We start from the raw sequence: 57671 nt of genomic DNA on the forward strand, positions 1-57671 counted from the left end.
GTAACCTATTATATATTAACCGGTTAATCAATGAAATAAATGCAATAATAGTCAATAACGCAAATAACCTAATTATTGTCATTATCTGTAATGATAGGCCGTAGATTTGACGTACTAACTGCTCTACTATTATGACGTTAACCATTAAGAATGAACAAAACTGCTCGCTTTCATTAGGCGATCAAAGCATTTGCATAAAAGACATCCTTCGGCTAGAGGGTGAAGGTAATTATTCCAAATTTCATTTGAATGACGGCAGCAAAATTATTTCTTGTAGAACCCTGAAATACTTCGAATCCTTCCTTATAGAAAGAGGGTTTATTCGTCCTTCCAAGTCTTCCATAATCAATATGAATGCCATTCTGGCCATTGATTTTAATATTCACAAAATTATCAAATTAGTTAACGATCACCAAGTGACTATCTCGCGTAGGCAGATCAAACCGTTGAAGGAGTTGTTTAGAGCCGCGGAGCGGCAGGTCGTCACTTCGTGACTTAGTCATCGCTTCGCGATTTAGTCGTCCTTCGGACTTAGTCGATGCTTTGCATCTTAGTCGCGACTTCGTCGCTTAGTCAAAATGTCGCCCTCGGCGAATCGTATAGTGGGATTTAAGTATTGTGCCTCTCAGGGCTTCACGCCCAATAATGTGTGAGATAAAGTCTAAAAGTATAAATGGCTTTTTCAGGAATTGACAGATTGTGTCAAAATTCAAAGATCAAAGACCAAAGCAAAAAGCCATCAACCTCCGGACTCATTCCCTCCGGACTATCGACTAGAGACTGCCCACCCTCCGGACTCATTCCCTCCGGACTAGTGACTAGCGACTGCTGCGCAGCAGCTATACCGCGACATGCACTAACTTCTTTGTTGCAAAGAACTCGTCCTTAAAATTTTTGGAAAGATGAAACACCTTATGCTTTCGCTCCAGTTCTTGTAATTCCTCCTTTAAGTCCCCGCCTTTCAAAAACAAAAGACCGTTCTGCAGGTCGTGGTAACTATTCGGGCTGATCTTCTTTTTCACCCAGCCGTAGAAAGGCAACAGACGGGTAACGGCGCGAGAAACGATGAATTCGAATTCGCCATCGATGTCTTCGGCGCGGCCATGCGTGGCTTGCACATTCTGCAAACCAAGGGCTTCAGCAACGCCTTGAACGACTTTGATCTTCTTCCCGATGCTATCCACTAGGTGAAAATTCACTTCGGGGAATAGGATCGCCAAGGGAATGCCTGGAAATCCGCCGCCGGTTCCCACATCTAAAATCTCGGTGCCTGGTTTGAAATCGATGAATTTAGCGATGGACAAAGAGTGTAATACGTGGTGCAACATCAAATTATCAATATCCTTGCGAGATATGACATTAATTTTCTCATTCCACTCCGCATATAAAGGAAACAATTGCTCGAATTGGGCTAATTGCTGATCCGTGATGGAAGGGAAATGTTTTTTGATGATGTCTGCTTTCATGTTATCGTTTTTTGCGTCTGGCTTTCTTGGATTCTGAAAGCAATTTTTTGGCCTCTGTATATTGTGCTGACTTCTTTTCTGCGTTTTCTAATACTTCCTTGCAGAAGTCTACGGCCTCGTCATACTGTTGTTGTTGGAAGGAGATGCGTGCTAATCCTAGGACAGATGCCCAGTAATAGCCGGAATCGGTGGCATCGGTTTCTTTAGAGAAGGCCATGCACTGTTTGAAATAGGCCATGGCTTCGGCCTGGTTTCGGTAGACATATAGGGCGTAATAGCCTAAAATATAGCTGGCATAGCGGCCTGAGGTTGCTTCGTAACCTACTTGGTGCTGTTCGATGCGGCGCAGAATTTCTTTAGAAAGGGACGATGCTTCATTAATATTTCCATTCATGTAGGCTGAACGTGCAAAGGCTCGATGGAAATAGGGGTTGTCTGGGAATGTTTCGTAGGTGTATTTCGCCATTCCGTAGGCCTTTTCGTTCATGTTTTCCATGCCGTAAATCTGCAGAAGGAAATAACGAGCTTCGGTTCGAGTGTAGAAGGCTTGGTAGGAAACCTTTTCTAATTGGGCGATTCCCTGGGTTTTGTTGGCCTTAGGGAATAGCCATAAGACGGGTCTTAAAAGGGGGAAATTCTGCTTAATGAAGAAGTAATAATAATTATAAAGTCCGTCGCCGAACATGAGTTCGGGGCTGAAATCGGCGAAATTGCGGGAGTATTCGAGGTATTTAAGGGCGTTTTTGGCGGCCAAAGTGGCGCGCGTCCAGTGCTTGCGTTCTGCATGAAGACGTCCTTTAAAGGCGTAGGCGGCAGCCATGAAAAAGGCTGCTTCGGGGTTTTCGGTTTCGTCGTAGATTTTTTCGGCCTTGGAGATACTTTGGTCCATATATTCAATCAAACGATTGTCATAAACCTCGCTCCTCGTATTAGGCACAATTTTCCACCATTGCATCAGGCCTAACAAGAAATCAGGCAGCGGGTGCTGTGGGTACTTAATCTTTAAATAATTGAATTCGCGTTCAGCTTCCGGAAAGTGGAAGTTATACATCTGGTTGATGGCCAAAGTAGCCTCCGTCTGAACTTCGGTAGTGAGTAAAAGCATCCCTTTAGATCGCTCCTTCTCCGCCTCATCCGCCTTCTTCCACCATTGCGCATTCGAATCGAATGAAGGTAGAAGAAGGCCGAAAATACAGGCTAAAAATCTAAGATGATATCTCAATTTGATCTCCATTTTGGTTTAAGAATTTAAATTCTGTTATGCCAAATGAGGAATCTTCCATAATCGTAATCCAGGTCTTGTATTGCAAGAACCAGTTCATGCGAATGGAAGGGAAGCCTTTGGTGAAATACGCACTCAAGAAAGGATGCACTAAAAGTGTCAATTTCTTCTCGTTTTGCTTCGTCAACAAATGTTCCAAATGCTGTTCAACAATGTCTGAAACCGCTATACTCGCCGTAATGCTACCCGTTCCGCCGCAGCTAGGACAGGTTTCATGCGTGGCTACGTTCATCTCTGGACGCACACGCTGACGCGTAATCTGCATCAAGCCAAACTTCGTCAAAGGTAAAATGGTGTACTTCGAACGATCTCCACGCATTTCATCGCGCATGATGTCCTGAATTAACTTACGGTTCTCCGCTCGCTTCATATCAATGAAGTCGATCACAATAATACCGCCCATATCACGAAGACGTAATTGGCGAGCTACTTCTTTCGCAGCTTCCCGGTTCACACTTAAGGCCGTCGCTTCTTGATCATCCTCTGAATTCGATTTATTTCCCGAATTCACGTCGATCACGTGCAATGCTTCCGTGTGTTCCACGATTAAATATCCACCACCAGGCAAAGATACCGAACGGCCAAAAAGCATTTTCAATTGCTTTTCAATGCCTAATTGCTCGAATAACTTGGTTTTGCTTTGGTGTAGCTTAACAATCTTCTCCTTTTCAGGAGCGACATTGTGTACATAGCCTTTTGCCTCATTATACAATTCAGGTGTATCAACGATGACATTATCAAAATCATTGTTCAAGAGGTCGCGCAACATCGAAGTTGCACGGCTCATTTCACCGATAATTCTGTCTCCAGCTTTCGCATCGACTAATTTCACAAGACCTTCCTCCCACTTAGCGATCGAATCCTTCAGGTCGCGCTCCATTTCTTCCACCGCTTTACCTTCAGCCACGGTACGCACGATTACACCGTAATTTTTCGGCTTAATCGAGGTCATTAGCTTTTGAAGGCGATTGCGTTCCGCTTTCGAGGTGATCTTTTTCGAGATATTCACACCGTTTGCAAAAGGAACTAAAACAAGGAAACGACCTGCGATGGAAATATCGCAAGATAAACGAGGGCCTTTAGTTGAAATAGGTTCCTTAACGACTTGAACTAAAGCCAAATGTCCTTTTTGAACCGCTTTCTCGATCTTCCCTAATTTATCAATTTCGGGCTCAAGCTTGAAGTTCTCTAAACGAATGACTTTACTTTTCTTCGTCATTACCTCCCGCGTAAACTTCTGCAGGGTAGGCAAATTAGGTCCTAGGTCATGGTAATGCAAGAATGCATCCTTTTCATAACCAATGTCAATAAAAGCGGCGTTCAGTCCTGAAACCAATTTTTTAACCGTTCCGAGGTAAATATCCCCTACGGAAAACTGTGGTTCAGACTGTTCAATATGGTACTCTACTATCCTTTTGTCATGCAAAAGGGCTATTCGATCCCCCTTGGGAGTCGAATTAATGATTAATTCATTGCTCACAATTTATGTCGAGAAGAATGGTACAGGGCCATTGGCCCATATAGTCTAAAGATAATTAAAATAAACGCCAAAAACAGGCCATTTCGAAAAATGCCTGTTCCTGCGTTACCTAAATACATTTCCCATCTGGAAAGTGGATTTACGAAGACTATTTCTTCTTATGACGATTCTTACGAAGACGTTTCTTTCTTTTGTGAGTGGAAATCTTGTGACGTTTTCTTTTTTTACCGCAAGGCATAATGTTAAGAATTAATGTGTTAAATACTATACGAAGTTGATTTTCAACCTCTAATGCTCCTGCATTTCTGCAAGCAACTCTTTAGCGGCCTTCTGCTCCTCTGCATCCTTAGATTGCTCTAAAACACGCTTCAGGACTTTCTCAGCCTCTTCTTTTTTATCTAACTGGGCTAAACAAAAACCGAGATTTAACGCGGCTTTATGGTTATTAGGCTCCAGCTTCAATATCTGGGTGAATCGTTCTTGGCCTTTGCCAAACTGATTCGATTTAATCGATAATATCCCTAAATTAAACAAGGCTGGCACAAACGTGGGCTCTTGTTCAATCACTTCGCGAAGTAGCGTAATGCCCTTCATCGGAGTGGGTGTATCTACGTACGTCATCGCCATGTTCGATTTTACCAGCAGATTACTTGGATCGATGGCCAAAGCCTTCGTGAAGTACAATCTTGCTTTCTCGCCCATTTTACCACCTTTCTGTCCATTCAAAGCATACGTTTGTGCTTCGAAGTAGAGCTGACCGGCACGTAGAACGTTCGTCAAACTGGGATGCTGATCCGCATAATTCGCTGCAAAAACCGCAGCAGAATCATAGTGACTCGCATTCATAAAAGCCCGCATCAGATTTTCCAAGGCTTTCACCTGAGAAGCATCTGTCTTAGCAGCAGCAAAAGCGGATTTCAACGTAGAAATCTCTTTTAACTGAGCTGAAGATAGGGGAGCAGCATGCTCTTCCTTTTCTGCGACTTTTTCCGTCTTTTCGCTACCCGCGTCTCGGTTAGCGCCCCCCGCAGGAGTATTTTGTGTCTTACCCGCCACATTACCTTTCGGCAATGAAAACAATAGGGTGCTTATCCCTAGTCCTACCAGAAGAATGATCAAAAGGTTTTTTTTCATTTTTCTAGACCCTTTCTAAGCCCTAAAGCTTATTTAGTGGGGTCAGTACTAGTTTTTACTTGCTCCACGAATACTTTAGCTGGTTTAAAGCTAGGCACATAGTGCGCTTCGATCGTGATCGCTGTATTTTTAGAAATATTACGAGCAATCTTCTGTGCTCTCTTTTTGTTAATGAAGCTACCAAAACCGCGAACATAAATGTTCTCCTGATTCGCTAAATTATTTTTTACTACTTCGAAAAAAGATTCTAACGTTTCCGATACATCTTTCTTATCAATTCCTGTTTTGCTGGTAATCTCAGCAATTACATCTGCCTTTGTCACGTTTCTTCAATTTATTAAATGATGATTCTTAGGTAATTACAATTCCCCCTCTTTAAAAGGGACACAAAAGTAACGTTTTTCTCTCAATTCTCTAAAAATTCTTTCAAATTCAGGGTGATTTTTTTCGTAAATTTGATTTTACCCATGCAGAAAAGCTCCATTCACCCCTTTGCGTCTACCATTATTACTTGGTATGCTGAACATCAGCGAGAGTTGCCTTGGCGTAAAACGAGGGATCCGTATGCGATTTGGCTTTCCGAAATCATCTTACAGCAGACGCGTGTAGCTCAGGGTTTACCTTATTATCAGCGATTGCTGGCTGAATTCCCTACTGTTCGGGATTTAGCTGAAGCACCGGAGGCGTCTTTGCTGCGGCTTTGGCAAGGTTTAGGCTATTATTCTCGTGCGCGAAATTTGCAGAAGGCCGCCCAGCTGATCATGCGGGATTTTGCGGGGACTTTCCCACCAACTTACGAGGAGATCATTTTGCTTCCGGGTGTAGGTCCCTATACGGCGGCGGCGATTGCGTCTTTTGCTTTTGATGAGGCCAAAGCCGTAGTGGATGGAAATGTCTTCCGAGTTTTGTCGCGCGTGTTCGCAGTGGAAACGGATATTGCGTCTTCGGCCGCCCGGGGTGTTTTTACTTCCCTCGCTCAATCTTTAATCCCTGCTCAGGATCCCGCTGGATTTAATCAGGCGATTATGGAATTTGGTGCCTTGCAATGTACGCCTGCGCCGGATTGTTCGGTCTGTCCTTTGGCTGTTTTTTGTCAGTCAAATAAGGAGCATCGGGTCACTGATTTCCCGGTGAAATCGAAGAAAACGAAGGTCAAAGAGATACAGATGGACTATTTAATCATCGAACAAAATGGGCAGCTTTTAGTACGTGAACGGGCTGAAAATAGTATTTGGAAGGGTTTGTGGGAGTTCTATTTAATCGAAGATCCGGCAGAGTGGCTGCCTTTTTCGCGCAAGGCCTTGAAGTCCCCGCCGGTGCATCTTTTAAGTCACCGAAAAATTCATTGCCATGCTTGGCATGTTCAAGTTCCTGATAATTTTGCGTTGGAAATTCCAACCGGATACGGATGGATGAGCCCCTCAGACTTCGAGAGCAAAGGAAAATCAGTTTTGCTTTTGAACCTAATAACTGATAATTTAGATTGTCCTATTTTACAAGACATTTCGCCCATGTACCTTTAGGCAATGCAAGGAGCCTTGCTGAGCTAACCATTTAAAAAACAAATCATTATGGCTGGAGTAAACAAAGTTATTTTACTAGGAAATTTAGGTGCTGACCCAGAAGTTCGCGCACTACCTAGCGGCGTGAAAGTGGCGAATATTAACATCGCTACCTCTGAATCCTATACGGGGAAGGATGGACAACGAGTAGATCAAACGGAATGGCATCGCGTGGAGCTTTGGGATAACCTAGCGAACATCGCGGAACAATATTTACGAAAAGGAAACCAAGTCTACATCGAAGGAAAAATTCGTTCTGAAGAGTGGCAAGATAAGAATGGCGCGACCGTACGTGGTTATAAAGTACGTGCGACCTCTATTAATTTAATCGGTGGCCGTAATGAAGGTGCGCCAGCAGCTGGGGCAGCCGAAAGACCTAAGCCTGAAGCTGTTTTAGCTGGGGAGACGAAAAGCGATCCATTCCCGCCCATGATGGAAGAAGGAGACGATCTTCCATTTTAAATTTTTGATACAAAAAAGGGGATATCGCTTTTCGTATTCCCTTTTTTGTAAATTTGCATTGATAAGTTCACCCCCTTTATGGACCCAGACCCCTTACCCAATCTATTATTACTCGCTTTGGAGCCTTCCATTAGCCTGAGTTCTATTGGGTTTATTTCCTTCATTTTAGTAGCTCTATTGTTTCTGTCGGCTGTTTTAGCTGGTTCAGAGGTAGCCTTCTTTTCCTTAAATGCAGACCAGCGCATTAGCCTACGCGAGAGTGAATTAAGTAGTGAGAAAAAGGTCAGCCAATTACTGGATAAACCACAACAATTACTGGCTACTCTGTTGATTTCCATCAACTTTGTCAATATTATTTTCATTACGCTGGCTAATTATTTAACCTCTATGATTCTGGGACAACAGTCCATGGAGACTTTAGTGGTGACTTTGTTTTTGTTGTTTGGGGTGACGTTTATCATTACGTTTTTTGGTGAATTAATTCCCAAAGTATGGGCCCAGCAAAATAATGTCAATTTTGCGCGCTATTCTGCCCCATTAATTAGCTTCCTGAGTTTTGTGTTTTCGCCTCTATCGAAAGCATTGCTAGGTATTTCGGGTTTGATCGAGAAACGGGTGAAGAAGAAATCCTATACCTTAACGTCTGAAGAATTACACCAAGCTCTAGAGATTACGACGGATGAGACGACGACGGATCAGGAAAAAGATATTTTACGGGGGATTCTGAATTTTGGGAATATTTCCGTTAAATCGGTGATGCAGGCAAGACGAGAGATCGTGGCTATCGATACGAGCATGAATTTTCACGAATTAATGGACCTCATTAATAAGAATGGCTATTCTCGTGTGCCTGTTTACAAGGAGACGATCGATAAAATCGAGGGAATTCTTTATATTAAAGACTTGTTGAAACACATCGATCAAGATGAGAATTTCGATTGGATACCCCTTTTGCACAGCCCTTTCTTTGTTCCAGAAAACAAGAAAATCGATGATTTACTCTATGATTTCCAAGAGAAAAGGGTGCACATGGCCATCATTGTGAATGAATACGGAGAAACCGAGGGACTTGTGACGATGGAGGATATCATCGAAGAGATCGTGGGAGAGATTAATGATGAGTTCGATGAGGTCGAGGCGGATTACAAGAAAATTTCAGAAAATGTGTATCTCTTTGAGGCGAAGACTTCCTTGAACGATTTCTGCCGCGTATTTGAGGTGGAAGCGGCTTATTTCGAGAAGGCCAAAGGTGAAAGTGAATCGCTGGCAGGTTTGATTATCGAACTTTTTGGTCGAATTCCGAGTGCTGGGGAAGATCTTAATTTCGAAGACTTCAACTTCAAGGTGCAATCTGTGGATACGCGCCGCATCAAGAAAGTACGCGTGACGCATAGGCCAGCGGCTGATCAAGACGATTCACAAAACTAAGCCGAATTAGGTAACGATCATTAGTTTCGCGAAGCTCAACAAGAGCGTTTTTTCGCCCACACCCTTTTCAAAATCAATTACCGCTTTGCGCTCGGCGCCATTCACATCAATGCGTTTGATGAGGCCAAAACCGAATTTAGCGTGCTCGACTTTTTGGCCGGCAGCTAGAGCTAAGGCATCAGTCGCCTGGAAATTCGTAGAAACTACGTGCTGGTAATTCGTGTTCGTCGTTGGTTTTTGAATCAATTGTGCCGCGGATGGAGCTGGCTTTGCGCTGAACCCAGTTTTTTGGACGGGGCGGAAGCTGGAAACTTCCTTTCGCGCGCCGGCCGGCTTCGCCATCTTCACAAAATTAGGATCTAATTCATTCAAGAAACGACTCGGTTCACATGCCTTCAAACGGCCAAACTGGTAACGTGATTCCGCATAAGAAATCATCAATTTCTTCTCTGCCCGAGTGACCGCCACATAAAACAAGCGGCGCTCTTCTTCGAGGTCCTGCTGGGATTGCAACATCATTTGGGACGGAAATAAATCCTCCTCTAACCCGACTAAAAAGACCCGATTGAATTCCAACCCCTTCGCCGAGTGAATCGTCATCAAAGTCACCTTATCGCGATCCGCTGGATCTTCATCCGCATCGGCATTTGTCAATAATGAAACGGATTGCAAAAAAGTCGAAAGGGATTTGTCCTCGTTCTCCGGATTGTCCACGAAGGATTTAATGGCATTGAGTAATTCTTGTAAGTTTTGGTAACGTGCTAAGCCCTCCACCGTCTTGTCTTCGTACAACTCCCGCATCAAACCAGATGCCTTCGCCACGTGATTCGCTACTTCGTAAGCATCTTTCTGCTCTACTTCCACCATCAACTTAAAGGACTTAATCAAATCCGCAAAAGCATCAATTCCCGCGCTTCCGCGAGCCGCATTAAATTGCCCGATATTAGAAACGATATCCCAAACCGGTACCTTATTCTCCGCCGCGGTTACGACGATTTTAGCGATGGTCGTATCACCAATTCCCCGCTTAGGCAAGTTGATAATGCGCTTGAAGGCCTCCTCATCGTTTTGATTGACTGTAAAACGTAAATAACCGAGTACGTCCTTGATCTCCTTGCGTTGGTAGAAAGAAACGCCTCCAATGATGCGGTATTTGATATTTAAGCGGCGCAAGGCCTCTTCAAAAGAACGTGATTGGGCGTTTGTACGGTATAAAATGGCGAAGTCCGTCCACTTTAAATTCTCTTTTTGAGCTGCCTCAAAAATCGTCGAAGCGATCATGCGGCCTTCTTCGTTATCACTCGATGCACGAATGATTTCGATATCATCTCCATCCTCGTTCGAGGTGAAGACGTCCTTCTTTAATTGATTTTTATTGCGGGAAATGATCGAATTCGCCACGGCGACAATCGCCTTCGTGGAACGGTAATTCTCCTCTAATTTAATGGTCATTAAATCCGAGTAATCGCGCTCGAAGTTGAGGATATTTTGGATATCCGCACCGCGGAAAGCATAAATAGACTGCGCGTCATCGCCCACCACACAGATGTTGCGATTTACCGCGGATAATTTCTTCGTGATTAAATATTGGGAGACATTGGTGTCTTGAAACTCATCGACCATCACGTGCTTGAACTTGTGTTGGTATTTATTCAATACGTCCAAATGATCTCGGAAGAGGATGTTTGTTTGGAACAATAAATCATCAAAATCCATCGCATTCGCTGCAAAACAACGGGCACAATATAACTGATATAATTCCCCCAGCGCCGGAATGCGAGCCAGGCGATCTTCCTCTGATAAAATCGACGATCCGGTGTATTGCGCCGGGCCGATCAAACGGTTCTTCGCATTCGAGATACGGTTCAAGACTAAATTAACTTTGTAGATTTTATCGTCTAAATTCTTCTCCTTAATGAGGGCGCGAATTAATGACTTCGAATCATCCGTATCGTAAATAGAAAAGTTCGAGGTGTAGCCGAGGCGGGTGCCTTCGAAACGAAGAATTTTGGCAAAAATCGAGTGAAAAGTACCCATCCAAATGTTCTTCGCCGCAGACCCGATCACCGTTTCAATCCGATGACGCATCTCGCCCGCCGCTTTATTCGTAAAGGTCAAAAGTAGGATGGAAAATGGATCCACACCGGTCTCAATCAAATGAGCCGTGCGATACGTCAGCACGCGGGTCTTTCCAGAACCGGCGCCGGCGATAATCATCAAAGGACCATCAATATATTCGACCGCTTTTCGTTGAGGCTCGTTCAGGCCAGCTAGGTAATCCATGTGTTTTGGGGTAATCAATAAAGGGTTCAAAAATACAAAATTACCACCGGATTTTAGTGTAGGCCTGCATTTTAGTTGTGCCCCGCATTTTTCTCGCCAGCAGGAATGGCTAAAGTCAATTTATTTTCCTTCGTAGGCAAGGGACAAGTCGCGAAAGGAGTGAAGGCGCAGGGCGGATTATAGGCCTTATTGAAATCTAGCGTAACTGTTCCGTCCGGATTGAATCCTTTTGTGTCCATAAAACGGCCGGCGCCATAGGTTGATTTTTTATTTGTAGCATCGCCAAAAACGATAAAGAAACCCTCCTTCGTCTCCCCCGGACCCGCCTCTAAGCGATAGGTCTTCCCATCGATTGTAAATTCCAATAATCCGGGTGAATCTTCCTGGTAAGAACGCCCCGTAATGTCAATGATGGTCACCTTTTTGCCTGCGGTGGGGATGAATTTGGCGTTTATTTTCCATTTCGGATCTGCCGGAAAATATTCAATCCCATTAAAGGCTTTTAGGTATTCTCCCTCTAAATCCCGCAAGCGAATCGCGTAATTCTCCCCCCGTTGAATGATAAACCAGCGAAGCGATTGATGCGAAATAAGTGTAGGCTTTGCATCCGAGTAGGGAAAGATCACCTGATTATTATAAGTTACTTGATTATTTTTTAAAAGAACCTTCCCTAAGGAGGCCTCCGCGTGAGGAAAGACAAAGTCGTTTGATTCCGCCCCACCGATGGTGTTTTCTCCTTCTTTCAGCCAAAACAAACCCGCTAAATTCAACCAGCCAGTTTCGGACTTGAGATAAGCTTCTCTTTTGGCATAAAAATCAGCATAATCCTCCTGAGAACGCGCCGTGAACGCTAAGAGAGTGAGGAGCAAAAATAGGGTGTTCTTCATAGGGGGATATTTGCCTAAAAATACTAAATTACCTCGGAAATTTACCCCATGAACCCTCAAATCTACGAACTAGGCGATACTGCGATCACGATCGAATTCGGGAACGAAATCAGCATGGAATTCCATGAAGAGGTGATTCGGCGATTTTACCAATTCCAATCGAATCCCTTGCCTGGAACTTTGGACCTCATCCCCGCTTATACGAGCCTGACTATCGTCTTTGATTTAGGCTATGTGGCAAGTCGTTTTCAAGGTTTAGCTGGGATGAAAACGCTGATAGAAGAAAAATTAGCTGAACCATTTTCAGCGTCGACCCCAGAAGGTCGTCTACATAAAATTCCTTGTTGGTATGAAGGGCCCGATTTAGCTTTTGTGGCCACCTGCTGCGGACTGAGCGAAGCGGAAATCATCCACATTCACAGTGAAAAAGAATACCAGGTTTATTTTTTGGGCTTCTTACCAGGCTTTGCCTACATGGGTACCACCGATGAGCGCATCACCGTGGCGCGCAAAGAAACCCCAGTGAATATCTCGCCGGGGGACATTGGTCTTGCGGGGAATCAAACGGGCATTTACCCCCTTGCCTCGCCAGGGGGTTGGCAAATTATAGGCCGAACGAAACTGATTCCTACCTTTAGAGCAGGTGATCGTGTACGTTTTATCCCGCAGCGCTCATGAAAAATGTGAAAAAAGGCTTATTTGATTCGCTGCAGAGTCTTCCCAGCTTTGGCCTGCAACATCAGGGAATTCCACCTGGGGGTGCCATGGACACATTTTCGTTGCAATTAGCCAATGCCCTAGTAGGCAATGATTTATATGACAAGGTGCTGGAGATGCACTTCCCGGCAGGTGTGTATGAATTCGAGACGAGCACTTTGCTCGCTATTTGTGGAGCGAATTTTAGCACCTGTTTAGATGACGTCCCCGTCCCAATGAATCAGCCGATTAAAGTGCCGAAGGGTACGGTTTTGACTTGTAAAAAGCCGGTATCAGGCATGCGCGTCTACGTTGCCTCCCGAGAACTAAAGGACGAACAAGTGTCGCGCACTAAAATCATGCCCTGGTCGATGGGGCCTGAAAATGAACCGGATAAAGAACCCATTCGGATTCTGTGCGGACGGGAATGGGACCACATCAAAGCCTGTTCGCAACAGACTTTATTAAGTAAGGATTTTGCCATTTCGGCGACCTCGAATCGAATGGGATATCAGCTCGTTCAAGCTCCTTTAAAAATGGTTTCCACGGGCGCGATGTTATCTTCTGCGGTCACTGCAGGAACCATTCAATTACTTCCGTCCGGTCAACTCGTGGTATTAATGGCGGCGCATCAAACAACCGGTGGCTATCCCCGCGTCGCGCATGTGATATCTGCCGATCTTCCTCGCTTAGCCCAAATGGGGCCTGGCGAAAGCCTCCGCTTCACCTTAACTGATCCGATGACAGCGGAATATGAGTGGATATTTCAACAAAATTATTTGCAACAAGTGCGGAATGTGTGTGCTTTGAAATTAAGCCAGCATCGATTCGATCACCACTAATTCGTCGCGCAGTCTCGCCGCTAATGGGAAATCGAGATCCCGTGCCGCTTTCTCCATCTCTTTTCGAATGGTTTCGGATTGCTTTTTCAGCTCTGCTGGTTTCATATAAGCCAACAGCGGATCGGCCGCAATTGGAGCTTGATCCGGATGAATCGTGTAGTTTTTCGTAGGTTTGGCCAAGCGATCAGCGATGGAGGTTTGCTCCATGATTTCGTCGTGTGAACGCCAAATAGTTTTAGGCGTAATTCCGTGCTTCTCGTTATAGGCCATTTGTATGGCGCGGCGGCGATTCGTTTCGGAGATCGCGAGTTCCATCGAACCCGTAATCTTGTCCCCGTACATTAATACTTTACCATTTTCGTTACGGGCGGCACGACCGATGGTCTGAATCAAGGAACGAATGTCGCGTAGGAATCCTTCTTTATCTGCATCCATAATAGCTACCAAGGAAACTTCCGGTAAGTCCAAACCTTCCCTTAGCAAGTTCACCCCCACTAAGACGTCGATGACGCCTAAGCGCAAATTGCGTAGAATTTCGACACGTTCTAGGGTTTTCACTTCGGAGTGAATGTACTGGCATTTTACGCCTACGCGGTCGAGGTATTTCGAGAGTTCTTCCGCCATCCGTTTCGTCAACGTGGTGATTAAGACGCGCTCGTTTTTCTTGATGCGATCGTAGACCTCCTCGAGTAAATTATCGATTTGGTTTTTCGTGGGGCGCACTTCGATTAAAGGATCCAAAAGTCCGGTCGGGCGAATAATCTGTTCGACCACGACTCCTTCTGATCGGCGTAATTCGTAGTCGGAGGGGGTGGCGGAGACGAAAATGGTTTGGCCGATGACGTCTTCGAATTCTTCAAATTTAAGGGGTCGGTTATCCATCGCCGATGGCAAGCGGAAACCATATTCCACTAAGGATTCTTTGCGGGAGCGGTCGCCGCCGTACATGGCCCGGATTTGGGGCATGGAGGCGTGGCTTTCGTCTACTACCATTAAGAAGTCGTCAGGGAAGAAGTCCAAAAGACAGAAGGGGCGCTGACCGGATTTTCTTTGGTCAAAATAACGGGAATAATTCTCGATACCCGAGCAATAACCGAGTTCGCGCATCATTTCTAAGTCAAACTCCGTCCGTTGCTTAATACGTTCAGCCTCCGTCAGGCGTCCTTCGCGACCGAAATACGCGATCTGATTCACTAAATCCTCCTGAATGTGGGAGATGGCATTGTTCAAGGTGTCGCGGCCCGTGACGAATAAATTCGCCGGGAAAACGGCCACCATAGTCTCCGAAGAGATCTTCTTGCCCGTCCACGGATCGATGCGATGAATTTCCTCGATCTCATCGCCAAAAAATACAAAGCGATAACCGAAGTCCGCATACGCTAAAAAGATGTCTACCGTGTCGCCCTTCACGCGGAAGGTTCCGCGCAAGAATTCACCTTCGGTCCGAGCATATAAAATCTCTACTAGTCGGAACAAAAACTGGTTGCGTGAAATCGTATCGCCTACCGCCACCCGCATAATGGAGTTTCGGTATTCCTCCGGATTTCCCATACCATAAATGCAGGAAACCGAGGCGATCACAATGATGTCGCGGCGGCCAGACATCAAGGATGAGGTCGTCGCCAAACGCAATTTTTCAATCTCCTGGTTAATCGAGAGATCTTTTTCTATGTAGGTTCCCGTGGAAGCGATGAAGGCCTCGGGCTGGTAATAATCGTAATAAGAGATGAAATATTCGACCGCGTTTTCAGGGAAGAAATGCTTGAACTCCCCGTATAATTGGGCGGCAAGGGTCTTATTATGGCTCAAAATCAGCGTAGGCCGATTCGTCTGCTGGATCACATTCGCAATCGTAAACGTCTTTCCGGAACCGGTCACTCCTAACAGGGTTTGGGCGGGTTCCTGCTTCTTAATTCCCTCCACTAATTGCCGAATCGCTTCGGGTTGATCACCGGTAGGCTGGTAAGAAGAGGTCAGTTTGAAATCCATCTCGAAATATACGAATAATGGAGAGGAAAATTCGGAGGGAAATACTATTTTTGGGAAAAATCAAACCTCCTTATGTTACGACTAGCACTCATCATCTTCAGCCTAAGCACCCTCTCTTGTAAAACGGACGAGCCCGCTGCTCCTAAAATTAATGTCATTGATTTACCCATCGTTCCCCCTAAGGAATATACGTTTGCGACGACGCCTTTTTGGGCAGACGAATTCGAAAAAGATGGATTACCTGATGCCTCGAAATGGGGTTATGACGTAGGAAATAGTGGATGGGGAAATAATGAACTGCAGAACTATACGAATGCAAATATCAAAAATGCGCACATCGAGAACGGCATTTTAACTATTGAAGCGATCAAAGAAACGGCTGGTTCAAGTGCCTATACATCTGCTCGTATCGTTACAAAAGGCAAAAATGACTTCTTATATGGTCGCATTGAGGCCAAAGCAAAAATCCCTGCCGGCCGTGGAAACTGGCCAGCGATCTGGATGCTCGCTAGTCAAACCGATTATGGAACACAATTCTGGCCAGATAATGGCGAGATCGATATCTTAGAACACGTGGGTTACAATCCAGGCGTGATACATGCAAGTGTGCACACGAAGGCATTCAATCACGGAATTAATACACAAAAGACGGCAACGACTACCTTAGACAAATGGGATTCGGAATTTCACCTGTTCCGTGTGGATTGGACGCCAGATTACATTCGTGCTTTCATTGACGATAAGCAATATTTCGAATTTAAAAACCCGAAAGGCGGCTGGGAACAATGGCCTTTTGACAAGAAACAACATATCTTAATGAACCTAGCGATCGGTGGAAACTGGGGCGGACAAAAAGGTGTGGATGACACGATTTTCCCTAATAAATTCCAAATCGACTACATTCGCGTATACGCTCTGAACCCGTAAGAATGAAATACCCGAAGGCCGCGGAGGCATTTGACCGATTACTAGTGATGATGGATGACCTGCGGGAGAAATGCCCTTGGGACAAGAAGCAGACACTGGAGTCTTTGCGCCATTTAACCATCGAGGAAACTTACGAGCTTTCGGATGCGATCATGGAAAATGATCTGACCGAGATTCGCAAAGAAATAGGGGACCTTTTCCTTCATTTAGTATTTTACAGCAAAATAGGCTCAGAAAAAGGGGCTTTCGATGTGACCGACGTTTTGAACGGGTTATGCGAAAAACTCATCGGCCGCCATCCGCATATTTATGGGGATGTTATAGCCGAAACGGAGGAACAGGTAAAGCAGAATTGGGAAGCATTAAAACTGAAAGAAGGAAACAAATCCGTTTTAGGCGGAGTTCCAGGTTCATTGCCAGCTTTAGTGAAGGCGATGCGTATACAGGAAAAGGCACGCGGTGCAGGTTTTGACTGGGAGGAGAAAGAGCAGGTTTGGGAGAAAGTGGAGGAGGAGCTGGGCGAATTCAAAGAGACTTTTGTGGGCAAAGAATTAGACGAGGCCGCGAAGGCGGAGGCAGAAGGCGAGCTAGGGGATTTGATCTTTAGCTTAGTGAACTTTGCTCGATTCATCGATATTAATCCGGAGACGGCGGTCGAGCGGACGAATAAGAAATTCATCAAACGCTTCCAGCACCTCGAAAAGCGCGCGGCGGAGAATGGCCAGGCGCTTTCCGATATGACTTTGGCAGAAATGGATATCTACTGGAACGAGGCGAAAACGCTTTAGTTCACACTAAATTGATAGGCAGTCTTCGTTTTATAAGTCTCTCCTGTACGTAAAACCGTACTAGGAAAAGCTGGCTGATTAGGCGAATCCGGGAAATGTTCCGTCTCTAAACATAGGCCGTGGCGCTTCGTAATCTGCACCCCGTATTTCCCAGTCAAATGTCCATCTAGGAAATTCCCCGTATAAAACTGAACTCCGGGCTGATCCGTAGAAACCACCATCTTTCTTCCCGAAATAGGCTCCACGACGGTCGCGATTTTTGCATAAGTTCCCAAAGGCTTATCCAAAGCCCAGCAATGGTCATAGCCTCCGCCTAAGGCAATCTGCTCTGAGGAGGTATCGTTAATGCGATCCCCCACCACGTGAGGTTTCGTGAAATCAAAAGGCGTTCCAGCTACTGGGGTCAGTACGCCCGTCGGAATCAACACCTTATTCACAGCAACTAAACGAGACGCATCGATCTGCATTTCTTGATTCAAAATATCGCGTTTCGCATTTCCGCTCAAATTAAAATAGGAGTGATTGCTCAGGTTCAATACCGTCGCTTTATCCGTGGTCGCCTCGTAGGCGATGCTGATTTCATTATCCTCCGATAAGGTGTAGGTCATTTTTACGCTCAGATTTCCGGGGAATCCTTCTTCCATGTCTTTAGAAACATAAGATAAGGTTAAGCTTTGCGCGGAGGCAGCTTCCACTTTCCATACCTTCTTATCGAAGCCGATCAATCCACCGTGCAGGTGTTGGCCGTTGTTTTGGGCTGCGAGCGTGTACTCTTTGCCATCTAGTGTGAATTTCCCGTTTGCGATGCGGTTTCCAAACCTGCCCACGATCGCTCCGAAATAGGGAGTGTCTTTAATGTATTCTGCCAAAGTTTCAAACCCCAGCACCACGTCTTCGATTTTTCCACTGCGATCCGGTGTTAAGATTTTTTGGATAATGCCCCCGTAATTCATGATCCGAACTTCCATTCCATGGGAGTTTTTCAAAGTATATAAGGTAACAGACTCGCCCGCAGGCGTTTGGCCGAATGGTGTTCCGGGATTAGGCATAGCAAATAGGTTTTGGGACAAGAAAAAAAGGGCTAAAAAGCAATATTTCATAGGTTAAGCAGGTTTGTGTGTTCAATTTACCACAAAAGATGGAAAATAAAATTATTCTTCGTAGCTTTGCACCCCAAATTAAAAATTGTTTCAAACTAAAATTCAACAGGTTAGCCCAGCTTGTTGATGTAGGCGAAAGCCAAAAGGGCACTCATTTATGTCAAAAGTAAAAAAAGATTTCGACTGGGATTTAGTTGAAGGAAAAGGTTTCGGCGGTAATTATACAGCGGATCAAAAAGAAAAAATGGAGGCTGCTATCGAAGCAACCTTGAACTCGGTCACAGAGAAGGAAGTAGTGAAAGGTATTGTGGTAAGCAAGACTGACCGGGAAGTAATCATTAACATTGGATTCAAATCTGATGGTTTAGTATCTGCTTCAGAATTCCGCGATATGCCGGATTTGAAAGCTGGTGACGAGGTTGAAGTATACATCGAGAACCAAGAAGACGCAAACGGACAATTAACGTTGTCACGTAAGTTAGCTAAGGTGATGGGTGCATGGACGAACATCGAGAAAGCATTAGAAGAAGATACGATCATCAATGGTTTCGTTAAGCGCCGTACAAAAGGTGGTTTAATCGTAGACATCTTTGGAATCGAGGCATTCTTACCTGGTTCTCAAATTGATGTGAAGCCTATCCGTGACTTCGATATTTTCGTAGGCAAAAACATGGAGGTTAAGGTGGTTAAAATCAACCACACAAATGACAACGTAGTTGTATCTCACAAAGTATTAATCGAGAAAGATCTAGAGGCGCAACGTCAAACGATCTTAACGAACTTAGATAAAGGTCAAGTACTAGAAGGTGTGATCAAAAACATGACTAATTTCGGTGTGTTCATCGATTTAGGTGGTGTAGATGGTTTACTTCACATCACAGATATCTCATGGGGTCGTATCAACCACCCACAAGAGGTATTGAAATTGGATCAAAAAATCCAAGTGGTGGTATTAGACTTCGACGAAAACAAAAAACGTATCTCTTTAGGTATGAAGCAATTACAAGCGCACCCTTGGGAGGCTTTAGCTGTTACAACGGAAGTAGGTACGAAAGTAAAAGGTAAAATCGTTAACGTAGCTGATTACGGTGCTTTCTTAGAAGTATTGCCAGGCGTTGAAGGTTTAATCCACGTGTCTGAGATGTCATGGTCTCAACACTTACGTAACCCACAAGATTTCTTGAAGGTAGGCGATGAAATGGAAGCAGTAGTGTTAACATTAGATCGTTCTGAGCGCAAGATGTCATTAGGTATCAAGCAATTAACAGAAGATCCTTGGACTAAGACTGATTTATTAGCGAAATACGCGATCGGTACGAAGCACAAGGGAACTGTTCGTAACTTAACTAACTTCGGTTTATTCCTTGAGTTAGAAGAAGGAATCGACGGTTTAGTTCACGTTTCTGATTTGTCTTGGACTAAGAAAATCAAACACCCATCTGAATTCGTTAAAGTAGGTGATTCTTTAGATGTGATTGTTATCGAATTAGACGCGGATAACCGTCGTTTAGCTTTAGGTCACAAGCAATTAGAGGAAAACCCTTGGGATACATTTGAAAGTGTGTTCACTTTAGGTTCTACACAAAAAGCTACCATCATTTCTAAGAACGACAAGTTCGGTGTATTAGAATTGCCATACGGTATCGAAGGACTTGCGCCTTTGAAGCAGTTAACTAAGGCAGATGAGTCAGTGGCTGAGGTAGGTGAGGCGTTAGACTTCGTGGTAACAGAATTCCACAAGGAAGAGCGTAAGATCATCTTATCTCACACACGTACCTTCACTGCAGCTACGGCTGAAGAAGTAGCGGCTGATGCTGCTGCGGCGAAACCAGAGAAGAAAAAAGCAACGAAGTCAGCTGAAAACAAGCCAGCGACTGCAACAGCTGAGAAATCGACTATGGGCGATATCGGTGCATTATCTGCTTTAAAAGAGCAAATGGAAGGCGCTGAGAGAGAACAAGCGATTAAAAAATTGGAGAAAAAATCCAAAAAGGCTGAATAATAACATTCACCTGTTCTATACGGAAAGGGGTTAGCGAAAGCTGACCCCTTTTTTTGTTTTCTAAATTTTTTTTCCAAACTTACATCCAATCATTAAATCCTATCTAACATGAGTAATAATTCAAGACGGAACTTCCTGCAAAAAGCGGGTTTAGCCGCAGCCAGCTTCTACATTGTACCTCGCCATGTTTTGGGCAAAGGCTACACTGCTCCTTCAGACAAATTAAATATCATGGGTATCGGTGGTGGCGGAAAAGGCTACAGTGATATCATGAACTCGTACAACAAAGGAGCTGAAAATATTGTCGCTATCGTCGATGTTGATGATCGCCAAATCGTTCGTATCAAGAACGATCTTCCTAAAGCAAATATTTACCGCGATTTCCGTGCTGCCCTAGATAAAGAGGGTAGCAACGTGGACGCAGTTATCGTGTCTACACCGGATCACACCCACGCAACGATTGCGATGGAGGCGATGCGTCGTAAGAAACACGTATATGTTCAAAAACCCTTAACGCATGATATCTACGAGGCTCGTATCCTAGGAGAGAAAGCGCGCGAGATGCAAGTAGTCACTCAAATGGGTAACCAAGGTTCATCCGGCGACGGCGTTCGTAAGATGATGGAATGGTTCGATGGCGGTGCGATCGGAAAAGTAAAAGAAGTATATGTTTGGACAAATCGTCCCGTATGGCCACAAGGAATCGCTTATCCTGCCGCTGGATCTCCAGCGCCGGCAGAGTTAGATTGGGATCTTTGGTTGGGACCTGCGAAATATAGAGAGTATAACCCGGCTTTACTTCCATTCAAATGGAGAGGTTGGTGGGATTATGGTACAGGTGCCTTAGGCGATATGGGATGTCACTTATTAGACCCTCCTTTCAAAGTTTTAGGTATCCGTGACGCGATCGACGTAGAATGTTCAGTGGGTTCTGTCTTCTTGCAAGATTGGACGCCGGAATACATTCCACAGGGATGTCCTCCTAGCTCGATGGTGACTTTACACTATGGTCCTTCGAAGAAGAATAATTCACCGGTGAAATTAACGTGGTTTGATGGAGGCCTTCGGGCACCACATCCAGATGGAATTCCGGCGACAGAAATGATCGGGGATGCAGATGGCTCTAATGGAGTAATCTTAATCGGATCTAAAGGAATCATGACTTGTGGTACCTATGGTTTAAATCCAAAAGTTTACAAAAACGGAGCTCGCGTAGACGAATCTGAACTTCCTAAAGCAAGCTTAGCGCGTGTGAAAGGGGCAGACAACGGTCACAATACGCAGTGGGTAGAGGCTTGTAAGGCTGGTTTTGGCAAGATGGAAGTAAGTTCTCCATTCGATTATGCTGCGCCATTTACGGAATCTGTTTTAATGGGTAACATCGCCATTCGTACGTACATGTTACGCGAAGGCGAAGGTCGCAATGCGAAGTATGTGGGTCGCCAAAAACTGGAGTGGGATGCAGCTAACATGCGCATCACGAACTTCGATGCGGCAAACCAATTCGTTAGACGCGAATACCGCAACGGCTGGACCTTATAATAAGTTTTAACTGGTTTTATTTGAAAAGACGGGACGCTCTCCCGTCTTTTTTTTATTTTTGTGCTATGAATTTAACCGCAACCACACCTGCATCAGAAGTCTTCGCGCAAGTCGAGGCGTATATCATCTCTCGAGGCTATACGATTATTGACAAAGATCACAACCGCCCTTGGGGAGGTTTCTTCGTATTAGACGAAAGTCAGGCCGCGAAGTTTGCCGCCCAATTCTTTCCACAGCTTTCGATGGATGCCATTCAGATTACCCAAAAGCTGAGCCCTAAGTTCTTAGTCGTGGCCCCTTCCATGCGTTTGTCTTGGCAATACCATTTCCGCAGAGCGGAAGTGTGGACCGTGAATTCTGGTCCGGTAGGTGTTGTCATCTCCGAAACGGATGAGCAATCTGCTCCAGGCGTTTATCAAGAGGGTGAATTAATCACGTTGCCTACCGGCATGCGTCACCGTTTAGTCGGTTTAGACAACTGGGGTGTAGTGACGGAGATTTGGCAGCATACGGATGTGGAGAACCCATCGGATGAGTCGGATATCGTCCGCTTGCAGGATGATTTTGGCCGTTAAACCAATTTAATCATCCGGTAATCTAAAAATAATACAAGAAAACTTTGTAGTCTCTGAAAGTTTCCATAGTTTTGCTTCCCAATAAATCAAGGGGATTAGCAAATGAAATCGCGTATTCTAGAAAAAGGAACTGAATTATTTTTTCGCTACGGTGTCAAGATCGTAACGATGGATTCCATTGCGAGCGATTTAGGCATTTCTAAAAAAACAATATATCAACATTTCCCGGATAAAGATTCCATGGTTTTTGAAGTCGTAAAAACCTTTATTGAACAGGATGATATTAAATGGGAGGAGCTAGATAGGCTGTATCCAAACGTGATCGAAAAGATTTTTAAGTCATTCGAGATGACGAAGGATTTATTCACCCAAATGAATCCCCGCCTTTTATACGAGATTCAAAAGTACTTCCCGAACGCTTATCAACTATTTAAAGAGCATGGAGAAAAATGCATTCACAAAAACCTAATCGCGGACTTTAAAAAAGGAGCGCAATTCGGGTATTTCAGAAATGATATTGATTTCGAATTATTAGCCCGCTTGCGTATGGCCGAAGTTGATTTGGCATTTAATCCAGACTTTTATCCTAACAATAAATTATCCTTGTATGATACTCAACTAACATTGATGGATATTTTCATGCGCGGAATTTTGACCGAAAAAGGTTTAACACTTTATACTTCTTACCAAAACAATTTAATTTTATGATCCGCCTAAGAAACATTTATGCCGGTCTATTTTTACTGACTTCCCTAGCCGCTAATGCGCAGACCTTCAGCCTAAAACAGGCCGTGGACTATGCCATCACGCATCAGGTACAGGTAAAAAATAGCCAAATCGACTTGCAGAATGCAAGTGCAAAGATCAACGAGATCAAAGCAATAGGCTTACCACAAGTCAATGGTTCTCTTGCTCTAACAAACAACCTGATCTTGCAACGTGTATTCATCCCAGCAAGAATTTTTAATCCTGCTGCGGCGGAGGGAGAATTGATTGCAGCGAAATTTGGGGTAGATAATTCTGGATTTGCGAACGTGGGTTTGAGCCAATTAGTATTTGATGGCTCCTATTTATTAGGCTTGAAGGCTTCTTCCGTATACAAGGATTTAGCCGTGAAGTCAGTGACGCAGTCGAAACAACAGGTAGCGGAGAATGTAACGAAGGCTTATTTTGGGATTTTGGTAAATGAAAAGCGCATCGGTTTGTTGCGCTTGAATGTGGCCCGCCTAGATACGCTTTTAAAAGAGACGCGCGCTTTAAATCAACAAGGTTTTGTGGAAAAAATCGATGTGCAACGTTTAGATGTACAAGCGAACAATTTACGTACAGAAGTGGAGAACGTGAATCGCCTGCAAGAATTGAGCTATTCCCTATTGAAATTCCAAATGGGCTATCCAATGGAAGAACCTATCGTAATAACTGAGAGCTTAGAGAAAATTGAATTAGCGACATTTAACACGAACGCGGCGGGCGAGTTTAGCTATGCGAATCGCATCGAATATTCCATCTTGCAAACACAGGAAAACCTAGCGGAATTAGATCTAAAGAGCATCAAAGCTGGGTACATGCCCCGCTTACTATTGAATGCAAACTACGGTTATAACGCAGGAGCAAATGCATTCAGCGATTTGGTTAATAAACCATGGTTCGACAATGCGGCCATTACGATGTCTTTGCAGATCCCTATTTTCGACGGATTCTCTAAGAAATACAAGGCGGTTCAATCTGCTAACAACTTACAAAAGGTGCGCCAGTCGTATGGTTTGCTTAAGTCGTCTATCGACTTGCAACGCACACAGGCGAGCATTACCATGAAGAACGCTTTGGAATCCATGAAAGAGCAAAAAGCGAACCTAGATTTAGCTAACGAAATCTCGCGTGTGACACGTGTGAAATACCAACAAGGCGTAGGATCAAACCTAGAGGTATTGAATGCGGAATCATCGATTAAAGAATCTCAAGCAAATTATTTTACGGCATTATATAATGCGTTGATTGCCAAAGTAGAAGTAGAAAAAGCAAACGGTACACTATACATAGACTAACAGAAACATGAAAAAAATAGCCCTCCTCCTAAGTGGAATCATTTTATTCGCGGCATGCGGATCGAAAGATAAAAAACAAGAATTAGCTGACTTAAAGAGTCAGGAAAAAGAAATTCAGGCAAAAATTGCGACTCTTGAAAAAGAGGTTGGCAAGCCTGAGGATAAAGCTGCTGCGAAAGTGATCACGGTGAGCGTGAGTCCTTTAGTCGCTCAAAACTTCCAGCACTTCGTAGAGGCGCAAGGAAATGTCATAGCGGAAAACACGGTTTTAGTAAGCCCACAAACGGGTGGTGTGATTATCAGCTTGCCCGTAGTGGTGGGTCAATCCGTTTCAAAGGGACAGTTGATCGCGACTTTGGACAATAACATCTTAAAAGAGTCATTAGAAGAGGTTCGCCAACAATTATCTTTAGCGAAGACCATCTTCACGAAGCAGAAAGCGCTTTGGGATCAACAGATCGGTACGGAAATTCAGTTTTTGAGCGCGAAGTCGAACATGGAGTCTTTAGAGAAAAGAATCATCACGCTAAAAGCACAATTAGCCTTATCTCGCGTAACGGCTCCTATCTCGGGAACGATCGAATTAGTTCGCCAAAAAGCGGGTGAAATGGGTGCTCCCGGTGTACCTATCGTTCAAATCGTGAACTTAGGTAACTTGAAAATCTCCGCTAAAATCGCTGACTCCTATGTAGGAACCGTGAAGCAAGGCGACGAGATCAGCATCAAATTCCCTGATTTAGACAAGGAATTAAAGGCCCGCATCTCTATGGTTTCTAAAATCGTCAATCCATTAACACGTACATTCGACATCGAAGCACGCATCCCGAACGCAGGTGGCGATTTAAAGCCAAACTTGCTAGCGGTGATTAACATCAACGATACCTCGAAGAAGAACGCGATTGTGATCAGCGAAAATATCATCCAAAAGACCGAAAAAGGAGATTTAGTGTACGTGGCTGTGGAAGAGAACGGCAAGAAAGTAGCTCGTGCGCGTCAAGTGACTATCGGTTTAACTTATAACGGTCAAGCCGAGATCACTAGCGGTCTGAAAGCAGGCGAAGCCATCATTGTTCAAGGATTTCAAGATTTAGTGGATGGTACAGCCATCTCCTTCTAAGTAGAAAATGGAAAAAAATATCAAAAATGAGCAATTGCCAGAAGGCAAAGGCTTGATCTATAACATGGTGGGCTGGTTAGCCCAAAACCGTACGACGGTTTACATCTTTACCTTCATCATTTTTGTGGCGGGGATGGGAATCTATTCGAATCTTCCTAAGGAGCAATTTCCGGACATCGTGGTGCCACAAATGGTTATCCAAACGGTCTACGCTGGAACTACTCCCTCTGATATCGAGAACACGATCAATAAGCCGATCGAGAAGCAAATCAAATCCATCACAGGTGTAAAGCGTGTGAAATCGAATGCCTTGCAGGATATTTCCGTAATCATCGTCGAATTTAATACCGATGTCACCGTGCCCGTCGCTAAGCAGCGGACGCAAGATGCGGTGGATAAAGCGATTGCTGATTTGCCCAAAGATTTAACCCGCGAGCCTTCCGTGGCTGAGGTCAACTTCTCCGAATTCCCTATCATGAACATCAACATCGCCGGCGATTATCCGCTGGATAAGTTGAAGAAATATGCGGAGGATTTACAAGATGAGATCGAGGGAATGCCGGAAATTAACCGCGTGGACATCATCGGAGCTTTGAAGAGAGAGATCCAAATCAACCTGGATTTGTATAAAATGAAAAGCTATGGTTTGACATTCTATGACATTCAATCAGCTGTACAAGGCGAAAACGTGAACATCTCCGGTGGAGATTTAGCGGTGGATGGTGTACGTCGTTCGTTACGTGTCACAGGAGAATTTAAGTCGATAGATCAATTAGCTAACTTAATGGTCGGTTCTTCTACTGGTGCACGCGTTCGATTAAAAGACGTGGCTGAAGTAAAAGACAGCTACGAAGAGAAGCAAGATTTTGCGCGTTTGAACAATAAGTCGGTGATTACTTTAAATGTGATCAAACGTAGCGGGGCGAACTTGATTATGGCGGCAGATCGCATTGAAAAGACAATCGATGAGTTCAAAGAAACGCGCTTCCCAGCGGGATTAACCGTAACTACCACAGCCGATCAATCGGAGCGTACGCGAGGTGAATTAGCTGATTTAATTAATACGGTAGTCCTAGGTTTCCTCTTTGTGGTGATCGTATTAATGTTCTTTATGGGCGTTAGAGATGCCGTGTTTGTGGGCCTTTCCGTGCCATTATCGGCCTTGTTGACCTTCTTGTTCATGCCTTCGCTGGACTTCAGCTTAAATACTATCGTTCTTTTCGGTTTCCTTTTAGGCTTAGGTATTGTGGTGGATGATGCGATTGTGGTCATCGAGAACGCGCACCGTTTGTTCAATAATTTCAAAAAATTAACGATTACGGAGTCGGTGAAATTAGCCGCTTCGGAGGTATTTGTTCCCGTATTGTCCGGAACATTAACGACGATTTCGCCTTTCTTGCCTTTATTATTCTGGCCAGGAATCGTAGGGGAATTTATGAAATACTTGCCTATCACGTTGATCATTACGCTTTTTGCGTCACTTTTTGTGGCGTATGTGATGAACCCGGTATTCGCAATTACATTCATGAAGCGTCATGATGAAGAGGCGAATGATGTGAAGAATCCGACGTTCTCGGACATCCGTCGCACCGTTTTCATCTTGTTGAGTTTAGCCGTTTTCGGTTATGTGATGGGCTTCGGCTTGGGTCACTTTGGCTTTGGAAACTTCCTGGTTTTATGTCTACTCTTGTATGTGTTGAATCACTTTGTGATCACTCCGAAGTTAATCGTGCCATTCCAAGAGACTACCTTACCTAACTTTAAGACGAATTACCGTAAGTTAATTTCGTGGGTTTTAACAGGCATGCGTCCCATTTATGCGACTATTGCGGCCTTCTTCTTGTTGGTCTTTACGATCGCATTGATGGGTGTGGTGAAGCCTAAGGTGGTTTTCTTTCCTTTTGGTGATCCGGATTATATTTATATTTATGCCAAAAACCCGATCGGTACAGATGCGGTCGTGACCGATTCCGTGACGAAAGTGATAGAGAAGCGGGTTTCTACCTTTATTCAAAAACAAGGTTATGGCAAAATTGTGAATTCGATCATTTCGAACGTAGGAAAAAACGCCGGAGATCCGATGCAACCGGACCGTGGCGCCACTCCGCATAAGAGTAAGGTGACGATCGCGTTTGAGAAATTACAATTACGAGATGGCATTAAAACCGGTGATGTTTTAACGGAGATTCAGGCAGATTTTGCCAAAAGTCCACTTCCAGGTGTCGAGCTTGCTATCGAACGCGAGCGCAACGGACCACCTACTGGTAAGCCTATTTCAATTGAAATCGCGGGGGATGAATTCGCTGTTTTGCAAGATTTAGAGAAAAAGGTACGAGCTTCGATCACGAAAGCAGGTATCCAAGGTATTCAAGAATTGAAATCTGACCTGGTAACAAACAAGCCCGAAATCATCATCGACGTGAACCGCGAAAAAGCGTCCCGCGAGGGCATCTCTTCCGCACAGGTAGCGATGGCGGTACGTACCGGTTTATTCGGATCAGAAATCTCTAAATTCCGCGATGTAAAAGATGAATATCCAATTCAGTTGCGTTTAAAAGGAGATTCTCGTAACCAAACAGAGAAGCTTTTGCAAATGAATATCACCTTCCGCGACATGAATATGGGTGGTGCCTTGCGCCAAGTTCCTTTGAATTCGATCGCAGATATTCATTATGCCACTTCCTTCAGCCAAATCAACCGTAAAGACCAAGAGCGTATTATTACCCTGGGTTCTGATGTGATTCAAGGCTATAATGCGAATGAAATCGTGGGAGAATTAACCACGCTTTTCGAAGAGATCGACATTCCTCAGGGATACAAAATTCGCATGGGCGGTGAGCAAGAGGACCAAAAAGAATCCGGCGCCTTCTTAGCCGTGGCTTTCTTAGCGGCTTTGGTTTTAATCTACTTAATTCTAGCAACGCAGTTTAACTCTGCGGTGAAACCTTTAATCATCTTCGCAACGATCTTGTTATCGTTAATCGGGGTCTTATTAGGCTTCATGGCATTCGGGATGACTTTCTCCGTGATTATGTCCGGCGTAGGTATCATCGCACTGGCAGGTATCGTAGTGAAAAATGGTATTCTTTTGATCGAATTCATTGAGGAACTTCGCTTCAAGCGCGGTTATGACTTGAAGGAGGCGATCATCGAAGGTGGTGGAATTCGTTTAACTCCGGTATTGTTGACGGCTTCGGCGGCGGTATTGGGATTGATTCCTTTAGCCTTAGGCTTAAGTATCGACTTCGTTACCCTATTCACCGAATTAGATCCGCATATTTTCATCGGTTCTGATTCCGCGGCATTCTGGGGAATTTTAGCCTGGACGATCATCTTCGGATTAACGTTCTCTACCGTTTTAACCCTTGTAATCGTTCCCTGTATGTATTACATCTCGGAGCGCATCAAGCAAAAATGGTTTACTAAGACTGTGTAATTTATATTGGGTTCAAGGTTGCAAAAACCCCTGGGCGTAGGTCTAGGGGTTTTTTGATTTAGCTAAATGTGTTGCACCCTCCGGACTCCCTCCCTCCGGACTCTCTCCCTCCGGACTTCGGACTTCCCTACCCCCACAGCCCATTTGCTTTTAAGCCCATCTTCCACTAATTTACCCTTTCAAAATCAACACTATGAAAAAATTATTCCTTCTACTCATTCTTCCGTTGCTAACGAATGCGCAGGATCGTCCCTATGGTAAAGTTTGGGCGACTCGCTCACAAGCCATTGCCCAAAACGGGATGGCAGCTACGTCCCATCCATTGTCTACTCAGGCTGCACTTGATGTGTTAAAAGCCGGTGGAAATGCGATCGATGCGGCCATTGCAGCGAATGCCATGGAAGGTGTGGTGGAGCCACATGTGAACGGAATTGGAGGGGATTTGTTTGCGATTGTTTGGGATGCGAAAACGAAGAAATTATATGGTATAAATGGATCGGGGAGGTCGCCAAAATCTTTGACTTTGGCCGAATTCAAAAAACGGGGTCTGACACACATTCCGTCGCTGGGTCCTTTGCCTATTAGCGTGCCTGGTTGCGTGGATGCCTGGTTCGAGTTGCATAAGAAATTCGGTTCGATGCCGATGGATAAGGTATTAGAAAAAGCCGTTTCGTATGCGCGCAATGGATTTCCGGTGCACGGTGAATTAGCGTCAGCAATGGCTCGTGTGCCAGCGGCTTATGGTAAGTTTCCGAATGTCGCGAATCACTATTATCCGAATGGAAAACCGCCGGTAGAGGGGGATATTTTCAAGAATCCGAACCTAGCGAATACCTTGGAAAAAATTGGAAAAGAGGGGCGCGATGCGTTTTATAAAGGGGATTTGGCGCGGACGATGGACGCGTTTATGAAGAAGAATGGCGGGTTTTTGAGCTATGACGATTTAGCGACGCACACCTCGACGTGGGTGGAGCCGGTTTCGGTGAATTACCGCGGATATGATGTGTGGGAATTGCCGCCGAATAGCCAGGGGATCGCGGCTTTGCAGATGTTGACGATTTTAGAGGGTTATGATTTCTCTAAAATTAAATTAGGTTCAGCGGAGCATGTGCACTTGTTTACAGAGGCCAAAAAACTCGCTTTCGAAGATCGCGCGAAATATTATGCGGATCCTGAGTTTGCCAAAATTCCAGTAGCGGAATTAATTTCGGAAGGGTACGGCGCGAAGCGCCGGGCGTTGATTAATCCGAACCGCGCGGGTCGCCATTACGAGGCGGGGAATCCGGCTTTGAAAGAGGGCGACACGATCTACCTAACGGTGGCGGATAAGGATGGCAATATGGTTTCGTTGATTCAGAGTAATTATAGAGGTTTTGGTTCAGGCATGATGCCGGATGGTTTAGGTTTTATGTTTCAAGACCGCGGGGAATTATACAATTTAAAAGAGGGCGAAAACAATACGTATGCGCCAGGAAAAAGACCTTTCCAAACGATCATTCCGGCGTTTATGACGAAGGATGGTCAGCCGGTAATGAGCTTTGGCGTAATGGGTGGCGCGTACCAACCGATGGGACATGTGCAGATTGTGATGAATGTGGTGGATTTTGGTATGAATGTACAAGAAGCAGGAGATTACCCACGGATGAATCACGAAGGATCTTCAGAACCTACGGGCGAAACAATGGAAACCACCGGTGGTACGATTACCTTAGAACACGGTTATCCGTATGAGGTCATTCGCGAATTATTGCAAAAAGGGCATCAGGTAGGCTACATGAATGGTATTTATGGTGGCTACCAATGCATTATGTACGACCCAGTTCGGAAGGTGTATTTCGGCGCAACCGAATCTAGAAAAGACGGACAAGCAACGGGATATTAAGATGTTTGCAAGCCGCATTTTCACGGGCCACGAATGGCTAGAAAACAAAGAAATTTCCCTAGAAAATGGTCGCATTTCGGCCATTTCGGAAGGCCAAGGTGCGGCGTCTGAAAACTTCCTCGTTCCAGGTTTCATCGACTTGCAAATTTACGGCGGCGGCGGAATTCTATTCTCAAATAACCAAACGACGGAGTCCATTCAAGCGACTTTCAACGAGCATCACAAAACGGGAACGGTCGCCTTACAAATCACCCTAAACTGCTCACCAGCTGCCTCCATGTGGAAAGCAATCGAAGCCTATAAAAACTATTCAGGTCCTGGACTGGTGGGTTTACACCTGGAAGGGCCCTTTTTCAACCCCATAAAAAAAGGAGCTCATAACGAGGCATTTGTCCAAAAACCTAGTCTTGCCTTTCTCGAAGAACTAATTGCACGCACCCAAGGTATTCCTACCTATCTGACGATCGCACCGGAAATGTTCAGCGCTGAGGAACTTTCTTTATTAATGCGCAGTCACATCATGTGCTCCCTAGGGCACAGCGACGCCACCTATAAACAAGCGATGGATGCCATTAATCAAGGCGTTAGCCGGATCACGCATCTATTCAACGCGATGTCACAATGGACATCACGAGCGCTGGGATTAGTGGGTGCGAGCTTCGATTCCGATGCTTGGACGAGCATCATTGCGGATGGATTGCACTGCGATTTTAAATCGCTGCAGCTGGCTTATCGACTGAAAAAGGGGCGTTTATTTTTAATCACCGATGCGGTGACGAATGATGTTTCTGGCCCCTATTCTTTTCAGGCCAAAGAAGGTCGCTTCACTAACCAGGCTGGGATACTTTCAGGCTCCTCTTTAACGATGATCGAGGCCATTCAAAACTGTGTTCAGCAAGCCGGGATTCCTTTAGAAGAGGCCTTACGAATGGCGACCGTTTATCCAGCAGAGGTAGCGAATTTAAACGAATTAGGCAGTATTGAGGTGGGGAAGAGGGCTTGCTTTGTCGAGTTGAATTCGGCGCTGAACGTACAGCAGGTTTGGTACGATGGAAAAGCCTTGTTAAATTAGGCTATGATTTCATTTCCTTCTAAGCAGCCACAGGTTCAGACGACGATTTTTACCAAAATGTCAGCCATGGCACTCGAGCACGGTGCCTTAAATCTTTCCCAAGGTTTTCCGGGTTTCGATTGTGCGCCTGCTTTGCAAGAACTTCTTCAACACTATTCTAAAGGCTTTAACCAATATGCCCCTATGGCCGGCGTTCCTGCTTTGCGTCAGTCTCTCGCGGAAAAAACGTCGTCTTTTTATGCTATTCCGGTGGATACGGAATCTGAAGTTACCATCGTTTCTGGGGCCACAGAGGCTATTTTTGCGGCCATTCATTGCTGTGTTTCGCCTGGAGATGAGGTCATCATGTTCGACCCTAGCTACGACGCCTACGATCCGATTGTTCGTTTAGCTGGCGGAATTCCCATTCATATTCCTTTGAAGGCATCGCAAAATTTTGCCATCGATTGGGACGAATTAGCTTCGAAAATTACATCTCGAACGCGCGCGATTATGGTGAATAGTCCGCATAATCCGACGGGGGCAGTTTGGTCGACGGAGGATCTGGATGCCTTTGCAGAAATCGTCAAAGGAACCAATATCTTAATCGTGTCTGATGAGGTTTACGAGCATATTGTGTTTGATGGTGCACAGCATGCAAGCGTATTATTGCATCCGGAGTTACGAAAGCGCAGTTTTGTGTGTGGGTCTTTTGGCAAAACGTATCATATCACCGGCTGGAAAATAGGTTATTGCCTTGCTCCGGCTTTCCTAACTTCAGAATTCCGTAAACTACACCAGTGGGTCACCTTTTCGAGTGCGACGCCTTTGCAATATGCCTTAGCGGATTACCTAAAAGAGCCCGCTCATTACCTCGGTTTGTCTGATTTTTACCAAAAAAAGCGCGACTTATTCGCCTCCCAATTCAGCGGAACTAAGTGGAAAGTCCTTCCAAGTGCGGGAAGTTTCTTCCAATGCCTCGAATATTCGGCCATTTCAACCGAAAAAGATGTGGATTTAGCCGATCGACTAACGCGCGAAATCAAAGTGGCATCCATCCCCGTCTCGGTCTTCTACGCAACCGATCCAGGCGATAAAATCCTGCGTTTCTGCTTCGCAAAAGAAGATGATATGCTGGTGGAAGCGGCGAAGCGATTAGTTCAAATACTTTAACGCAATTTCCTCCCCCAACTGCTCTAAAATCTCAGCGGCGCGCGCGATGGAGTCATCAGCATCTTTAGCGCGGGAAGAGATGGTGAAGACTTCGTTTTCGTCTAAGAAAATGGGAAAGTTCGCGGAGCTTTCGAAAGCTCCAGAGACCAAAATAGTTTGTTTGAATACTTTGTCGCAGCGTTTAATCACTTCAGAAACAACTTTGCCGCCCCAGGTGGAAGCATCAATCTTGCCTTCACCAGTGATAATAAAATCTGCCTTTAATAGGGCGCGGTTAAAGTGAACTTTGTCCATCACCCAGCTAGAACCCGAGACAAGCTGTGCATTTAAGAAGTAGCGAGCGCCAGCTCCTAGTCCGCCAGCGGCGCCGGCGCCTTCTTCAGATGCAATAGATCCGAAGAAGGATGCTATATTATTTAGACCTTTATCTAATTGTTTAATTACTGCCGCGCTAGCACCTTTTTGAGCGGCGAAAACGTGGGCTGCACCAGCAGGTCCAGCGAGTGGGTTCGTCACGTCGGTGACTACAGTGAAGGTGCAGGTTTCCGCGAGCGAAAGTGCTGAAATAGACGAGATGTGAATCAAATTCTCCCCTATTGCATCCAATGGAGCACCTGTTGCGTCTAAAAATTTCCAACCTAGTGCTGCGGCCATCCCGATACCGGCATCATTCGTAGCAGAGCCTCCGATGGTGAGAATGATTTGGGTGGCGCCGCGAGCGAGAGCATCCGCAATAAATACGCCTGTTCCGAAAGTGCTCATTTTTAAAGGCTTACGTTCTTTTACCGCTAAAAGGGCAAGGCCGGAGGCACGAGCCATTTCGATGTAAGCGGTTTTTTGGTCGGCTAAATACAAATAATCGGCCTTTATGGGTCGCAGTAAAGGATCGAAAGTGTCTACTGAAATCCAGGCGCCGCCGTGTAATTGTTGAATGACTTCGAGGGTTCCTTCGCCGCCGTCGGCTAGGGGCATTTTAGTGAAAATGGTCTTAGGACGACGTTTTTTTATGCCCTTTTCTAAGGCTTCACAGACTTGTGAGGCGGATAGAGATCCTTTGAATTTATCAGGCGATATTAATACGTGCACGGCGATGGTTTTATGTCGCAATTTACCGACAATTCCTTAAATTTAAACCATGAGAATATTGACAACATTTGGCCTAGCCCTTTTATTATTCACAGCCTGTACGAAACAGCCCGAATTAACGGGTTTAGATCTGGAGGCATTTAAGCAGGATCGAGGAGGGTGCAAAGGTTCACGGGAGAAACAGGTCGACTGGCTGAAGACGCATAAAATGACTTGGAAGGGGGTGAGCTCGAATGATTTGGAAGATATTCTAGGCAAGCCAGATATTCAACAATTAGCGGATCGGAATCAGGAGTATTATGTATATTTCTTAGAAGAAGGCCCTCATTGTGAAGCCATTAAAAATCCGTCCAAAGCGCGTACCATGGCATTTCGCTTCAGCGCAATGGGCCTAACAACCGAGATTACGTTTCAACAAGGCTTGCCTTGATGTTCAAAAAGAATTTCAAAATAGTGGGGTTTATTTCATAGCCCCGTATACCATGTTTTCAATTTTCTCTTGGTAATCGCCATGCGAATTAGGCGTGTGCTGCGACATAATCAAGACGATCAGTTTCTCCTTCGGGTCTGCCCAATAGGTCGTGCCATAGTAGCCGCCCCAAGAGAAGGATCCTTTATTACGCATCGTGCGATTCGCCGACTTTTCGCCTACCAGCATAAATCCCAAGCCGAAGGAATCGTCGCCCAATGGATAGTTCGGGCTGATCATTAATTCTGCCGTGCGACGGCCTATGATCTGCTTTCCGTTGTATTTCCCGCCATTTAAAATGCATTGCAAGAAGATCGCATAGTCGAAAGCAGTCGATGAAAGTCCTGCACCGCCGGAGAAGAAGCTCTTCTTGAATAAGGGGTAATTCGGGTTAATGCCGCGGAAAGTGGGCGACCAGGTGATGATTTTGTTCTGCTCGTTTTCGGTGTAAACCGTAGGCAAGCGAGATCCTTTATCCGCTGGCAAATTGAAATAGGTGTCTTTCATGCCTAATGGGATGAAGACGTGATTCGTTAAGTAGCCTTCCAAAGTTTCGCCGCTAATCACCTCAATCAAACAGCCTAATACGTCCGTATTCAACCCGTACGTGAATTTATCGCCGGGATTGTGGATTAATGGTAGGGTTCCTAGCTTCGTGATCGCTTGCAATAAAGTGACTCCGTTGTCTCCTAAACCGGATGGCACACCTGCTTTGGCATAGATGGCCATCATTTTATCCGAGCCAATTCCAGCATAATCTAAACCTGATGAGTGAGTCAATAAATCACGAAAAGTGATCTCCCGTTTCGCCGGTTCCGAGGTATACGTCGTATCCGCCGCGTTAAAATCCTTTAGTACACGAGGGGATTTAAAAGAGGGGATGAAGTCAGAAATGGGTTGATCCAGACGAAGTTTTCCTTGTTCGAATAATTGTAAAATGCCTAAGCTAGTCAGGGCTTTCGTCTGCGACATGATGCGGAAAATCGCGTCAGCTGGCATCGGTTTTTTACTTGCCAAATCCGCATAGCCATGCCCCTTATAATGAACCAACTGGTTATTTTTTACGATTAATGTTACGGCTCCCACTAGGTGGTTTTTCTCCACATAGGACTTCAATAAGGCGTCTATTCCTTCTAATTTTTTTAGGTCAAAGTCTGCGGTGGGCTGCACCACAGGGGATAAAACTTGCGCCGCTAGCGAGAGCGGAAGCAAGAATAATAACATCAATTTTTTCATTCGTCTGTTTTGATTTTTTGGTTAAATGGCAAGCTTAATTGGTAAGCAAAAGATTGGTCTTTGTCGTTTTCTAATACGTCTAAACCGTACTTGATTTGGTCGATCGGAGTAGCGTCGTAGGTTCCGAAAAGGCGATCCCAAAAGGCAAAGATATTTCCGTAATTCGAGTCCGTTTGTGGACGTTCGAAGTGGTGGTGCACCTTGTGCATGTTAGGGGAGATGATGACATAAGAAAGGGCATTGTCTAACCAAAGCGGCAGACGAATGTTAGCGTGATTGAACTGGGAGAGTACGACGCTGAGGCTTTGGTACAAAAAGACAATCCACATAGGCGCGCCACAAACTAAAATCGCTAGAATCGCGAAGACTGCTCGAATCACACTTTCGCCAGGATGGTGGCGATTCGCCGTGGTCGTGTCCACCTGCGTATCCGCGTGATGCACCATGTGGAACTTCCAGAGTACCTTGATTTTATGCTCAATCAAATGAACAAGATAGGCCCCCACCAGGTCCATCAATAATAATCCCACGATTAAAAAAGCCCAGCTGGGCAACGCGAACCAATGTAAAATTCCGAAATGAGCCTCTGCAGCCCAATCGCTAGCCGCTACTAAAAGAACGGCAAAGGGAAAGTTAATCGCGATAGTCGTGAAGGTTAAAAATAGGTTCAGCTTCGCGTGCTGCCACTTATTCCCCTTAAAATTCAATAGGGGAATTCCCGTTTCAATTAACCAAAAAAGCGTAATACCTCCCGCTAATATCAGTGCGCGGTGTGCGCTGGGGATGGTAGCAAAATAGGATTCAATCATCATTTTTTAACGTTACGTAAGACATAAACAAAGTTTTTCACGGTCGGTCTTTTGTCATAAAAGTCCAAAATATAGTAATAAGTCCCATCCGGAACTTCTCCCGTCTTCTCAAACAACTCGGTGCCCTTAGATGTTTCGCCACCCCAATTGTTTTGGTAATTTTCCGTCTCATAAACCAGACTTCCGATGCGATCAAAGATCGAAATATGGTTCGGAATCGGTTTCGCTAATAGTCCTTCAAACACCAAAACATCATTTTTCCCGTCCCCGTTAGGCGAAATTCCCTGTGGCTCGAAGAAAGGACAAGGGTCCGCATCTAATCTATTTTCAATGCCGTCTCCGTCACAATCTGGCTTATACTTCAATGGATTCTCTTCGTCCTCATCGTAAATACCGTCCCCGTCCGTATCTAAGGTGCCTGCAGAAAGTACCGTCACAGTCAAGGACGTCGTACTATTACAGCCCGTGTTATTCGTCCCTTTAATCGAATACGTAGTCGTTTTTAAGGGATTCGCTATTACGACCGGCTTATCCACCACCGATAATCCGTAACGTGGTGACCAAGCAACGCGATCCGCTCCGGAAGCTGTGATGACGATACTAGACCAGCGAACTACCTCTGCGGGATTAGGCACAAAAGTTAGAACCGGGATCGGGTTAATGATAATGACCGTTCCTGAACTATAGGCCGTGCCACAAACTGGCTGAGTAATCACAGCACGGAAATATTTTGTATTAGGCAAATTCGTCGCGGTATAGCTCGAATCCTTATTCGCGATATCTGCCACTCCCACTAAGAAGTCTGGGGTATCCGCAGATTGCCATTTTGCAATGGTTCCGATGTGACCGCTGAGCTTCATTAATTGACTGTTTTTATCGCCACAGAAGGTGCCCGTTCCCGTTAATTTTCCACCTGCAATTTCTTCCGTTCGAATCGCGACGGAATTAGTAAACTCTAAACTATCCAGCGAGGATCGAGCCCCGCGTCGGTAATAATAGATCGTTTTCGAGAGTGGGGGCAAGTAGGTTTTCGCCGTTGCGCCGGGTATTTGGGTGAAACTAATGTTATCCGTACTTTGCTGCCAAATATACGTAATAGGCCTAGGTACTCCGTAGGCATCTATTTTAGACGTTAAAAGCGAAGGTTTCGCCGGATAACAGAGGGCTTGATCTGATTCGATTTCGCCAGGCCAAAGATAGGGCAAAATTACCACTGAATCTTTTTGAACCGCATTCGCCCCATTAATCGTGAAGCTAATAATCGCCGTTCCAGGAGTAATTCCCCCCGTTAAAATGGCCGTGTAGGTTCCGTTGTTATTGTTGACCACCGCAGAAACCGATCCTAAGGTCGAGGAAATCGTCACCAAACCTCCGTTTCCAGTTAAATTATTGCCTCTGGCATCTTTTAATTGGACAAAAATCGTGGAATAATCCGTCCCGTTTGCCCTGATGATTTTAGGGCTGGCGTTAATGGTAGAAGTAGCCGTATCAGAGACGTTTGGCACGGAGCCACATAGGTCGATGGTGGGTGTTTGGTCGCAGTTAAAGATGGGTTCTTTCGCATCAAAAGAAGTCCCATCGCCCATGCTACCATTAATACGGTGTCCCACATAGCAGAATTTCGAACTTCCTTCTTTTACGTAGAGCAGGGTGTGCCCGCCCATTTCGGCAAAAAGAGCTTTATCGCTTCCTTGGATAAATCCGCCGGCTAGGCCAGGATCATAGGAGCCGTTTTCAATGGGTCTGCCTAACATATTGCGGGCATTATAGCCCCAAGAATAAAAATCCCCCACCTTGGTAATGGCCGCTGCCGCTGGAACCGAATTACTGTGCTCTTGTACCGTCACGAAGATGACGTCCGTTAGAAAATCGTTAGCGGCGGCTGATTTTTTGGCCTGAACCCAATTCAAATGCACCAGATCGCGCGTGAAAGCACCACACTGATAATTTTTATTATCTCCCATGGCATAGAGATTTCCGGAATTGCTCAAGACATAATAAGTGTTATAGGAGCTCCCGCCCACGACTCCCCCAGTTAGCCCTATCATGCGAATTCCCTTCGTTTTCACATCATCCGGCAGGGTCATCTCTGTCGCATAAGACCGATAAGTTACGCCTGAGCCATCGCCTAAAAAAGTGGTTTTGCCCCAAGTATACACTTTACCGTCATTGGTTTCAGCTATCAATGCGTTAATGTTTGTATTTCCAACTTGCCCACGCACCGCTTTAACTCCCGTTAAATAGGTAGTCGCATTAATTTTTACCCGCTGCCAAACATTCGTTCCTGCCGTTCCTTGTACCGCTCCAATTCCATCCAATGCCCCCGATATATAGCCTAATACATAGACATCCCCCGATTTGCTTAATAAAACCAGGGTTCTGTACATCGCAAAAAGCATTTTAACATCAGAAGGCTCTAAACCGATAGGTAAACCGATGGAAGAAGATCCTACGGGAGGAGTTATTTGAGCAACTCCAGGGGAAGTAGTGAGTGATGGGTTAAAAAGAGAACCCACGGCACCCCAAGCAAATAAACCCGTCGAGGTCAATACGACCGCTTGATCAATAGACGTTCCTGTGTAAGAGCCTCCAATACCTGCTTTATAAATGGTTCCAGTAAGAGATGAATAATTAGACGTACTAATCTCTAACGGCGTCACCTGCCCACTTAGACCGCTAGGTGTCATATTCGCTCCCCAGATAGAATATTCCCCTGTACTTTTAATCGCTACGGAAGCGTGATAGCCACTGATTATCTTATCGTAAGGATCGTTAACGTTACATTGCGCCTTAGATGTGTGCGCGACACAAAAAAATAGGATCAGCCAGCCCCATACCCTAAAGTAAAAGTGTCTGCTAGCTGATCCCATGTATAAACCTCAATTTTAGATTTTAAAACCTAAATATAGGCTTAAAAAATTGAAATTTATTATTTGATAATTCTTATTTCAATGCGGCGGTTTAGGGTCATGCCTGCCTTCGTATCATTCGATGCCGCTGGCTTGTCTTCTCCATACGCATTCACTTGTAAGCGTGTCGCTGCGATTCCGCTTTTCACTAAGAAATTCGCTGCCCCTTGTGCTCTAAAGCGAGACGCCTTTAAGTTATTCTTCGAGGTGCCGTAAGCATCTGAGTGCCCATCGATGCGTACATTAATATCAGGACGAGCTGCTAACGCAGATGCCACAACTGTTAACTTAGCCGTAGATTCCGCAGTTAATTCCCACTTATTATTCATGTATAAAATCGTAGTCTCTGCCATCGCTTCTTGGTCTGCTTTCAACTGAGCTGCTGCTTTTACTTCCGCATCGGCCTTCGCCATTGCGTCTGCTTTTGCTTTTGCTTCTGCCTCCGCTTTCGCCATAGCTTCCGCCTTTTCTTTTGCGTCGGCTACCGCTTTCTTATCTGCGGCAATTTTAGCTAAACGATCTTGTTCCGCTGCTTCCGCTGCGGCTTTAGCTGCAGCTTCTTCGCGTGCCTTCGCAGCCTCCTCGTCCATTTTCTTCTTCGCCGCTTTCCAGCCGAAGTGGTATACTATTCCAAAAGATGTGCTGTTATTCGATCCTCGAACGGAAGCTATTTTCATGCCAGCCTCCGTAGACTGAGCCATCGGAACGGCTAAGTTCGACTGAGCGATGAAAGAAAAATCACGGGATAATTTAATGTCAATTCCTAAGCCCCCTAAAGCACTTAATTCGTAAGCATTACCTGGGAAACCTTCGTCGCGGCGGGCGAAAGCGTCTGCTCCGATTTGAAAGAACGGATTAAAAACCGAGGTCTTCTTACGAGGAATGAAAAAATAGCGCATGTTAGCGCCTGCAGAAATGAATTTGTTGTTCCAAGCACCTGGGCTAGAGAAATCCCCTTGAAAACCAGCCAGTGAGGTATAGACGATGTCTATGTTAGCCGATTTACGCTTGGTGAATTGCAAACCTAAATTTTTATAGGCGTTAAATTCGTCTTTCCCAGTTAAGCGGTTATTTGTCCATAAATCTGAAGTTCCCCCTAAAATAGCGATAGATTTATCATTTTCTTGGGCTGCGACCGTTCCACTTAAGAACAATAGACCTAGTAATATTCTTTTCATATTATTTATTTACAATTTTGTGAAATCGCGGAGCTCGCATCCGGGTAGGCTTTTGCCTTAGAACGGGCGAAACTAGCGCAGGCCTCCGCTTTCTTTCCTATTGAAAGCTGAGACATACCCGCAAAGTAAGCTGATTTTCCTGAATTATTCCCTGGGTGTTGTTCGGATTTGCCAAAATAGAACAAACTTTCCTCAAAACGCTTACCCGCATAATAACAAATTCCCACATTTTCTAGGTGTGAGAAATTGCCCGGATCTTGCTTCGAAAGCTCGATATAGACAGCAGCAGCTTGCGTATATTTTCCTTGAACAAATAGACTGTTTCCTTTGGCCGTTAAGCCGCGTAGGTCTTGGCTTCCCCCTCTTAACATTTTCGTCGTAGGGTTTAAAATAGCCGTATCCGCTGGGAATTTTTTCAGCGTCTTTTCTAATTGTGCAAGCAAGGTTTTATCTGCGCCTTGCTTCACCTCAAACATCCCTAGCAGGTATTGATTCCACGTCAGCGCGATGTCATTTTTTGCGTCTAAAGAAACCTGCAATGCGCGCTTAATCTCGTTTGTATCCTTCAATTTAGCCGACGTAAAAATGATGTTCTTATAATAACTGGACGCACGAGGCCACGCATTGAAAGCACGTTTCGCATAGAAATGAGCAGAATCTATTTTATTCAAGGACGCATAAATAGACGTCCGTAAAAAGTCATTATAATGCAAGAACGGATTGTCGTTTTCACTTTCCTTCAATATGCGAAGTGCATCATCAAAACGTTTATCGCGGATATAGTAACGCGCCATCATCGCCTTCATAGGCAAGGTGGACGAAGAAAGATTTGGAATGTCTGGTAATTTCTCCACGTCGACCGTCGCCATTTTAGGATCTGCGTTGACCTCTCCCATGACGAATTTTTGAATCTTTAAGGACTCAAAGGTTTCGTTCGCCACGTAGATGGAGGGGACTAAAAGTGCGATTCCTAAAATCAAATAGGCTACCGGCATCCCGCTTAGAGTTCTGGTGTTTTTGTCCAAAGGAATCAACACCAAAGCTGCGGCTAAAGACAGCATCGATTGCATCGCCGTCCGCTCCGCCGGGAAGTTCAATAATGCATCGACGCCATAACAAGTCACCGCTAAGAAAGCGATGATGACCATCAAAGGATCGCCGCGTTTTGTTCGCAAAAATTGAACCGTGTAATAGAGTAAAAGCAAAAACATGCCTGCGAAACTCAGTCCACCTAGTAGGCCTAAATCCGCGAACATTTCAATGAAATCATTGTGCGCGTGATACGGCACAAAAAGCTCATTCGCTACTTCGCGCTCATAAGGAATGGAGGCTAATTTCCAGTTTCCGTAGCCGGCTCCTAGGATAGGATTTTTCAACGCATAGTCTGCCGCGGTTCCCCATAAGTGAATCCGAGAGTTCTGCTCGCTAGCGATATTAATATCCCCGATACGTTTCGTTACTGTTCCATAACCTGTCTCTGTTTCTTGCCCAGCCACCGCTAATTGTAAGCGCGCGTTCGCCACGAAAATTGCCAGAACTGCTGGAAGTAAAAAGAAGAGAAGTGCCGGTTTTAGAAGCGTTCTGCTCTGCCAAGCTAGCCCCACAAAAAACAACACCGTAATCAACGCAAAGCCCACATAAGTCGACCGCGTGTTCAATAAAAAGAGCGAGAATACACCCAGGAAAAGAGCGATGATTCCAGCAATTTTGCCCAGCCATTTGGCAGACATAATCACATACATCGAAAAGGGAATCATGATGAGCAAACTAGCCGCCGTCACGTTCTTATTCCCATGGTATTTATTAATGCCTAAAATCGCCGCATCTAAATTATCCATCGTGCGCAAATTCGCAGAGAAAGCTTTCAGAATATAGATGGAATCAAAAAATAATAGCAGTGTAATTCCAAACGCAATGCCCGTGAAAAGAGTCTTCCGATCTTGCTGATAGAAAAGTATGGATAGATTTATGAAAACGAAATAGGTAGTTATTAGACGGGCCAAAGTCACCAGCGTTTCCGTCGGATTTATCGCATAAAAATAAGAGCCAATCGCCCAAAAAAGCAGAAAAGAAAACACCAGCGTAAACTTGTACGTAAACACCTGACTGATCGCCTCCGCGTATTCCTTGTAGCGAATGCCGATGTAGCCTACCAGAACTAAACTCAAACTACTCGCATACAACCACTGCGCGCCCATCACATCTGACCCTCCCATGTCCGGGATGAAGTAGACAATTAAGTAAAGCATACTGGCCAAGATGGCGATGAGGGTGGAGAGGGTTGGCTTCATGCGGTAAATTTAGCAAAAATTATAATAGCCGCTCTATTGAGATAAAGTTCTTAAAATAACTTGGCATGATTATTAAAGTCACCCGATACAATCGACTATTGGTAGCATCTGTTAAATGATAAATTATGGTATTCCCTGCTCCTTCAAAATTCCACCCAAACGGTGAACCACTTGCAGTAGTTGTATAAGTAACTGGTGTGCCCGTATAACTTGTATTAGCGGTACCTGATTGATTTGTATAAACTCCTTGAACATATAAATTTAATGTGCCTGATACAGTTGCCAAACTCAATCCACGAGGAGCAGAAGTTGTAACTGTTGCCTTAAGGTTGTCAAGTGTAACAAAGGTGCCGGCATCTACAAATGCGGCTACTTTTACGGTGACGTTTCCACTTGGATCCGTTAAATTAATCTTACCTGTAATATTCACACTTCCACTATTGTCAATTCTTACTCTTTCTGTGCCTGCAGTTCGCATAACTATATTGCTGTTCATATCTGGAACCGTAGCGGAATATCCTGATAAATCTATGGAGGATTGTTGAATAGCATTTGTTCCACCACCTGCTGAAAGCCTTAAAAACCCGTCATCTTGTGCATCAATTTGAGAAGCGCCACCTCCAACGCCTCTGATTTCATAATTTCCAATGGTACTGGTATTCACGGAAGGCCTAGTAGAAGTATTCCCCAAACCAGATGCGATTCTTACGCCACCACCCGCAATATTTAAAATTGCTGTTGGAGTATTAGTTCCAATGCCCACATTCCCCGAATTATCCACTCGGATTCCCTCATTCCCTCCATCATTAGAGAGGTAATTATTATTAAGTTGAATATTAGCTGAAGCAAGGTGTTGGTTAACAGGAAGATTTCCTGCTACTAATTTGTAATACACTCTATCATAATCTCCTGAATCTCGATTCCCAGTACTATTCACATATACATTATAGGTAACGCCTGCTTGCAAATTCGCCTCTATCTTTCCGTTATATTCAACATGAACCGTATTGTTATAACTAGTTTGTGCATCTGTGCCAATATCGGTAGTGCCCTGTCTAACTTTATAAGTTATTGTGGCATTAGAATAACCAGTACAAGAAAAATCAAAAAGATACCTCCCTGAAACAGATACCGTAAAGGAATACCCGTTTGTATGCCCAATTTTTCCAGAAACTGCTGAATAGGCTTCCCCATATAATTTTACCAAATTTGAAGCAGCTACTCCACTCCCAGTCGAAGAAGCGGTAGCAATCGTTGCCCAGTTCGCTCCATTCCAATAATAATAGCCCGCTTGCAATCCAACAGATCCTACATTATAAACCATTAAGCCTTCTGCAGGAGAAGCAATTGTCGTTATGTCAGTAGCGCTAGTTAATGTGACGCGAGGCGGCAAAAACCCTTTATCCGAAGCTGAAACTTCTAGTTTAGCGGATGCATGGGGCGTGGTGGTGCCTATGCCGGTTTGGGCAAATAACTGAACTGAAAACAATAAGAGGAAGACTAATAATTTCATTTTTTATCTTGTACTCATTTTTATTACTTTTTAAAATCAACTATAACCCATACGAAGACCTTAAAAAAGAAAAATTAATTTTCACTTCGTCTACATTTAATGCTCTATTATATACCCGCATGCTATAAAAAGTACCTGGTCCATAGTCAGTTGCACCTGTACCACCGTTCGTATGTCTTGCACCAAAATAAAGTCCATTTGTACTAAGTCCTCCAGAAGGTGCAGTAAATGTTCCGGTTCCCACGCTAACGCCATCTTTGTACAAAACATAAGTGCTTCCAGAAACCACGAAGTCCCAGATATGAACAGTATTATAGTCATTCATCGGAATAGTTGATTGGCCGGATGGGCTTCCGATATCAATTCCAGTTGCACTATTAAAATAAGAAAGATAGCCTTTCCCCGTATTCCAAATTTCATTAGCCCATATGGTAGCCCAATAAGTAGTTGGATTGAACGAAGAGGCAACACTCACCGTAAAAGTATTTGGTAAATTATACCCGGTAGAAATATATGACCCAGTTGACGTGGTATACCCTCCGCCATTGGATGCCGTATAGGTAGGAGAGCCTACTAAGGTCGCATTATTTCCACTACCCGAAATGTCAGTCCACGTTATGCCGGAACTAGGTGGACTAGTTAAATTCATCACGAGTCCATTCTGAATAATACCGTAAATAGCCTTGTTCGCATCATAGTTTTTAAAAACTTCTGTTGCGGATAACGCTTTTTTATAGAGTCTAACTATTCCCATTTCACCCGTAAAATATTGCGAATACTCTCCTCCATTATAAGAGCCTAAGAATAAATTTGTTGTCGCATTTAATATCCCTCCCGAAATAGCAATCGCTTTTGTTTGCTTTAATACTCCATTGGAATACGTATAAATATTATTATTCGTCTTGTCCCAAACATAGACCATTTGAACCCAATTATTAGCTGCGAAAGTGTAGTTATCTGTAACTTGTGCAGTTGAACCATTACTAAAGTCGGCTCGGATAGCGTTAGCCCCAACTAAGCGCAAAGCATAGGAGATGTTAGCACCATTGCCGCCATTGTTATACTTTCCAAGCACCGTGCCTGAAGAACCTGAATTATTTAGCCATACTTCAATGGTCCAACTTCCCGTTCCAGGTTCTATCAAGGCATTATCTGGAATGCTTACTTGTGAATTAATACCATTAAAGGTGAATGCAGAATTACTGTATGTGATATTACTCATTGTCCCCGTCAATCCATTGCCAGTTAGATCAGAAATACTGGTCCCTGTTCCTGCGTAACTTTCTGTCGTGCTTGGATCATAATGTAACACTAAATTGTCAGAGGTATATACATTTGGCTTCACTAATAAGCCCATACGCAAAGTGATATGATTATTCCAGGCCACAGGTACCACCCTAATGGTCTTGGCAAATACACTAGTAGGGAAATTGATTCTAACATCATCAAGGGAATTCGTATTCACATCTGCATTTGTAAGAACTCTAGTCCAAGGAGCGCTACCCGTTAAGCTCGATTCAATGTGTGCTTTCGTTACCCATTGTCCTCCATTATTTGCTCGACCTTGAATAGCTACTCCTTTTATGTAGGCTGGAACATCATAATTTAAAGTTATCCATTGATTAGCATCATTTGCACTGGCAGCCCATCCTAAAGTGGCATTATTTAACCAAGGAGTGTAATGAAGTTGAGTAAATGTTGTTTCACTATTCCATGCACTTGATATTCCCCAATACGTCGGATTTGAATTCGTAGATGGACTATGAATGGTATAATCAAACTCCTCTTTTCGTGTCTCATATTCGGATAAAATCTCTTTATCAGTCAAAGGCAAATTATGGATTTTAAATTGTGCCAAATTAAAGTTGCCGTAAGCACTTGCACCCATATTGGTAGTCTCTCCTGCGCCGATGGCATAGTTTTGACTGGATGGCGGTATATCTCTTGCACCCGCTTGAGTACCTTGTAAAACCCCATTTAAATACCCTTTTACGGAAGTTCCATCATAAACTAAAGCGATGTGATGCCATTGATTTATACTTACAGCTGACGATGAGGTAATGATAGGTCCATTCCAAATTCGGTATTTTATAAATCCATTCAGTATTTCAATATTGGAGGCATGCCAACCTCCACTAGGTACATGTGAATCCAATTCGCTGACTAAAACGCCGGTGGTAGTAAGGGGGTAGAACCAAAAGCTCATTGTAAAGCTCCTTTGTGTGCTCGTATTGACTGATTTGAAATAGGTTCGAATGTTAGGTGTGGCCAAATATTGATTAGAGCCGTTGAAGGAGATAAAGCCTAACGAATTCATAAAAACGGGGGAATTATACAAGGTGGAATTACCTGAAGCGGTTCCCGCTAAATTAGTCGCAGTAGTAGCGCCCCGAGTAAAACCAGCTGATTTGGAAAAATCATAGTTCACAACGAGATTATTCTTTGGCAATAAAGAAGTCTGGATGGGTAAACCCATTTGAGCACTACTCAAAGTAGTAATGAGAAGAAAAAGAAATGCAATGAATGATTTCATATTTAGTTACTCATTTCACCCGTCACAAGAATACTATTACTTCCTAGATGAAGAATGCTAACGACCGAATATTGACTCGCGGTTTTAGTAAAGCCGGTTCTGTTTAAATATGTACCTGAAAAAGTAATTTGCCCAGCACCCATTTGGACCACCGTACAATTAAATCCAGTAGGTAAACCAGTAGGTATCGATACTGTAATGGCTGAAGCACTTGTAGATTGAATGACTTTGCCGTTGTCAGCGGCAGTAATTGAATAGTTAGCCGATATGGATGCTACATTCGCCGCAAATCCAGAAAGAGATGATGTACTAGAATTTCCCCCGGTAATCGTCCCAGTAGTAGAAATGTTTCCCGCCGTATAAGCAATATCGTTCCCAGAACGTGTCCAATTAGTATTTACGCGTGTCCAGGCTGGTGTTCCGGAAGTTCCAGCATTCACATAAAAACCTATTAACCCATCTGTCTGGTAAATCATTAGTCCGTTTGCAGGGGTGGGAATGCTTGTTTTTTGGGCATCTGTCATACGGGGTATGAGTAGGCCCTTATTGGTAGAAGCAATTTCCAACTTTGCGGAAGCATTAGGCGTGGTTGTTCCGATGCCGGTTTGGGCAAACGCGGCGGAAGAAACAAACAAGAAAAAGAAGATTAGTCTTTTCATTTGATTTTTGATTCTAATAATAACAGCCGGCTATCTAAATCCGTTTGCTTTTTCTTCAACTCCTCGATTTCCGCTTGCTGTGATTGAATTACTTTTAAGGATAACGCATGTAAAGCTTGGTAGTTCATTGACTTGGTTTGCATACTGTCATTGGCTGTTGAAACCATTTCAGGAAATAAAATTTCCACCTCCTGTGCAATCAATCCATATTGTTTGTGATTATTATCTGATCCATCATTCCAATAATAATTAACGGGACGTAGATTTAAATAGTTAGAAATAACCGCGCTATCTAAACTTGCGATGGTGTTTTTCAATCTTCTATCCGACCTTGCTGTCAAAACATTATAATAGACCCCAGCACAAGCAATATCATAGGTCATCAATCCGCCGCCCCAGCCACCTGGCCAACTTCCAATCGTATATCCTCCATCAGAAGGAATAACCACTCTTGATTGTCCGCTCCTATTTATAATTATTGCATTATTCGCCGCAGTTGAATTAAAGTCCCAGCTTGCATTGATGATTAATTGATCTGTCGGATTATTAATTCCCATGCTATAGCCAAAAGCTCCATTTATATCTAAGCTATAATAGGGCTTGCCACTCCCTGTCCCAGCAGTTCTTACACTGACTGTTGAGTTCGCCGTAGATGATGCATTATTTGTATTATACAAGACAATACTAGGGCTTGATGTAATGGCTGGAGTACCAAAGGTATTCCCGTTTTCAATGTGCAATGATGTTCCCGGTGTGGCCGTTCCGATGCCTAATTTCCCATCAGAGTTTAAAAACATTTTGTTTGTTCCATTCGTACCAAAAGCCATCGAACCAGTTGAAAATTGATTCATAAATGAAAGTTGCGTTGAACTTGCGAATGGGAAACCCAGATAGCCAAAGCGTGTGCTTGAACCCTGAGGATATAATTCCATATAAGCATGATCAGAACCCTCTAATCTCAAAATAGGGCCGTTTGATTTTATATGCAGTTTTACTGCAGGCGTGGTGGTGCCTATTCCTGTTTGGGAAAAGGCATAAAATGACACCAATAAAAGGAATGCAAGCTTTTTCATTTAATGTTACTTTATTTTTTAGAATAAGGCTCTCATGACATACCAATTTGTCCCATCTGAAACGAGTTTCATCCAGTTGTTGGAAGGCTCGATTCCTAAGGCCGCCCCAATAGCAGTTAAAGTGGAGCTATCTTGAATTAAATATCCTCCAGCAGATGCTATGCTTACAGAAACACTCGCCACATTTTTAATGGTTAATTCTCTTCCGGCTCCTAAAGTAACTGCGGAAGGAATTGTAATGGTTTGGCCAGAAGTAGAACCTGTATAGATAATATATGAAGCTGTAGATGTAGCTGTTCCGGTGGCGCTTAAAGTGGTAATTGAGCCGCCGGTATTTTGCCACGTAGCATTTCCGCTTGCATCAGAAGTTAAGACTTTACCAGCCGCTGCACCGGATGTTATTTTAACAGTACTACTGAATGTAGCAGCGCCTGTAGTTGTAAGTGCTGCTAGAGTTGTAGCGCCTGTTACTCCTAAAGTTCCCCCTATAGTTGAGTTCCCGGTTAATGTTGAAGTGCCTGCCACGGATAAATTACCTCCTACTGTCGCATTATTTGTAACACTTAAACTCGTTAATGTGGAGGTTCCTGCACTAACTCCACCGGTCAAAGTCAACGAAGTTCCTGTTGCCAGACCAATGACTGGAGAAACCAAAGTAGGTGTATTTGCAAACACCAAAGCACCAGTTCCCGTTTCATCTGTCATTGCGGCTAATAAATTAGCACTACTTGGTGTGGCTAAATAGGTAGCAACTCCCGTACCTAATCCACTTACCCCTGTTGCTATAGGTAGCCCAGTTCCATTCGTCAACGTAACAGAGGTAGGAGTTCCTAAAACCGGAGTCACTAACGTAGGACTAGTATTCAAAACCAAGCTCCCGCTCCCTGTAGAAGTCGTCGTTCCTGTACCGCCATTTGCCACAGCAATTGTCGTTCCACTCCATGTCCCCTGAGTGATGGTGCCTACAGAAGTCAAGCTTGAATTTGTTACTGTAGATTTCAATGTCGTCCCCGAAAGTGTTCCTGCGTCAGCAATGATCAAAGCAGATCCTGCAGCGGTCAAACGACCTTTGCTATCCACCGTAAATGTCGGGATGGCTGTAGTAGAACCATAAGATCCAGTAGTTACAGTTGTATTCGTTAAGGTGGCAGCAAAACTTCCGGTTCCTGTTCCCGTCATATCGCCTGTTAGGGTGATTGTCTGATCGCCCGTATTAGATCCGCTTAGAGTGGCAATGCCTAATTTTGTTTTAATCGTACTTGCGGTTTCATCTCCAGAATTCACGCCAGATGTATTTGATAATACTCCAGATTGTGCATCCGTTACATATCTTTTATCTAAACTGGATGCAATATCAACTGTGGTAGCGTCTGCCCCTGCGGTGATTAATCCCTTTGCATCAAATGTTAACTTGGTTTTAGTAGATCCAGTAATTGATGTATTCGCTGACACAAAATCCGTTGAATTACTATTCGCTGCTGTTCCAAAAGTTCGATAAGCTAACACATCCGTACCTATGACTAATCCTAAATTCGTTTTCGCTCCTGCGGCAGTAGTGGCGCCAGTTCCTCCATAAGTTACACCAATCGTAGACCCATTCCATGCTCCTGAAGTCAATGTTCCTACACCCGTTAAACTTGAGCCCGTTACAGTTGACTTTAATGATGTGCCAGATAAGGTTCCGGCGTCTGCACCGATCGTAATATCTGCACTTCCATCGAACGCAACCCCATTAATATTTTTAGTGGCAGCAAGTTTCGTTGCAGTGGATGCGTTACCTGTTAAAGCTCCGGTAAATCCTGTCGATGAAACTGACGTTAACCCGGTCACCGAAGTAACCGTCCCACCCAAGGTCATTATTGTCGAACCTAAAGTTGTTGTGCTTGTTGCTAATTGTCCCACAGTAATTCCTGCCGTCGGACTCAAGTTAGCGCTTGATAAGCCCGTGACCACAATAGATCCTGAAGCAATTGAAATACCTGAACCAGCAGTTAATCCATCTTGAATACCCAGACCAGTAATATTGGCTTTGGTTATATTTAATTTAGTGAAATCAATCGCCGCGGAGGCATCAACATCTGCATTCACAATGGCCGATTTAGTTGCCAAAGTCCCCAAACCCAAGTTCGTTCTAGCCGCTGAGGCAGTAGTTGCGCCTGTACCACCTTTGGCAATCGCAATCTCTGTTCCACTCCAAATACCCGACGTGATATTACCCGTTAACGATAAATCCCCCGTTAAGAACGTTTTAGCATTCGAGCTATTACCTAAAGTCACCGTGTTGCTTCCATGACCTATCGCTCTCATACCGATAACGACTTCATCCGTTCCTCCGCTAGCTAATGGCCTTGCGTCGTAACCTAGCAAGATACCATTATTCATCGTAGTGTTATTACCTGTGGCGCCTCCGTTTGGACCATAATTTCGGCCGGCAAAACCACCGACCGCGGTATTATTATTTCCAGATGTTAAATAGTCAATCGTAGCTGCACCAAGAGCAACGTTTACACTACCACCCGTATTTCTTTGCAATGCCTCGCTACCAACAGCCACGTTAAAGTTGCCTGAAGTATTTGCATTTAAAGCTGTTGCACCCAAGGCCGCGTTTGAAGCAACTGCTCCAGCACCACGTCCCACAGTTAAACCATTCACTGAAATATCAGTATTAAATGTAGCGGTATTTGTAAAGGTCTTCGCACCCGCAATCGTCTGCGTTCCCGTCGAAATTAATCCCGGATTACTTGCATCCGCAGCGGTTAAAGTTAAAGTCGTTCCGCTTATTGTTCCTCCATTCGAAGCTCCCGTAGTTGAGTACGCTAAAGTTGAAACGCCAGCCGTAATTCCTACCGTGCTAGCAGCGGTTAAACGACCTTTGCTGTCTACTGTGAATGTAGGGATGGCAGTAGAAGATCCATAAGTTCCTACGGTAACTGTAGTGTTTGTTAACGTTGCAGATCCCGTTACATTAGATGTTCCGTCAAATGGACCACTTGTGTAGGTCACATCCCCCGTTGTAGAGATGGTGCGGCCGGTTGCTAAGGCTGTTGCTGTTCCCGACAAAGTACCTGTTAAATTAGTCGCAGCTAAACTAGTTAAACCAGTTACAGAAGAAACCGTTCCTCCTAAAGTCATCGTAGTCGATCCTAAAATCGTTGTGCTATTCGCCAGCTTCACGTTCGTGATACTACCATCTGAAACGCCAGCTGAAGCAACTCTTCCGTCTACGTAATCCCTAATCAAACTTACGCTTGGATATTTTGTAGTAGAAGCAGCATCTGTTGTGATGTTTGTGCTCATGTTATCTACGGATTGAGCTCCTAAATTTGCTCTGGCATCTGCCGCGGTTGTGGCACCTGTACCACCTTTGGCAATATCAATCGTCGTAGCACTCCAAACACCCGAAGTGATGGTGCCCACACTTGTTAAACTAGACGCCGTCACATTACTCGCTAAAGTCGTACCCGTTAAGGTATTCGCATCTGCGGCAATTGTAATATTAGCTGACCCATCGAATGCGACGCCGTTAATGTTTTTAGTGGCCGCTAGTTTAGTTGCCGTACTCGCGTTCCCCGTTAAAGCCCCCGTGAATCCAGTCGCGCTAATTGTTCCACTCGTAATTACACTTGTCACTCCAGAAATACCTAATTGAATGGTATTGTTTGCACTAGCAATGGCACCGTTACCAATCGCTGTTGCATTATATAATGCTGCAGAAGCTACATCAGCTCCATATCCAATCGCCGTATTATTTGTTCCTGTGGTATTAGTTCCTAAAGTAGCTGCTCCTATGGCCACATTGAACCCGCCTGTGTTGGTATTTCCCAAAGCTTGTCTACCCACAGCCACATTGTAATCAGCCGTCGTATTGGCCACTAAAGCAGACGAGCCAACGGCAGTATTATAGCCTCCTCCTGCGTTACTATACATCGCAGATAAGCCTAATCCTGTATTTTCTACACCCGTTGTATTATTACGTAAGGCGTCTTTCCCAAAAGCAGAGTTGTAAAAACCGGACGTGTTAGAGGTTAACGATGATCCTCCAAAAGCTGCATTTGAATTTCCAATCGTGTTCGCTTGAAGTGAAGAAGTTCCAAAGGCCGCGTTAGAAGTAACATTCCCATTACCTAAACCTGCCGTAATTCCATTAAGTGAAATATCTGAATTAAAGGTAGCGATGCTACTAAATGTTTTGGCGCCTGCAATCGTCTGTGCTCCCGTCGAAATTAATCCAGGATTTGTTCCGTCCGCAGCAGTTAAAGTTAAAGTCGTTCCACTGATTGTTCCACCATTCGCAGCCGAGGTATTCGAATAGGCTAAAGTAGAAACGCCAGCCGTAATTCCTACTGTTCCGGCCGCCGTTAGACGACCTTTGCTATCTACCGTAAAGGTTGGAATAGCCGTAGATGATCCATATGATCCGGCGGTTACTGTCGTATTTGTTAAGGTGGCTGACCCTGTTACATTAGACGTTCCATCGAACGCGCCGCTGGTATAAGTTACATCCCCAGTTGTTGAAATGGTTCTTCCAGTGGCCAAAGCCGTAGCCGTACTCGCGTTCCCCGTTAAAGCCCCCGTGAATCCGGTCGATTCAATTGACGTCAATCCTGTCACCGATGTCACAGTCCCGCCTAAAGTCATAGTGGTCGCCCCTAATGTGGTGGTGCTATTTACTAATTTCGCATTTGTCAAACTTCCATCAGCAACTGCTGCAGAAGCTACTCTTGTATCCACATAATCCTTAATCAATTTAACGCTCGGATATTTATCAGTTGAGTTTGCATCCGTAGTTATATTCGTACTTTTATTTGTACTAGCCTCCGCTCCTAAGTTCGTTAAAGCTCCTGCGGCAGTCGTTGCGCCTGTACCACCTTTGGCAATATCAATCGTCGTAGCACTCCAAATACCAGAGGTGATTGTTCCTACACTAGTTAAACTAGAACCCGTAATAGTCGCAGCTAATGTAGTACCCGTTAAGGTTCCTGCACTAACCGTTGCTAAATTACTTTTCACATAAGCAGTAGTCGCCAATTGTGTCGAATTATCACTCGTTGCAGCTGTGGGAGCAGTAGGCGTTCCCGTTAATGCGGGAGATGCTAGTGGTGCTTTTAATAAGATATCAGATGTATTAGCCGTAATACTCGCCGTATTCGCCGCCACCGCATTCGTGTTTGACGTAATACTCGCCGTGTTCGCATTCACACTATTCGTTAATGTTAGCTCCGCAGCTCTAGCTGTCGTAGCCTCAGTTGTAATGGCGTTAGCATTTGTTGTAATCAATCCTGGCAAGGTCGCTATCGTACTCGAACTCACGCCACCCACAGAATTTACTGTCGTTGCAAATGATCCATTTCCAGAACCTGCAACATCACCCGTTAAGGTTGTGGTGAAATTCGCTGCCATCACATCCGTACCTATCACTAAACCTAGATTGGTTCTGGCACCTGCGGCGGTAGAGGCGCCTGTTCCACCTTTGGCAATCGAAATCGACCCATTTATTTTCGCTGAAGAAATACTATTATCCGCCACACCCGCATTTGCACTTTGTTGATCTACATAATCCTTGATCGCCTTAAATGAAGGGAATTTCGTGGTAGATGAACCGTCAGCCAAAACATCATTACTCTTATTCGCACTCGGTTCCGCGCCTAATGTAAGCAAGGCACCGGTAGCCGTAGAAGTTCCTGTACCCCCATTCGCGATGGACACGATACCCGTCACGTTCGCTGCATTACCCGTGATATTTCCAGAAGGGGTCGCATAATCGACTCCAGCCGTTAAAGCGGTTTGCTTGTTATTAAATGTGGTGAAATCCGCTGAGCTCAAGTATCCGTTCGATGTCGTAGAAGCAGCGGTCATGGATAAAACTCCTGAAGTCGTGTTGAAGTTCAGAGGTGCAACAGCGCTTATCGCATTACGAACTCGCGCATCCGTGAAGTACTTATTTGTAGCCCCTTCCGCCACTTCATTCGTAGTTAAAACTACGTTAGGTCCTGCAAAACCGTTAATGCTAGATACGGAAACCGGAGTCGCTAATGCGATCCAGTTTGATAAAGTCGTTGCTGGCAGCGCACTCAACACATAGTTATTATTATTGTCCGTTCTAATCGCAATACTTCCCACTTGAGCGCCAGCAATATTGGTCATCGTTGCATCTGAATTGACTACGTTAACGTTTTGGAAAGAAATCGCCGGAATCTGTACGGATGGAATTTTACCATTATTTCCTAAAGTTGCCACGCCATTGTTTGCGCCTTTTTCAGTGGCAGCCACGAAATCGGTAGCAGCACTGTTAGCAGCTGTTCCAAAGGTTCTTTGGGCTAATACATCCGTACCGATCACCAAACCTAAATTCGTTCTTGCTCCTGATGCTGTAGACGCGCCGGTTCCTCCGTTCACTAATCCGATAGTTCCAGATAAAGTGGAGGCATTCGTAGTGATGGTGATGTCAGCAGTTCCGTCGAAAGGCGTGCCGTTAATCGTGCGCGCTGTGGTTAATTTCGTAGCCGTATTTGCTGAAGTGGCCGTAGCCGCTAGAGTAGCCGTCGATGCATTTCCCGTAATATTTCCAGTCACTTTTGAACCTGAAACGGACGCAATTTTCGCATCAGTCACCGCTCCATCTGCCACCTGCGCAGTATTCACCGCACCCGCTGCTAGCTTACCTGTTGTCACCGCGCCATCGATAATTTTTGCCGTTGTAATAGAGTTTGCTGCAATAGCCGGAGCCGCTGCCGTTCCCGTTAGATCCCCCGCTAATTGTACAAACCCTTTCGTTGTTGCATTTGCATCTGGTGGCGTTACACCCACTGGAATCGTGATGTTCGTTGTACCGTCAAATGGCACGCCGTTGATGGTGCGCGGGGTTTCTAAAGCCGTGGCTTTGGCCGCTAAATTAGCATTATTCGCCTGATTCGCGAGGTTAGAAGTCGCGGTGCGTGAGTCGATATATTCCTTAATCGCCTTTACAGATGGGTATTTCACCGACGAAGCTGAGTCCGCGATGATATTTATCGACTTATTGGCTAAGGCTTCTTTCACGTCTAAGATGGCCAAAGTCGCCGTAGAAACTGGCTTGTCCGCATCCGCCGTATTGTCCACATTGCCTAAGCCTAAATTTGTCCTTGCGGCAATGGCATTCGTCGCACCCGTACCGCCAGATGCGATCGGTAAAACGCCTGCTAATTTTACGGCCGTTTCCGCCAAAAGCGTGTAGGGCACGTACGTCAATTTCTGATTACTTACTTCCGCGTAGCGACCCCCTTGATCAAAACTCACGTTCGTAAGGATATTTTTCGTGACACCATCCCAGCTCAACGAAGTGAAAGTTCCGGCTCTTCCGGTATTCACTCCTGCCCCTATCACTAGGTTGACCAGACCGTATTCATCCGTTTTGGTCTTGTGAAGCTCCTCGTATTGCAGCGTCGTTCCGGAATAAATCCCAAAACGGATCCATACGTCTTTGCTCACATAAGGCTGTGCAGAAATATCAGAACCCGGAATTTGAATCGGATTCGGATCGATGATGACGGCTTGATAACTGATTCCTTTGGTCTGCGAAAAACCAACGAAGGAAATCAAGGAGAATGCGATGAGTGATAAAAATTTCTTCATATAATTAAATCTATTTCGACTGGATCTTTATGCCAAAAGAAACGGTCGAGGGTACAAAGTTCAGGCTCGAAGTCCCGAATGTATTGGTATCTACATGTTGATATTGCGTGTATACGTACATATTTGAATTCACTTTCTTCTCTAATTCAAGTGAGAAACCCACAAAGAAGCGGGCACTAGTGAACTGATCATCCTCTGATAAATCAACGTAGCGATTTTGCAAGAACTGATTCCCGTTAATCATTTTCTGAACCGCGGCGCGAGCTTTCAGCATCAGAGTAAAATCATTTCTAAATTCTAGTTTGGGTCCAATACCCCCTGATAAACCCATGAAATCGGTCTGGTAGGAAAAGGGAATATTCTGAACATCTCCCACTGCATTGAATTGAGAGTAGGCTAGACCTATGTCGTATTGGAATCGTTTAGTCAGCGGTTTTTCGTATCCTAAACTTAGGAGAAGTCCCGAAGAAGGTTTCATGAAAGAAGGATTAACACCCTGCGAATTCGTGAAAACATACTTCGTGGTATTCGCCCCAAAAGAAATATTCCAAGTTTGAGCTGACACTGAACTCACAAAAAACAGTAAAAGAAGCGCGATTTTGTTCATAATTTTCATTGTAAACGGCCTTGAGTGGGGGTTTTTAACCGTTCAACATGCAAAATTCGAATTAATAATGCGATTAGTATTAATAAGATAAAACCGTTTTAGTCCAATTTCTGAATTTTTGGACTAGTCAGAAAATGGATATTTTTTGGACTTTAAGAAAATTTGACAATTTTAATCGCTAAAATTGTAGTCAATTCATTGATTAAATGATTTTATACATATCCCTGTTCTCTATCATCACCTCCGCGATTATCGCCATTTACAATTGGCGTATAAATCGAAATGCGTTGTTATTAACCGGGATATTCATCATTTTTTCTACCTATGGATTAACCCACTATTTTACGGTGTATTACCACGATCCCTTTTGGACCGCTATATTCTACGGTAATTTCTCGCCGTACTGGTACCTTCCTGGCCCACTGCTCTATCTTTACACACGAAATACCTTAACGGATAAACCCATTTTTAGTAGCTGGAAAGATGCTTTTCATTTATTGCCCTTTGTGATACAGGTGATAAATATGGCGCCGTATATCCTCAGCACT

The 57671-nt window shown here is 44.5% G+C and carries 41 protein-coding genes (1 of these 41 only partly in view); 20 read left to right on the top strand and 21 right to left on the bottom strand.

The features are described from left to right. Nucleotides 1-131: 131 nt before the first annotated feature. Nucleotides 132-494, top strand: a complete 363-nt coding sequence (locus tag ACST14_RS08645; RefSeq protein WP_459462621.1) for a LytR/AlgR family response regulator transcription factor — start codon at nt 132-134, stop codon at nt 492-494. 345 nt (nt 495-839) lie between these two features. Here the strand turns inward: ACST14_RS08645 and rsmG are convergent, their stop codons facing one another. The 5 genes from rsmG to ACST14_RS08670 form a co-directional block, all read right to left on the bottom strand. Beyond that, a complete protein-coding gene (rsmG, locus tag ACST14_RS08650) occupies nt 840-1466 on the bottom strand; it encodes a 16S rRNA (guanine(527)-N(7))-methyltransferase RsmG (RefSeq protein WP_459462623.1) in 627 nt (208 codons plus the stop codon). A gap of 1 nt (nt 1467) precedes the next feature. Further along, nucleotides 1468-2700 (bottom strand): tetratricopeptide repeat protein, encoded by a 1233-nt coding sequence (locus ACST14_RS08655; RefSeq protein ID WP_459462625.1) that lies wholly within the window; start codon nt 2698-2700, stop codon nt 1468-1470. Next, nucleotides 2672-4228 (bottom strand): Rne/Rng family ribonuclease, encoded by a 1557-nt coding sequence (locus ACST14_RS08660; protein WP_459462627.1) that lies wholly within the window; start codon nt 4226-4228, stop codon nt 2672-2674. The genes ACST14_RS08655 and ACST14_RS08660 overlap by 29 nt, the downstream gene beginning before the upstream one ends. A 288-nt stretch (nt 4229-4516) precedes the next feature. Next, a complete protein-coding gene (locus tag ACST14_RS08665; protein ID WP_459462629.1) occupies nt 4517-5362 on the bottom strand; it encodes a tetratricopeptide repeat protein in 846 nt (281 codons plus the stop codon). Between the two features lie 29 nt (nt 5363-5391). Then, nucleotides 5392-5685, bottom strand: a complete 294-nt coding sequence (locus ACST14_RS08670) for an HU family DNA-binding protein (RefSeq protein ID WP_459462632.1) — start codon at nt 5683-5685, stop codon at nt 5392-5394. Between the two features lie 144 nt (nt 5686-5829). On the opposite strand from ACST14_RS08670, the gene mutY reads away from it, so the two are divergent. From mutY to gldE, 3 genes are all read left to right on the top strand, one after another. After that, nucleotides 5830-6885: an A/G-specific adenine glycosylase gene (gene mutY / locus ACST14_RS08675; RefSeq protein WP_459462634.1), complete on the top strand. Its 1056-nt coding sequence runs from the start codon at nt 5830-5832 to the stop codon at nt 6883-6885. Between the two features lie 48 nt (nt 6886-6933). Next, a complete protein-coding gene (locus tag ACST14_RS08680) occupies nt 6934-7386 on the top strand; it encodes a single-stranded DNA-binding protein (protein ID WP_459462636.1) in 453 nt (150 codons plus the stop codon). A gap of 78 nt (nt 7387-7464) precedes the next feature. Then, nucleotides 7465-8814, top strand: coding sequence for a gliding motility-associated protein GldE (gene gldE / locus ACST14_RS08685; protein ID WP_459462638.1), 1350 nt, complete (start codon nt 7465-7467; stop codon nt 8812-8814). A gap of 6 nt (nt 8815-8820) precedes the next feature. Here gldE and ACST14_RS08690 read toward each other — a convergent pair whose 3' ends face one another. Together ACST14_RS08690 and ACST14_RS08695 are read right to left on the bottom strand one after the other, a co-directional pair. Beyond that, complete coding sequence (locus tag ACST14_RS08690; protein WP_459462640.1) at nt 8821-11097, bottom strand: ATP-dependent helicase; 2277 nt, start codon at nt 11095-11097, stop codon at nt 8821-8823. 71 nt (nt 11098-11168) lie between these two features. After that, nucleotides 11169-11984 carry a DUF1684 domain-containing protein gene (locus tag ACST14_RS08695; protein WP_459462642.1) on the bottom strand — a complete coding sequence of 272 codons (816 nt, stop codon included), beginning with the start codon at nt 11982-11984 and terminating at the stop codon, nt 11169-11171. Nucleotides 11985-12032: 48 nt separating this feature from the next. Here ACST14_RS08695 and pxpB point away from each other — a divergent pair, with 48 nt between their 5' ends. Continuing rightward, nucleotides 12033-12662 carry a 5-oxoprolinase subunit PxpB gene (pxpB, locus tag ACST14_RS08700; RefSeq protein ID WP_459462644.1) on the top strand — a complete coding sequence of 210 codons (630 nt, stop codon included), beginning with the start codon at nt 12033-12035 and terminating at the stop codon, nt 12660-12662. After that, nucleotides 12659-13522, top strand: a complete 864-nt coding sequence (locus ACST14_RS08705; RefSeq protein WP_459462646.1) for a 5-oxoprolinase subunit C family protein — start codon at nt 12659-12661, stop codon at nt 13520-13522. The genes pxpB and ACST14_RS08705 overlap by 4 nt, the downstream gene beginning before the upstream one ends. Here the strand turns inward: ACST14_RS08705 and uvrB are convergent. After that, on the bottom strand, nt 13493-15511 hold the full coding sequence (gene uvrB, locus ACST14_RS08710; RefSeq protein WP_459462648.1) for an excinuclease ABC subunit UvrB: 2019 nt from the start codon (nt 15509-15511) through the stop codon (nt 13493-13495). The genes ACST14_RS08705 and uvrB overlap by 30 nt on opposite strands. A 72-nt stretch (nt 15512-15583) precedes the next feature. Between uvrB and ACST14_RS08715 the strand changes: the two genes are divergently transcribed. Both ACST14_RS08715 and mazG read left to right on the top strand, forming a co-directional pair. Beyond that, nucleotides 15584-16438, top strand: coding sequence for a glycoside hydrolase family 16 protein (locus ACST14_RS08715; protein WP_459462650.1), 855 nt, complete (start codon nt 15584-15586; stop codon nt 16436-16438). Nucleotides 16439-16440: 2 nt separating this feature from the next. Then, nucleotides 16441-17226 carry a nucleoside triphosphate pyrophosphohydrolase gene (mazG, locus tag ACST14_RS08720; protein ID WP_459462652.1) on the top strand — a complete coding sequence of 262 codons (786 nt, stop codon included), beginning with the start codon at nt 16441-16443 and terminating at the stop codon, nt 17224-17226. On the opposite strand, the gene ACST14_RS08725 is transcribed toward mazG, so the two are convergent. Then, nucleotides 17223-18326: an aldose epimerase family protein gene (locus ACST14_RS08725; RefSeq protein WP_459462654.1), complete on the bottom strand. Its 1104-nt coding sequence runs from the start codon at nt 18324-18326 to the stop codon at nt 17223-17225. The two genes, mazG and ACST14_RS08725, sit on opposite strands and share 4 nt — an antisense overlap. 157 nt (nt 18327-18483) lie before the next feature. Here ACST14_RS08725 and rpsA point away from each other — a divergent pair, with 157 nt between their 5' ends. From rpsA to ACST14_RS08775, 10 genes are all read left to right on the top strand, one after another. After that, the gene (gene rpsA, locus ACST14_RS08730) at nt 18484-20328 is read left to right on the top strand and encodes a 30S ribosomal protein S1 (protein WP_459462656.1); all 1845 of its coding nucleotides are present in this window, start codon (nt 18484-18486) and stop codon (nt 20326-20328) included. Nucleotides 20329-20436: 108 nt separating this feature from the next. Next, nucleotides 20437-21870 (top strand): Gfo/Idh/MocA family protein, encoded by a 1434-nt coding sequence (locus ACST14_RS08735; protein WP_459462658.1) that lies wholly within the window; start codon nt 20437-20439, stop codon nt 21868-21870. Between the two features lie 65 nt (nt 21871-21935). Continuing rightward, nucleotides 21936-22445 carry a cupin domain-containing protein gene (locus ACST14_RS08740; protein WP_459462660.1) on the top strand — a complete coding sequence of 170 codons (510 nt, stop codon included), beginning with the start codon at nt 21936-21938 and terminating at the stop codon, nt 22443-22445. A 102-nt stretch (nt 22446-22547) separates the two neighbouring features. Beyond that, the gene (locus ACST14_RS08745; protein WP_459462662.1) at nt 22548-23153 is read left to right on the top strand and encodes a TetR/AcrR family transcriptional regulator; all 606 of its coding nucleotides are present in this window, start codon (nt 22548-22550) and stop codon (nt 23151-23153) included. Beyond that, nucleotides 23150-24490 (top strand): TolC family protein, encoded by a 1341-nt coding sequence (locus ACST14_RS08750; protein WP_459462664.1) that lies wholly within the window; start codon nt 23150-23152, stop codon nt 24488-24490. Before ACST14_RS08745 ends, ACST14_RS08750 begins: the two co-directional genes overlap by 4 nt. A gap of 7 nt (nt 24491-24497) precedes the next feature. Next, on the top strand, nt 24498-25607 hold the full coding sequence (locus ACST14_RS08755) for an efflux RND transporter periplasmic adaptor subunit (RefSeq protein WP_459462666.1): 1110 nt from the start codon (nt 24498-24500) through the stop codon (nt 25605-25607). A gap of 64 nt (nt 25608-25671) precedes the next feature. Next, nucleotides 25672-29043 (top strand): efflux RND transporter permease subunit, encoded by a 3372-nt coding sequence (locus ACST14_RS08760; protein ID WP_459463127.1) that lies wholly within the window; start codon nt 25672-25674, stop codon nt 29041-29043. A 193-nt stretch (nt 29044-29236) separates the two neighbouring features. Then, complete coding sequence (gene ggt, locus ACST14_RS08765; protein WP_459462668.1) at nt 29237-30925, top strand: gamma-glutamyltransferase; 1689 nt, start codon at nt 29237-29239, stop codon at nt 30923-30925. A 1-nt stretch (nt 30926) separates the two neighbouring features. Continuing rightward, entirely contained in the window at nt 30927-31997 is a 1071-nt protein-coding gene (nagA, locus tag ACST14_RS08770; RefSeq protein ID WP_459462670.1) for an N-acetylglucosamine-6-phosphate deacetylase, read from the top strand. Nucleotides 31998-32000: 3 nt separating this feature from the next. Then, on the top strand, nt 32001-33149 hold the full coding sequence (locus ACST14_RS08775; protein WP_459462672.1) for a methionine aminotransferase: 1149 nt from the start codon (nt 32001-32003) through the stop codon (nt 33147-33149). Here ACST14_RS08775 and ACST14_RS08780 read toward each other — a convergent pair. After that, nucleotides 33132-34235 (bottom strand): glycerate kinase, encoded by a 1104-nt coding sequence (locus tag ACST14_RS08780; protein WP_459462674.1) that lies wholly within the window; start codon nt 34233-34235, stop codon nt 33132-33134. The genes ACST14_RS08775 and ACST14_RS08780 overlap by 18 nt on opposite strands. Before the next feature lie 49 nt (nt 34236-34284). Between ACST14_RS08780 and ACST14_RS08785 the strand changes: the two genes are divergently transcribed. Then, nucleotides 34285-34665, top strand: coding sequence for a hypothetical protein (locus ACST14_RS08785; protein ID WP_459462676.1), 381 nt, complete (start codon nt 34285-34287; stop codon nt 34663-34665). 30 nt (nt 34666-34695) lie between these two features. On the opposite strand, the gene ACST14_RS08790 is transcribed toward ACST14_RS08785, so the two are convergent. From ACST14_RS08790 to ACST14_RS08840, 11 genes are read right to left on the bottom strand one after another with little or no spacing between them, the layout of a single operon-like run. After that, nucleotides 34696-35940 (bottom strand): serine hydrolase domain-containing protein, encoded by a 1245-nt coding sequence (locus ACST14_RS08790; protein ID WP_459462678.1) that lies wholly within the window; start codon nt 35938-35940, stop codon nt 34696-34698. Continuing rightward, nucleotides 35937-36752 (bottom strand): sterol desaturase family protein, encoded by an 816-nt coding sequence (locus ACST14_RS08795; RefSeq protein ID WP_459462680.1) that lies wholly within the window; start codon nt 36750-36752, stop codon nt 35937-35939. Before ACST14_RS08795 ends, ACST14_RS08790 begins: the two co-directional genes overlap by 4 nt. Continuing rightward, complete coding sequence (locus ACST14_RS08800; protein ID WP_459462682.1) at nt 36749-39619, bottom strand: invasin domain 3-containing protein; 2871 nt, start codon at nt 39617-39619, stop codon at nt 36749-36751. The genes ACST14_RS08795 and ACST14_RS08800 overlap by 4 nt, the downstream gene beginning before the upstream one ends. 59 nt (nt 39620-39678) lie before the next feature. Beyond that, entirely contained in the window at nt 39679-40836 is a 1158-nt protein-coding gene (locus ACST14_RS08805; RefSeq protein ID WP_459462684.1) for an OmpA family protein, read from the bottom strand. A 5-nt stretch (nt 40837-40841) separates the two neighbouring features. Then, a complete protein-coding gene (locus tag ACST14_RS08810; protein ID WP_459462686.1) occupies nt 40842-43127 on the bottom strand; it encodes an O-antigen ligase family protein in 2286 nt (761 codons plus the stop codon). A 19-nt stretch (nt 43128-43146) separates the two neighbouring features. After that, a complete protein-coding gene (locus ACST14_RS08815) occupies nt 43147-44640 on the bottom strand; it encodes an autotransporter outer membrane beta-barrel domain-containing protein (RefSeq protein ID WP_459462688.1) in 1494 nt (497 codons plus the stop codon). Between the two features lie 40 nt (nt 44641-44680). Continuing rightward, complete coding sequence (locus ACST14_RS08820; protein WP_459462690.1) at nt 44681-47173, bottom strand: LamG-like jellyroll fold domain-containing protein; 2493 nt, start codon at nt 47171-47173, stop codon at nt 44681-44683. Between the two features lie 2 nt (nt 47174-47175). After that, nucleotides 47176-47832, bottom strand: a complete 657-nt coding sequence (locus tag ACST14_RS08825) for a hypothetical protein (RefSeq protein WP_459462692.1) — start codon at nt 47830-47832, stop codon at nt 47176-47178. Next, nucleotides 47829-48905 carry a tail fiber domain-containing protein gene (locus ACST14_RS08830; protein ID WP_459462694.1) on the bottom strand — a complete coding sequence of 359 codons (1077 nt, stop codon included), beginning with the start codon at nt 48903-48905 and terminating at the stop codon, nt 47829-47831. The genes ACST14_RS08825 and ACST14_RS08830 overlap by 4 nt, the downstream gene beginning before the upstream one ends. Nucleotides 48906-48923: 18 nt before the next feature. Then, on the bottom strand, nt 48924-56516 hold the full coding sequence (locus ACST14_RS08835; RefSeq protein ID WP_459462696.1) for a hypothetical protein: 7593 nt from the start codon (nt 56514-56516) through the stop codon (nt 48924-48926). A gap of 10 nt (nt 56517-56526) precedes the next feature. Beyond that, nucleotides 56527-57123, bottom strand: coding sequence for a hypothetical protein (locus tag ACST14_RS08840; protein WP_459462698.1), 597 nt, complete (start codon nt 57121-57123; stop codon nt 56527-56529). A gap of 206 nt (nt 57124-57329) precedes the next feature. Here ACST14_RS08840 and ACST14_RS08845 point away from each other — a divergent pair, with 206 nt between their 5' ends. After that, nucleotides 57330-57671, top strand: partial view of an AraC family transcriptional regulator gene (locus ACST14_RS08845; protein ID WP_459462700.1) — the 5' end (the start) only. 813 nt of this gene lie beyond the right edge of the window; the window shows 342 of its 1155 coding nt (coding positions 1-342); its start codon is at nt 57330-57332; its stop codon lies off the right edge, out of view.

Source organism: Aquirufa sp. A-Brett2-15D (genome assembly GCF_054558735.1).

What these genes read in the sequence shown, in the direction of transcription:
- ACST14_RS08645 (WP_459462621.1), top strand. Translation starts at nt 132, where the DNA reads ATGACGTTAACCATTAAGAATGAACAAAACTGCTCGCTTTCATTAGGC.
- rsmG (WP_459462623.1), bottom strand. Translation starts at nt 1,466, where the DNA reads ATGAAAGCAGACATCATCAAAAAACATTTCCCTTCCATCACGGATCAG.
- ACST14_RS08655 (WP_459462625.1), bottom strand. Translation starts at nt 2,700, where the DNA reads ATGGAGATCAAATTGAGATATCATCTTAGATTTTTAGCCTGTATTTTC.
- ACST14_RS08665 (WP_459462629.1), bottom strand. Translation starts at nt 5,362, where the DNA reads ATGAAAAAAAACCTTTTGATCATTCTTCTGGTAGGACTAGGGATAAGC.
- mutY (WP_459462634.1), top strand. Translation starts at nt 5,830, where the DNA reads ATGCAGAAAAGCTCCATTCACCCCTTTGCGTCTACCATTATTACTTGG.
- ACST14_RS08680 (WP_459462636.1), top strand. Translation starts at nt 6,934, where the DNA reads ATGGCTGGAGTAAACAAAGTTATTTTACTAGGAAATTTAGGTGCTGAC.
- gldE (WP_459462638.1), top strand. Translation starts at nt 7,465, where the DNA reads ATGGACCCAGACCCCTTACCCAATCTATTATTACTCGCTTTGGAGCCT.
- ACST14_RS08690 (WP_459462640.1), bottom strand. Translation starts at nt 11,097, where the DNA reads ATGGATTACCTAGCTGGCCTGAACGAGCCTCAACGAAAAGCGGTCGAA.
- ACST14_RS08695 (WP_459462642.1), bottom strand. Translation starts at nt 11,984, where the DNA reads ATGAAGAACACCCTATTTTTGCTCCTCACTCTCTTAGCGTTCACGGCG.
- pxpB (WP_459462644.1), top strand. Translation starts at nt 12,033, where the DNA reads ATGAACCCTCAAATCTACGAACTAGGCGATACTGCGATCACGATCGAA.
- ACST14_RS08705 (WP_459462646.1), top strand. Translation starts at nt 12,659, where the DNA reads ATGAAAAATGTGAAAAAAGGCTTATTTGATTCGCTGCAGAGTCTTCCC.
- uvrB (WP_459462648.1), bottom strand. Translation starts at nt 15,511, where the DNA reads ATGGATTTCAAACTGACCTCTTCTTACCAGCCTACCGGTGATCAACCC.
- ACST14_RS08715 (WP_459462650.1), top strand. Translation starts at nt 15,584, where the DNA reads ATGTTACGACTAGCACTCATCATCTTCAGCCTAAGCACCCTCTCTTGT.
- mazG (WP_459462652.1), top strand. Translation starts at nt 16,441, where the DNA reads ATGAAATACCCGAAGGCCGCGGAGGCATTTGACCGATTACTAGTGATG.
- ACST14_RS08725 (WP_459462654.1), bottom strand. Translation starts at nt 18,326, where the DNA reads ATGAAATATTGCTTTTTAGCCCTTTTTTTCTTGTCCCAAAACCTATTT.
- rpsA (WP_459462656.1), top strand. Translation starts at nt 18,484, where the DNA reads ATGTCAAAAGTAAAAAAAGATTTCGACTGGGATTTAGTTGAAGGAAAA.
- ACST14_RS08735 (WP_459462658.1), top strand. Translation starts at nt 20,437, where the DNA reads ATGAGTAATAATTCAAGACGGAACTTCCTGCAAAAAGCGGGTTTAGCC.
- ACST14_RS08740 (WP_459462660.1), top strand. Translation starts at nt 21,936, where the DNA reads ATGAATTTAACCGCAACCACACCTGCATCAGAAGTCTTCGCGCAAGTC.
- ACST14_RS08745 (WP_459462662.1), top strand. Translation starts at nt 22,548, where the DNA reads ATGAAATCGCGTATTCTAGAAAAAGGAACTGAATTATTTTTTCGCTAC.
- ACST14_RS08750 (WP_459462664.1), top strand. Translation starts at nt 23,150, where the DNA reads ATGATCCGCCTAAGAAACATTTATGCCGGTCTATTTTTACTGACTTCC.
- ACST14_RS08755 (WP_459462666.1), top strand. Translation starts at nt 24,498, where the DNA reads ATGAAAAAAATAGCCCTCCTCCTAAGTGGAATCATTTTATTCGCGGCA.
- ACST14_RS08760 (WP_459463127.1), top strand. Translation starts at nt 25,672, where the DNA reads ATGGTGGGCTGGTTAGCCCAAAACCGTACGACGGTTTACATCTTTACC.
- ggt (WP_459462668.1), top strand. Translation starts at nt 29,237, where the DNA reads ATGAAAAAATTATTCCTTCTACTCATTCTTCCGTTGCTAACGAATGCG.
- nagA (WP_459462670.1), top strand. Translation starts at nt 30,927, where the DNA reads ATGTTTGCAAGCCGCATTTTCACGGGCCACGAATGGCTAGAAAACAAA.
- ACST14_RS08775 (WP_459462672.1), top strand. Translation starts at nt 32,001, where the DNA reads ATGATTTCATTTCCTTCTAAGCAGCCACAGGTTCAGACGACGATTTTT.
- ACST14_RS08785 (WP_459462676.1), top strand. Translation starts at nt 34,285, where the DNA reads ATGAGAATATTGACAACATTTGGCCTAGCCCTTTTATTATTCACAGCC.
- ACST14_RS08790 (WP_459462678.1), bottom strand. Translation starts at nt 35,940, where the DNA reads ATGAAAAAATTGATGTTATTATTCTTGCTTCCGCTCTCGCTAGCGGCG.
- ACST14_RS08795 (WP_459462680.1), bottom strand. Translation starts at nt 36,752, where the DNA reads ATGATGATTGAATCCTATTTTGCTACCATCCCCAGCGCACACCGCGCA.
- ACST14_RS08800 (WP_459462682.1), bottom strand. Translation starts at nt 39,619, where the DNA reads ATGGGATCAGCTAGCAGACACTTTTACTTTAGGGTATGGGGCTGGCTG.
- ACST14_RS08805 (WP_459462684.1), bottom strand. Translation starts at nt 40,836, where the DNA reads ATGAAAAGAATATTACTAGGTCTATTGTTCTTAAGTGGAACGGTCGCA.
- ACST14_RS08810 (WP_459462686.1), bottom strand. Translation starts at nt 43,127, where the DNA reads ATGAAGCCAACCCTCTCCACCCTCATCGCCATCTTGGCCAGTATGCTT.
- ACST14_RS08815 (WP_459462688.1), bottom strand. Translation starts at nt 44,640, where the DNA reads ATGAAATTATTAGTCTTCCTCTTATTGTTTTCAGTTCAGTTATTTGCC.
- ACST14_RS08820 (WP_459462690.1), bottom strand. Translation starts at nt 47,173, where the DNA reads ATGAAATCATTCATTGCATTTCTTTTTCTTCTCATTACTACTTTGAGT.
- ACST14_RS08825 (WP_459462692.1), bottom strand. Translation starts at nt 47,832, where the DNA reads ATGAAAAGACTAATCTTCTTTTTCTTGTTTGTTTCTTCCGCCGCGTTT.
- ACST14_RS08830 (WP_459462694.1), bottom strand. Translation starts at nt 48,905, where the DNA reads ATGAAAAAGCTTGCATTCCTTTTATTGGTGTCATTTTATGCCTTTTCC.
- ACST14_RS08835 (WP_459462696.1), bottom strand. Translation starts at nt 56,516, where the DNA reads ATGAAGAAATTTTTATCACTCATCGCATTCTCCTTGATTTCCTTCGTT.
- ACST14_RS08840 (WP_459462698.1), bottom strand. Translation starts at nt 57,123, where the DNA reads ATGAACAAAATCGCGCTTCTTTTACTGTTTTTTGTGAGTTCAGTGTCA.